This is a genomic window from Pseudosulfitobacter sp. SM2401 (assembly GCF_042932805.1).
GTDB lineage: Bacteria > Pseudomonadota > Alphaproteobacteria > Rhodobacterales > Rhodobacteraceae > Ascidiaceihabitans.
Map to the genome: position 1 here is coordinate 1 of NZ_CP170637.1, position 46,851 is coordinate 46,851.

Sequence of the window (46,851 nt, forward strand, 5' to 3'; positions counted from 1 at the left end):
TAAACAACCGCCTAGCGAAATGATAGTTTTGCAACTTTATTAGCATAACAACAATTATGCGTAGGCTGAAATTATTCGATGAAATGCTGCTCATCCTTGCCAGCTGCCAGTCTTATAGAACCTTGAATATAATTGTCGGCAAAGCCACACCTTCGGTTGCGCCTGACAATTCGATCTTGCCTTCGCCGTTCAAATTAACGGTTTGGCGTCGAATGAAATGGCTGTTGTCCATGCCAAAACTTAGCGAGCATCCGCCGGCGCTGCGATCTGCAAATTCGACCAGCCCGCCCCGCACTGTGACCGTGGCATGAACGCGCGAAATCCACGGTTCTGATAGAACAAGGTCGCACTCTAGTGACCGTCCAATTTTGATCTCGTCCCCTTCGCACAAGCTGTGCGACCATCCCGGAAAATTCAGATATCCCAAGATAGTTTTTTCTGGTTTGGCTGGACCAGAACCGCCACGTCTGGGAGGCACGGAAATGAATGTCATGTCGCCGAAATTCTCAATCATTAGCGACGAAACAAGCGTTGGTTCAACGGTTCCACGCAACGCGATTTCACCCATGTGGCGCAGATCCATTGACTGGACGGGCGACAGGCGATCTGTCAGGTCACTGCTGATCAGCGCCTCGTTCGACTTTGCATGGCTGGAAAGACGTGCGGCAATATTCAGCGCCCCGCCGAACAGTTCCTCGCCCCGCCACAAGACCTGACCCCAGTGGATTCCAGCGTGCACAGACACTGTATCGGCTTCATTCTGGCTGAGAATATCGCGTGCAGTTGCAACCGCGATATCCGGATTAGAAAACAGGCACAGAACGTCATCGCCTTTCGAACGCACAAATTCACCGCCGTTTTCCGTGGCTATCCTTTGCATGCGCTCGACACACTGAAACACCCGTCGGCTTGCTTCTTCATCACCGTGGCGTTCATAAAGCAGGGTGCTGCCGGACACGTCGGCCATGAGGATTGCCCGCTCTACGTTCATCGATAAATCCCTTTTTCAAAAGCACGTTCAGGTCGGCCAGCATTCAGATCAAATTTTTCCAAATACAGTAACGTGTTAACCGTGGTCGCATAATTCTGGATTAACGACACTTTGTAAACGCGCCCTAGCTTTCAAAAGCAAGCCTTGGAGCCTGAGAAACAGTTGCAGGCAGCCCCCCTGACTGTCCAAACACTGCGTCCGTTGATGCATTGGGCGCCAACAAACGAACCATGGATGTTTGATAGTTCCATGCTTGGTGAATGTAGATTTGTCGTGCTGACGTGCCGCCGCTCAGCTTGACCGGCTTAAGCGTTCGGGCATAGCCGTCGGAATTGGCTGGTGCCCCCGGCCCGTAACAGGCCCAAAGCGGTTCTTTCAGACGCACTGCATTTACGTACGACAGTTGGCTTGAACTGCCACCGTACCATTCTTGTAGCAGCGCCAGTGTGCCATGCAGCGCAGATTTCCCCTGTGCCCGACTGGCGACCAAAAGGCTGCCATCAACACCGAAGTGACCGCAAATGCGACGGTATTCATAAGGCGTGAACCACCACGTTCCAAAGTCACCGGGATGATCACCGGCTTTTTCGACGGGCTTATGTAACCTCAGCAAGACTGCATTCATCGGCAGCAATTGAACCTGAAGCCGGTCGATGCCTCCGCCTCTGTGGCCTGATCCGTCAAAACCCATTGCCGCCAATTTGACGTCCTGGTTTGGTTGTCCATTTGGATAGTCCGCATCATTGATCGCCATATCGCACCTATGTGTTGCAGAGTTTCACCCTAGATCATCACCCTCTTTGCCACAAATGCCAAAGGGGGATAGGCGCGCTCACCTCTTGAACTCTAAACTTCGCGATAAACGTGTGCGAGTCCACGAAAAATTCGCTATTACCGATGCAAGCATGCGGATTGCTTGACAAAATATGACCAAAGCATAGTGAAGAAGTATAAGAAAGCTTCATAGTCAAACGGTTCTCAAGCGCGTTCCAGCCTTGTGTTGTAAAAAACTTAGCAAAAACAACAAGAAATTATGCCAAACACACAGTTAATTTAGGAGACTTCAATGCCCTTAAACGAAGAACTAGACTGGGGAAGCGTTGGCGCAATTGTCACCGACAGCGCCTCTGGAACCACGGTTGCAAATGCATTCCAGCTGATGTTTGGCATGCCGTCCAAAGATCTTTTGCCCAAAGGCATGAAAATCTACAAATTCAACAGCTATCCAAGTATCAGCCCAAGTGACCCGCCCCCCGGCGACTTTGTAATGAGCCCATGGTGGACTGCCTCCCTGCCCTACAAACACGACGGCGGTTTGGTCCAAAAACTAAAAATGGCAGAAGCAAATGGTGTTTCAGCGCGCGAATGGGGCCGCCTGACCTCTGCAATCAAAGAAGACTGGAGCACGCTGGCTTATCTTCTTGAAATCGAACTGGCCGAGCCTGTCTATGGATGGTTTGGCGGGTTCAAAGGGATGTCGCGCAAAGGCGGCGGCGCAAGCAAACGGGACGCCGCGGTTGAAGGCTCTGGTAAAACCGGTCTGCCAGGTGGTGGTACGCAGTTTTACATTCCAAACCTGCCCTACAGCGCAATCGCCTCCCATACGATCAAGCCATTATAAGCAAGCGCGCGCGCGCTCGACACTCCGTGTGCGAGCGCGTATTCCGCTAAACTTCTTGACCCAAGCGTTCCATCGCATGCGCCAAAGGCATGGCCACAACACCGCCCTGCCCCGGCACCTCATGCACGCCGGCATTTACCAAAATACGTTCGTGTGCGCCCAACTCTTCGGACGCGATGTGAAAGCCGCGCCCGACTTTCGGGCTTGTCGTGCGCTTAATCTCGATCGCCCAAAGCGTCCCGTTTGGAAGTTTAAGCAGCAGATCAATCTCAGCCCCCGCCGAAGAACGATAAAAACTCGCCTCGGTTCCGCGCGGGGCTGCAGCAATCAGGTTCTCGATACAATAGCCTTCCCAACTGCCACCAATCACCGGATGCCCCAGCAGACTTTCCGTTGTCTCTAGCCCCAAAAGCGCATGAACCAACCCGGAATCGCGAATATAAACCTTTGGCGATTTTACCAATCGCTTGCCCGCATTTACGTGCCAAGGTGGCAAACGCCGCACCAACATCAGATCAACCAAAAGGTCCAGATATCGCCCAACCGTTTGACCTGACACACCGAGGCCCGCGGCCAGTTTGGCAGCATTTAGCAGACCGCCTTGGGTATGGGCCAACATCGTCCAGAACCGCCGGAGGGCTTCGGCCGGAATACGCAGACCAAATGCGGGAATGTCCCGTTCGACATAGGTCCGAATAAAATCTTCACGCCACTGCATGCTGGTGCTGTCATCGCGCGCCAAAAAGCTGTCAGGAAACCCGCCGCGCAACCAAAGCTTGGACATCTCCTCGTGCCCAACTTCGCTTTGCGTAAACGGCGTTAGTTCGTGGTAACTGACACGCCCAGCCAAGGATTCAGCGCTTTGATGTAGCAACGTGTTTGAAGCAGAGCCAAGCAGCAGGAACTGACCTGTCCGGTGCCCGTTGCGACGCCGCCGGTCAATCTGCCCGCGCAACGACCCGAACAAGTCCGGCATCAGCTGAACCTCGTCGATGACAACCAAGCGTCCCATTTGCGCGTCGAGATATAGATCGGGCTCTTCAAGGATCTGTCTGTCAGCGCGCCGTTCCATATCTAAATAGACCGCATCGCGTTGATCAACGATGTCTTGCGCCAGTGTCGTTTTACCAACCTGACGTGGCCCTAACAGAACAACACCCGCTTGATTTTCAAGCGCGGTTTCAATTTTGAGCTGATGTAGACGATGTACCATACCTTGCAAATACACCACCTAATGGAAGATTTACAAGGTTAATTTGAGAATTTAAAACCCCCGAACGCCATGTTCCACACAAACAAGCTGGCGAACCAAAGCTAAAACCGCCTCAGTTACAGGGCTCCGCATTTTTTATAACCCAAAGTCACAGGGCTTAGACATTACCCAAAATCACGAATCAGTTGCGCAGACCGCCATATTTGTTCTAAGAAACGTTATATAAAGCGTAATCGAAAAAAAGCGTTACTAGAAAAGCGGTGAAAAAATGCCATCCGAGCAGGGGCACTTCAATATAAATACCCGTATTCGCGAGAATGCGGAAGACCTAAGTGCGGCTCTCGAAAGCCACATGTTAAAGGTATTCGCCCCCGATGCCCGCAAGGCGCTTCGCACCTTTAGCGCGGGTGAAGCCGCTGAAATACTTGGTATCTCAACAAGCTTCCTGCGCAAAATGCATTTTGACGAAAAGATCCCAGATGTAGAGGCAACATCTGGCGGAAGAAGGCTCTATTCCGCCGAAAACCTCCTAGAAATCCGCAAAATCCTTGAGGTCTCGGCCAAGACCAAAGGCAGTTACATGCGCGGCAGGCGTGAAGGCGACAAAGTGCAGGTGCTGTCGTTCCTGAACTTTAAGGGCGGTTCCGGCAAAACGACCAGTTCCATCCACGCCGCACAGCGCCTCGCCCTACGCGGATATCGCGTGTTAGCGGTGGATATTGACCCACAAGCGTCTCTAACAACGCTGTTTGGGTATCGTCCAGAGATGGATTTCCTCGAATCCGGTACGATTTACGATGCCATTCGATACGATGACCCCCTGCCCTTTTCCCAGATCATCCAAAAGACGTTTTTCACCGGGATAGATTTGGCGCCGGGCGGTTTATTGTTGCAGGAATTCGAGCACGAAACACCTCAGGCGCTACGAAACAACATCCAACCGCCATTTTACGCCCGCATGGCTGCCGCCTTGCAAGAGGTTGAAGACAACTACGACGTCATCATCTTCGATTGCCCGCCGCAGCTTGGGTATTTGACCATGTCAGCGCTGTGCGCGTCGACCGGTGTGTTGATCACAATTGTGCCCAACATGCTGGATGTTGCGTCCATGTCCCAATTCCTACAAATGAGCGCGGATTTGCTGGATGTCGTCTCTAACGCAGGCGCAGACATGCAATTCGACTTCTTGCGGTTCCTGATAAACCGCTATGAACCCAACGACGGGCCACAACAACAAGTGGTCGCGTTCCTGCGCCAATTGTTTAGTGACGAGGTGATGATTGCGCCAATGCTGAAATCGACGGCGATTTCGGATGCAGGTTTGACCCAACAAACCATCTACGAAGTAGAACGGGCGCAATTCCACCGCAACACCTACGACCGGGCGCTTGATTCACTCAATCTGGTCAGCGATGAAATCGAGATGCTCCTTCAAAAAGCATGGGGACGTTAAATGGCACGCAAAGGCATTCTATCCACGGACATATCAAAACCTAACCGCAATCGGACGGCTGACAATCCGGCCCCGACCCCGCCGCGTGGGGCGGTTGGCGCATTGCAATCCTCGCTTTCCAAGCTGCAAGAAAACGCAGTGCAGGATATTGATGCAAAGCTGATTGATGACGCCGGTGTCGAAGACCGCCTAGGCCTTGATTCCCACGCCCAGACCCAACTGCGCGAAAGCCTAAAGACTTACGGCCAACAAGTGCCGGTGCTTTTGCGCCCACATCCCACCCAAACCGGCCGGTACGAGATCGTTTATGGGCGGCGGCGCCTTAAGGCTCTCAAGGACCTTGGGCTACCTGTCAAAGCGATGATCCGTCAGCTGGATGACCACGATCTGATCATGGCACAGGGTCAAGAGAACACCGCGCGCCAGGATCTTAGCTTTATTGAGCGGGCGTCTTTCGCCGCACAGCTGGATCAGATGGACTATGAACGCCAAACCATAGCTGCGGCTTTGTCCGTGGATTTACCCATGGTGTCCCGTCTTCTCAAGGTCGGGGCCGCGTTCCCCCTGCCCTTCTTGCGGGCCATCGGGTCAGCGCCGGGCATTGGCCGGGATCGTTGGATCGCCCTTGCCAAAGCTCTTGAAGTTGACGGCGCGCGTGGTCGCGCCAGTGCATTTATGAACACGCCAAGCTTTACGCCGCTGAATTCGGATGCGCGCTTTGAGGCGGTGTATGATCGGGCCACACAAGCACAGAATGCCAAAAAGAACACGCCGGCCAAAACAAAACCCCGCACCCTGCGCACCGCTGAGGGCAAGGCCCTAGCCGATATCAAGAGCAGCCCACGCGGCGTTACATTGAACATTCCTGCCCGCACAGCGGACGGGTTCGACACATGGATCAACGAAAACGCCGAGGCGTTGTTGGTAGACCTTCACGACCAGTGGAAAAAACGGTCGGAAGACAATTGAGGAAGTAGCAAAAGGAAAGGCACGACACACAGACAAGCATAAAAAAAGCCCCCCAGAATAAATTCCGGAAGGCCATTCTCGATCTTTGCACCTTTGAGATAATCCCCAACCGGTAACACTGTCAACTCTGCACTTCGGCGTGGAGCACGGCTTTTGTTGTCTTTCGTGACATTATTATGAAACATGCGACCCAAGCACAGTTTGGGCGGCCGGTAGCGGCTGTCCTAACCCCAAGCGATCCTGACACCAGTATGATCGACAAATGGGAGGCCCTAAAAACACTGAGTGAGGCGGCTCAGGATTTTGGTGTTACCCATCGCACGCTTTCGGTTCTCAAGGTCTTGATGACCTTCCTACCTGAGCGCTTGATCCGTCCGGAACATCGCAGCGCCATCGTTTTTCCATCAAACAAAACCCTAAGCGAGCGGTTGAACGGCATGCCTGACAGTACATTGCGGCGGCATTTGGCGACGCTGGTGTCTGCCGGAATTGTCAGCCGTCACGACAGCGCCAATCGTAAACGCTTTGCCAGATACAGCGGACATGGGGTGCGTAACGCCTTTGGGTTTGATCTGTCGCCACTGGCACGTCGCTACGACGAAATACGCGCCCGGGCTGATGTCGAAAACCAACGCAGAGAAACATTGCAATCCTTGCGCGCCCAAGTCGCCCAGCTGCGCCAACAACTGCTTTTTGCAATCGGACCTTGTTCGCTCACCGAAGAGGCATTTGCGCTGCTGCGTCGCCAGCCAGTTGCCGCCACATTGAATGACATCATGACGCGTTTGACCGACCGGTTAGAGCAAGAAGAAACCGTGGAAATGAACACCAATGACGTTCAAAATGAGCGGCACATAGAGTATGAAATTATAACTTACTCTGTTTCCAAAACTGTCGATCTCGCTTTGAAAGAGCAAGACGCAAATGAACCAGCCCAACAAACACGCAGTTGCAATACGCTGTCTTTGGAAAAGGCCCTTAGAAGGTTAATGGCTTTCACAGAGTATTTTCCAGAACCGATAAGGCACTGGAATGATCTGATCACAGTTGCTGACAAACTTACCCGGATGATGGGGATCGAAGCATCTGTCTTTAAGGAATCTATTGATGCGATGGGGGCAAAATATGCGGCCATCGCCGTTCTGTCGATTCTGGAACGATTCAACGATATCGAGAACCCTGGCGGATATCTAAGGCGTTTGAACCAATCAGCCAAAGTAGGCCGATTTAACATTCAATCTATGCTGCCTGTTGGGTGAAAGCGTTCAGATTGTCAGCTGACAATCTGAAAAACCGTTTTGTTTCAATACGATGCTGGGTTACAATCCTCGCATTTAGTTGAAAAACCACTCAAAGTGGGCTCTTTACTGGGTTTCGCACGGTTACAGAAATACCACGGACCGTGACAAACCAGATTTCATAGGTGACCCATGACAGCCCTGACTGTAATAATTTTGTGAAAAGCCGTTAAAGTTTACATAACGCCGATAAGCCACCCAATTTCCAAGACCTGTTTTACGCATTTAGGTATGAAAATATGAGACACACACCAACAGCAACCGTGTCACGCAAGCCCCTTGCCGGGATTGCTGCATTTGCCCTAGCCGTCGCTTTGACGGGTACGGCTAACGCGCAATCCACGCAAAAGCATTTGACCCTGACCAGCATTTCATCTGCGACTGTTGCACCGCACGGCATGGGCTTTGTAGGTCTGTCTTACACCACCAATCGGGCCGCCAACGTAACGGACAGCGATGGATCCGCCGTTGTCGGGATCGGGATCGGCAGTGCAGAAGACTCGATCGGGTTGCAGTTCACCGCTAACATCACCTCATTGACAGATGATTTTGCGGACTCTGGTTTCCTGTCGGTAAAAGCATCGAGACAGATAGCCGCTGGTCGCAACCCGACATACGCCAGTCTCGAAATTGGCCAGTTGGCAAATTGGGGCGACGCGGACGGTATTCGGGAAACCGCGACAATCGCAGTGACCCGTTTCAGCCAGTGGAACCTTGGCGCAAGTCAGGAACAGTACCCTGTTATGATGACGATTGGGGCGGGCACAAACCTGCGTAATTCTAATTCGGATCCCGGGGTGTTTGCTGGTATTGGTATTGGCCTGTCAGAATACACTGCGGCCAGCGTTGCATGGGCTGGCGAAAGCGTTTCAATCGGTGGCGGTTTCAAGATCAAGGGCGCGGATAATTTGGTCATAAGCCTATCGCTCGATGATGCCTTTGACCAAGTCGACAGGCAGCGTCTTACTCTGTCCGTCGGATACCGATTTTCAAATCTGTTCGGAGGATAAGTCATATGCAAAAGCTGTATCTTAAACTCGCGGTATCTGCCGTCTGCGCATTTACTATTTCATCTTTTTCGGTGGCTCCTGTTGTGGCGGGCGAAGACGTGGTGATCACGTTCGAACCCGGGTTTATCCCACCCTCTATTGGCGCGTCCAAACCCACCGCGCTGAGCCCCACGGGTGAGGTTATTGAACTCGAAACCGTTTCGAATGACGCGACGAATTTTGTGACCCAAGCGATCGAGGGTATTTACGCCTTTTGTTCCTCTGCCAGTCAGACCGAATATATGGTGGATTGCCTTGGAGCCGGTCTGGCTGATGTGGCTGATCAATTGCCGGACACCGGTGATTACGCCGAGGCACGGGCTATTCTAGAGGATGCCTCGCAAAAGCTGCGCGCGCTGGCCACGGCCAACAAATCCACCACATTGCCCAAAGCACGTCTGAGCGGCACGATCAAAGCCAAGCCAGTGCGCACCAAACGCCTGACGCCGATCAAAACCCCCGCGATCTCAAGCACAGGTGCGCAAGCGGCTGCGATCTTGGAAGAGGCAGAAACACTGTTGCTGCGCTCTGTTGCGAATTCTGACCGCCGCAAGGTCCACTATGCCCAAATGGCTCAAGCCGTCGGGTCCCAAACCATTCTGCTGCGCTCTCTTTAATGTGGTGGGATTTGTACGAACTTGGTTAGGCATACTTTTGAATTAGTTTTCACAGTCGTTCGTGGTACGAAGTTAACAAGGCGAACGGCTTGAAGCGTTAAATTATTAGATTGGTCGCTACTTTTGGCCGACACAAAGGATTTCGGAATGTATTTTGAGCGATTGAAGAAGACAGGCTTGGGTGCGATTTTGATCGCCTGTTTTGCTGTGATTGGGTTGGTAAGCACGGCACAGGCGCAGTCAGATGCCTTTGTAAGCGGCTGGACGCTACAGCCAGAAATGTCAGCCCTGAACTTCCAATCGGTCAAAAAACAAACTGTGGTCGAGACCAGCAGTTTTGCCACGCTCGAAGGTACGATTGACGAAAGCGGTTCAACCCAAGTCAAAGTGTTGCTCGACTCTGTCGACACCAAAGTCGACCTGCGCAACGTGCGGATGCGGTTCCTGTTCTTTGAGACATTCAAATTTCCAGAAGCGGTGATTTCAGTCCAGCTTGATCCCGCAGCTCTGGCCGACCTTCCACAGGTGCGCCGCAAACAAATCCCAGTGCGCTATACGGTTGATTTGCACGGCGTTACCAAGACGTTCGATGCGCAGGTTTCCGTGACACTGCTGGGCAATGATCTTGTGTCGGTTGCCAGTGGAACGCCGATTTCTGTCAGCGTCGCGGATTTCAGTCTGCAAGAAGGTCTAGGCAAACTTCAGGATGCGGCAAACGTCGAAATCCTTCCGTCAGCCACCGTGTCCTTTGACTTTGTGTTTGCCCGCAACGATGCCACTGCACAGCCCGCAGCACCGGATGCCACAAAAGCCGCAGAGCCCGCCAAATCGGTTGCTTTGGAAGCCGAGGGCGATTTTGACCTTGCTGCCTGCAAGGGTCGTTTCGAAATCCTGTCGCGCACCGGCAGTATTTATTTTGCCTCCGGCAGTTCACGTCTCGAGGACAAAAGCGGACCGCTGCTGAACGCATTGTCTGACATCATCGCCCGTTGTCCGGGCCTGGTGATCGAGGTTGGTGGCCACACCGATTCCGTTGGCAGTGACGCGTTGAACTTGCGTCTGTCACGGTCGCGGGCAAAATCCGTCACGGACTATTTGTTGACCAAGGGCCTTAACGCCGACACAATTCTGAGCAAAGGCTACGGAGAGACAACACCCATCGCAACCAACGACACCAAAGAGGGACGTTGGAAAAACCGCCGCATCGGCTTTAAGGTTCTTGATAACTAAATGAGAAATATCATTCGAAAATCGGGACTAAAGGTCACGCAGGTTTTGGCGTGCATCTTGGTGATTGCATTGGGGCAGGGGGCTCAGGCCGAGGAACGCATCGCGTTGATCGTCGGCAACGGGTCTTACGCCTCGGTGTCTGGGTTGGACAATCCGGTGCCTGATGCGGAACTGATGGCGACGTCGCTTGCGGCCAAAGGGTTCAAGGTTACGACATTGACCGACGCGACCCAGGTTGAATTGAACCGTGGTATCGCCCAGTTCGGGCGTGATCTGCGCAATGCCGGTGACGACGCAACTGGCCTGTTTTATTATGCGGGCCACGCGGTGCAATCGTTTGGTTCAAACTATTTACTGCCAGTGGACGCCAGCCTGACAGATGCAGCCGACCTGAGTTTGGTTGCGGTGCAGGCGGACGCCGTTTTGCGGCAAATGTTTTCTGCCAAAAACAAAACCAATATTGTCATTCTGGACGCTTGCCGGAACAACCCCTTTGAGGCAATTCCGGATTTGAACGACAACGGCTTGGCCGAGATGAAAGCCCCAACCGGCACTTTCCTGTCGTATTCCACAGCACCCGGTGCCGTCGCTTTGGATGGTTTGGACGGCAACAGCCCGTTCACCAAATCCCTGGCCCGCGAGGTAAAGGTGCCTGGTGTGCAAATCGAGAACGTCTTCAAAAACGTGCGGGTTGATGTGATCAAACAAACCAATGGGCAACAAACCCCTTGGGATACGTCTTCGTTGACGGGTGATTTTTTCTTTGAGGCCGCAGCCGAGTTGACCCAAGAAGAAGTGGCCGAAAAACAGCTTTGGGATTCTGTTCAGCTTAGCACTGATCCGGTTCCGGTTTTGTTGTTCATTCGCGGCTATCCCAACAGCATCTACATCCCTCAAGCGCGGGCTTTGTTGTCCAAGATCATGTCGGATGAATTGTCGGGCGCGACCATTGCCGCCGCGCCAACGCCTGCACCCGCGCCAGAAATTGTGAAAGAAGCGGTTGTAGCCCCTGAACCTGAAACGCCAGCGAATGATACCGCCACTGAGGAAACCCTGATCGGGGTGGCCCAGAAGTCAGGCAATGCCGAAGATTATCAAGCCTATCTGGATGCGTTCCCAAACGGGATCTATGCCGAATTGGCTGGTTTCGAGTTGGATATTTTGGATCAAAAAGCCCAGCGTGCACAGGCCGAAGCAGTCGCCGCAGCACCGTCTACGCCAGAGGTAAAACCAGCCGCCGAGATAACGTTTACCCTACCGCTGGTCATTGGTATGGATAAATTAGCTGGTAAATCCATTGAAGAACTGATTGGCCTGTCGCCGCTTTTCTCGCCGATTGAGGGACTGCCGGAAGAGATGTGGAAAGAACAGCAATGCTCGGATTGCCATGGCTGGACCAAGGCTACCCTGTGCGATCAAGGCAATACTTATGCCACAGCCAGCAACGAACGTGCGTTGACAAAAACGCATCCCTTCGGTGGTGGCTTTAAACAAAACTTGCGCAGCTGGGCACTGACCGGTTGCAAATAGCCCGCGCTAGTTTTCCTTTGTCGAAATAAAGAAATAGACCCATTCCCCTTTGAAGGTCGGGTCTGTTTCGCGCGCCAGTATGACCCGTTCTTTGAGGAATGCCAGATACGGCTCTGCCGGTTCCTGAAGCGGGCGCAACCCGTCGTAAAGCGGAATTGAAGATGCAAAAGCGGCTGCGATTTCTTGCCCGAAAGGTGGGCTGATCGTGATGTCGAGCGCCGGTTTGTCCCCTCGATCCTTGCCGACGGATAGCGGGGATTTGGCGGCTGCGAATTCAAGCGGTACGATGCTGTTGGGTTGCAGGTGAATGACGTTCCCGTCAGCGGTAAAGTAATCTACATAAACGAAACCGTCGTAATCCGGTGCGACCAGATCCAGCTGCAACCGCTGCCCGTTGAAATAGGTGTAATTCTGGGCGAACCCATCTGCGCCAATCACCCGCGGATTGGTTAGTTGCTCGGTGGATTGAGGTAGCCCGACTTCGGCAATACCCGACAGCGCACCGCATTGCGGACGAGGCAATATCAGCAGCTGATCCGAAACGGGAATGGCATCGCCGACTTGTGCTTTTAGCGCCGCCAAAACCGGCCCGCGCAAGGCGTCTTCGGGCACGTGGCCGCGCAACTCTAGCTGTCCGGTTTCAGGAATAAACGTGGTTTGCAGACGTGCACAAGGGACCGAAGCAAGGATCGCCGAAATCCCGTCTCTGACATCCCCGATGTTGCTGTCCGACAGATCTACATCGCCCGGCTGCATAAACGCTTGAATGGCGGCGAGCGACGTGGATTGAACGGTGTCGTCCTCGCTGCCTGACCACGCAAGCGCGGCTTTTCCGGCAATTTCTGGCAGGGGCAGGGCAGGGGCCCCGTTGGATTGATCCGCAACCACAGATTGTGTGACCGCGGTGGCGGGCAAAGCAATTGACGTGCTGGTTTGGGTTGGTGCTGCAAGTGCTGCGGCGGTCTGAACCGGGGCGGCTAGGGTTGTTACAGTTTTGGCAACGGCAGCAGTGGCGGCGACGCTTTGCGTTTTAACGGGGGCCGCTGTGGCCGATTTTGCAACGGGCTCTGCTGCGCTCACTTGTGTGGGTTCAAGGGCGGCGGCGGCAGTGGTTTCGCTGGTCACGGGTGCTGCTTGCGCCTTGGACTGCGGCACGATCCTTTGCGCGGCGGCGGTGGCTTGTGGATTTGCCTCGTCCAGCTTTTCCGAAGGGGTGGTGTCTTCGCGCGCGGTGACCCGGTCAACATTTTGCGCTTGGATATTGATCTGGGATTGGGGCAGGGGTTGGTTTTCGACCGTTTCGGGTGTCACGATCCATGCAAGCCCGACCAGTGCGCCAACATGCAGGGCGGCTGATCCAAACCCCGCAGCGATCCATATGCCAGTGGTTCTAACTGTCATGGTGCCGCGGGTGTCACGACAAGTACGACATCCATTGCCCCCATCGCTTGGATCTCTGCGACCATGGGTAGGATCGCTTGTAGTTCAGCGGATTTGTGGGCGTTGATGCGGATCAGGGTGCGGGGGTCATTTGCTAGAATGCCCTTGATCCCGTCGAGTGTTCCTGTGCGATCCAGCGCGCCACCGTTCAAGGCCAATGTGCCGTCTGCGGCAACGGATATTGTCGCACCTCCGCCCGGCATGTCTTGGCCCGTGGAGGCGATAGCCGGTGTGACGTCAAAGGGGGCAGTCGCATCCATCCGCCCGATCAACATGAAAAAGATCAATAGGAAAAACACCACATCAATCAGTGGGATTATCGTTTCCGGGCTTTCGCGACGGCGGGTGCGGGACAGCTTCATTGGGACGCCGCCAATTGCAGAATGCGCAGGTTAGTAGCACCCGCGCGGGTAAGCGTGTCCATCAGCGTCACCAACGACTGGGTGTCTGCGCGGGGTGAAGGAAGGATGAGAAACGCGGCGGCGGCATCTTGGGCGAGTTGGGTTTTGACCCGCGCCGACAGAGCTGCGGTTTCGATGATCTGCCCGCGCAGATAGGGCGCGCCGTCCGGCCCCAACCGTATCATCATCGGTGCCCCTGTGGCGGTTTGAGTCGGTGCCGCGTCGACCGTGTCGTCAGTGGATTGCGCCATCGGGATCATATCAAGATTGAGATATGTCGAGGTGACCATAAAAAACACCAGCATGATCAACAGCACGTCGATCATTGAGACCAACGATATCAAACGCTGTGGTGGTTTTGATCTGCTCAGTTGCATGGGGTCCTGACGGGTTCTGGACGATGGTGTCTATTGCCGGGAATCTTCGATTGCGAACAGTTGGCCAACGGCGGCTTCGATGCGCTGTGCGGCGCGTTCCACCCGTTCGCTAAGCAACGTCGCAGCAATGGCAGCCGGAATGGCGACAACCAGACCGGCGGCAGTGGTCAGCAGTGCTTGCCAGATACCGGCGGCCAACAGGGATGCATTTGCTGCCCCCTCGGCCAAAGCCAGTTCCTGGAAGGATTGGATCATGCCCAAAACCGTTCCCAGCAGGCCAAGCAGCGGGCTGATCATCGCGATCAATTCCAACAGGCGAATGTGGCGCTGCATCTGCGAGACTTCGGTATTGCCGCGCCATTCAAGTTCAGCGTTCAGAACGGGGCGGGTACGACCGGCCATCAATCCTTGCATCGCCATGTGCACGATGCGATCTGCTGGCGTCTTGCCATTTTCGAGCGCGTTCAGGGCGGCGGTTTTGTCACCACCTGACCACTTTTCAAAGGCGGCCGCACGGCTAGGGTCGCCCGATAAAACACCGCGCAATTGGATGATTTTGATGGCAATCAACGCCAGCGAGCAGACCGACAGCGCGATAAGCAACCAGACGATGGGCCCGCCGCTTTGCAAGGTTTCAGCTAAATTTCCCATCGATCATTTCACCAGTTGTGCAGGGGTGCGGCTGATCAAATCGAGCAGGGGAAAGCAATCCATTTCATCGGCGTTCTGGGGTTTGCAAGAGGCCAGCTCATGCAGCAGGATTTCGGAAATCTCGCTACACGCAATCTCGGGGATCTCGAACAATTTCAGGGTTGTCCGCGCGGCGGAAATCGGTGCTGCATCAATGCTGAGCAGGCGGTCAATGATGCCCTCGGTGTTGAGGATAGCGAGGGACATTTCGAAGCCCTCGAGGGTCAACTCCGTTTGATTTCTGAACAGAAAAAATGCGCGACAACCAACAGTTTCATTTTCCTCAAATTTGTTCAACTCCACGGTGAGTTTGCCGGATTGGGCGGTTTGAGCGTGTAAATTTGTCACAAAAAGCCCGAGACTTGCAGCCACGTAAATCGCTGCTTTTGCAAAGTTTTTCATTGTAAAATCCTTGGAATATTTGGCCTAACGATGCGTGACGCACGGCTGTAGGGTCAAGCATTCATTCGTGTTCACGATTTTTTGTATCAGGACTGGCTTTGATTTCATATTCTGCTAACCTGCTGACGTTGGGCATACTTTCACCGGGCGTCCGGCAATTTTTTTGATGTATTTGTCTGCTACGTGAATTTATTTTTGGTACCATTTTGGTGTCAGATGTTTGCAAAACCCATGACCACTCTGCGCATGTTTCATGTGCGCTGATGAATAATTATGAGGACTTTTTAGTTTGGATGCATTGCTGATCAGTTTTGGTGAAGAGGCGCCGAGCGGCGAGAACCTCGAATACGAAACGGTTTTTACCGAATTGGAAAGAGCGGCCCAGCCCGGCGAAGAACGCCAGATGGGTGACGAGGTTATTGCCGCCGAAGAACCTAACTATGCAGACATTTCCGAAAAGGCGCTGGCAGTTTTAGAGCAAAGCCATGATTTGCGCGCGGCCGTTTTGATGGCGGATGCTGAACTGCGGATCAACGGGTTTGCCGGCTTGGCCAAGGTCACCACATACATTCGCGGTTGCTTGGAACAATTCTGGGATTCCTGCCATCCACAGCTGGACGAAGAGGACGACAACGATCCGACGATGCGCGTAAATGCGGTTTTGGGTTTGGCCAACGACACGACAATTGTCAGGGGCGTGCGCAATGCGCCTTTGACTCTCAGCAATGCGTTTGGCCGCGTTAGTCTGCGCGACATAGCTGTCGCCGATGGCGAGGTCGCAGCGGCGCCTGATGCGACCAATGTGTTGGATGCTGCCGGTATTTCGGCCGCGTTCCAAGACACCGATGATGATGCACTTGCACAGATTTTAGAAAACGCTTCGGTCGCGCTCGCGAATGTAAAAGCGATTGACGACGTGTTTAACACGCAGACGCCGGGCCAGGGCCCTGACCTGAACCCGCTGATCAAAACGCTGTTTCGCGTGACCAAACGGTTGGGCGAGGAAACAGGCGGTGACGTCGAAGACGCGTCTGAAGCCGAGGGTGGGGAGGTCGCCGCAGAAGGCGGCGCGGCGAAGTCTGCCCCAACGGGTGCCATTTCATCGCCGCGTGATGTGGAAATGGCGATTGACCGGATCCTTGTCTACTACGCGTCCTATGAACCTTCGAGCCCGCTGCCAATCTTGCTGGAACGTGCCAAGCGATTGGTCGGCGCCGACTTTATGACAATTATGAAAGACATAGCACCTAGCGGCGTGGATAACGTGATGCTGGTAGGGGGTATTACCGAAGAATAACGTCCCTTTCGGGGCCTATAAGTGAGTCTGACACCTGCCAAGCGGGTGGGCAAAAGTTAAAACGATAAGGGAGAGATTGATGTCTAGTTCACAGAAATTTATTGCGCGTAACCGCGCGCCGCGTGTGCAGATCGAATATGATGTAGAGCTGTATGGCGCGGAAAAGAAAGTCCAGCTGCCGTTTGTGATGGGCGTTATGTCCGATTTGGCAGGCAAGTCCGAAGTGGCGCAGCCCGGCATTGCCGACCGCAAATTCCTCGAAATCGATGTCGACAATTTTGACAGCCGTATGAAGGCGATGAAACCGCGCGCTGCGTTTTCGGTGCCCAATGCGTTGACTGGCGAAGGCAACATGTCTGTCGACCTGACGTTTGAAAGCATGGACGAATTTTCGCCCGGTGCGATTGCGGCCAAAGTACCGGCGCTGAAAAAGCTGCTGGATGCCCGCAACGAGCTGTCCAATCTGATGACCTACATGGATGGCAAACCCGGCGCGGAAGAACTGATTGCCGATGCGATCAAAAACCCTGAATTGTTGAAATCACTGGCTGCAACACCTGCGGCTGCTGACGACGACGCGGAGGAGTAAGACATGGCTGAAGAAGCAACAGCAGCAGAAGGTGCCGCAGGCGCCGTTGCCGAGGGCGAAGTCGATTTTTCCTCGCTATTGAACAAAGAGTTCAAGCCGCGCACGGACACGGCCAAATCGGCCGTTGAATCTGCGGTCAAGACATTGGCACAGCAAGCGCTGGAAAACACGGCCTTGGTGTCTGACGATGTTCTGCATTCTATCGAAGCGATGGTTGCCGAGATCGACAAGAAATTGTCTGAGCAGGTCAACGCGATCATTCACAATGATGAATACCAGCAACTTGAAAGCGCTTGGCGCGGTCTGCATCACTTGGTCAACAACACCGAGACCGATGAGCAGCTGAAAATTCGGGTGATGAACATCTCGAAAAAGGATTTGGGCAAAACGTTGCGCAAGTTCAAAGGCGCGGCATGGGATCAGTCACCGATCTTTAAGAAACTGTATGAAGAAGAATTTGGTCAGTTTGGCGGCGAACCTTATGGCTGCCTGGTTGGCGACTATCACTTCAACCACTCGGCCCCTGATGTTGAATTGTTGGGTGAGATGGCCAAAGTGGCAGCGGCGGCGCACGCCCCGTTCATCACTGGCGCTGACCCGTCCCTGATGCAGTTCGAAAGCTGGCAGGAATTGGCGAACCCGCGTGATTTGACCAAGATCACCAGCACGCCTGAGTATGCAGCGTGGAACTCGTTGCGTAATTCCGAAGACTCCAAATACCTGGGTCTGACAATGCCGCGCTTTTTGGGCCGTCAGCCGTACGGCGCAAATTCGAACCCTGTCGATGAGTTCGCATTTGAAGAAGACACCGGCAACGCAGAATCCGCAAACTTTGCATGGGTGAATGCGGCTTACGGTATGGCCACGAACATCAACCGGTCGTTCAAAGAATATGGCTGGTGTAGCCGTATCCGTGGTGTTGAATCTGGTGGGACCGTCGACAATCTGCCGACACACACATTCCCGACAGACGATGGCGGCGTGGACATGAAGTGCCCAGTCGAGATTGGCATTTCTGATCGTCGCGAAGCCGAGCTTGCAAAAAGTGGTTTGATGCCGCTGATCCACCGCAAGAACACAGACATGGCGGCCTTTATCGGTGCGCAGTCTTTGCACAATCCAGCAGAATATGACGACCCTGATGCGACAGCCAACGCAAATCTGGCCGCGCGTTTGCCGTATCTGTTCGCCACCTGCCGCTTTGCGCATTACCTCAAATGCATGGTCCGCGACAAAATCGGGTCATTCAAAAGCCGTGATGACATGGAGCGCTGGTTGAACGACTGGATCTTGCAATATGTCGACGGCAGCCCGAATTCGTCCAGCGAACGGACCAAGGCAGAAAAACCACTCGCGGCGGCGACAGTCGAAGTGGCTGAAGTCGAAGGTAACCCTGGTTACTATCAATCGCGCTTTTTCCTTCGGCCGCATTACCAACTTGAGGGGCTGTCTGTCTCCTTGCGTTTGGTATCCAAGCTGCCGTCCGAGAAGGGCTAATTTTACCGCGCGTGATGAACATTGCGCGCGAATTCAACCGAGTTGCGGAAGTGACCGCATTATTTACCAAGGAGAAGAATTATGGCTGTTGATATGTTCCTAAAGATCGAAGGCGAGATCGCCGGGGAATCTCAGGATAAGGACCACAAGAACGATATCGATGTCTTGGCGTGGTCGTGGGGGATGTCCCAGTCGGGGTCGTTCCACGCGGGCGGCGGTGGCGGTGCTGGCAAAGCAAACTTCCAGGACATCAGCATCACCAAATGGATTGACCAATCTTCTGCTGAGCTGATGAAATATTGCGCAAACGGCGACCACTTTCCCAAAGCGGAACTGATCGTGCGCAAAGCGGGTAAAACCCCTTTGGAATATCTTGTCATTGAGATGAAGAAGGTAATGGTTACATCCGTGTCGACGGGTGGTTCTGGTGGCGAAGATCGTCTGACAGAGAACGTCACTCTGAATTTTGCTGAAGTCAAAGTGTCTTACAAGAAACAAAAAGATGACGGTTCTGGTGAAGCAGCGAAAGAGTTCCCATGGAACATCGCTGAAAACTCAGCTCCTTAAATTCGTGATTAGAAATATCGCCGTTGGACGTTGGTCTGGCGGCGGTATTTCCTCTACCTGAAATTCCCAAAGGATCCGCCCGTGAGTATTGACCCAAAAGACGCCCTGAAAACAGGCGATTTATCCGCCGCCCTTTCGGCGCTTCAGGATCAAGTGCGGGCTGATGCATCAGACCCAAAATTGCGGATTTTCCTGTTCCAGCTTTTATGCGTTATGGGGGATTGGAAGCGTGCAATTGCCCAGCTTAAGCTGTGTGCAGAACTGGATGCGCTTGCGATACCAATGGCCCAAACTTATCGCGAAGGCATCATTTGCGAAGTGTTTCGCGAAAAAGTGTTCGCGGGTGAAAAAGACCCTCTGATTTTTGGTGAACCAGTAGAATGGTTGGCGCTGTTGATCGAGGCAAACCGCGCTATGGCCGGCGGAAATACCACCCACGCGGCGGCATTGCGCAGTCAGGCGTTTGACCAAGTGCCGGACTTGGGCGGCGAGATCAACGGCGAGCGATTTGAATGGATTGCCGACGCAGATATGCGGATGGGTCCGGTGTTAGAAATCATCGTCAACGGGCGCTATTTCTGGATGCCGTTTAGCGCAATTCTGACCCTCAAAGTGGACCCGCCCGAAGACTTGCGCGATTCTGTTTGGACCGCTGCAAACGTGACCCTTCAAAATGGCGGCGAATTTGTGGCGTTGATCCCGACCCGCTACGCGGGCACGCCGGCCTCAAAAGATGATGCGGCGATGTTGGCACGCGCCACAATGTGGGCTGATGCTGGCGATGACACCTATGTTGGAACGGGCCAGCGTTTGTTGACGACGGACAAGTCAGACATTGCTTTGATGGATTTACGCACGCTCAGCATGGATCCTGTACCTGCTGCCGAGGGCGAGGTTGATGGCCAATAAAACCATCACGGAACGCCTGCAACCTTCGCTGTTGGACAGGTTGACCGATAATGAACCTGAATCCAAAGTCGAAACCCGTGATGATCGGGTGATTGATCTTCGCCGTTTGCGGGACATCATTCGCAGGGATCTGGCGTGGCTTTTGAACAGCAACAGTCAGGACACTTTGATTGATGCCGAACAGTATCCAAATATCAGCAACTCGGTTCTGAATTTCGGTGTCCGAGAAGTCGCAGGCGATTACTCCACCGAAAAGCGCGCTATAGAAATCCGTAAATCGATTAAGCGGGCGATCATCATGTTTGAACCCCGTATCAAAGAAGGCACCCTCGAGGTTGTCGCACGCAAAGATCAAAAAAGCAGCCTGACGGTTATTGAATTCGACATTCACGCAGACATGTGGGCGCAACCGTTGCCGATGGAATTGTATATGCGGTCGCAGATTGATTTGACCACGGGTCAACTGTCGCTCGAGAGCGTGGGCTAGGGTCAAATGGACACAAGGCTTCTCAAACATTACGAAAGCGAACTGGCCTACATGCGCGAGATGGGCGCAGAGTTTGCTGAATCCTACCCCAAGATTGCGTCGCGTCTGGGCATGGACGGGGTCGAGGTTCTGGACCCTTACGTTGAACGATTGCTGGAAGGCAGTGCATTCCTGTCCGCCCGTGTTCAGCTGGAATTGGAACTGCAATATCCTGCCTTCACCAGCCACTTGCTGGAAATCGTCTACCCCCATTTTCTGGCCCCGATTCCGTCAATGATGGTGGCGCAACTGGTTCCGGATATGGAAAATGGATCTGTCGCAGATGGCTATGTGATGCCGCGCGATACAAAGTTGCGGTCGCGGTTGGCAGAAGGATCGCAGTCGGCTTGCGTTTACCGCACTGCCGCTGATCTGACCCTTTGGCCAATCGAGGTGACCGAGGCGGAATACATCGATGGTCGTGGTGCGTTGGTTGCGGCGGGTGTTTCGCTGGGCAAGGATGCCCGCGCCGCTATCCGGTTGCGCCTAAAGCGTCATGGCGGCGAGCCGATTGGCGAACTTGGTCTTGATAAACTGACGTTGTTTTTGGGCGGGCAGGGTGCGCGCGGTTGGCAGTTGCATCAATTGCTTTGCACGCAGACCACGGGTTTGGTCGCGCGCTCGACCGATCGTCGTGCGGACTGGACGCTCGACCTGAATGGCGGCATCGAGGCCAAGGGGTTTTCCCAGGACGAAGCCCTGTTGCCGACGCCGCGCCAATCCTTTGATGGATACCGGTTGTTACAGGAATATTTTGCAATGCCAGAGAGGTTCCATTTCGTGGAGCTGAATGGTTTGTCGTCTGGGCTGGCCCGCAGTGTCGACAGCGAGTTGGACGTTTATATTTTGCTGCGCGACGGTCTGCCCTCGATTGAGGCGGGGATCACGCCGGATGCGTTTTCGCTGAATTGTGTGCCTGCAATCAATCTGTTTGAGAAACGTTGTGATCGCGTGCAAATCACCACGCAAAATGTTGAACATCATATCGTTGCCGACCGTACCTCTGGTCAGGATTACGAGGTGTATTCGCTGTTGGGGGTAACCGGCATCAGTGCCGAGGGCGAAGACGACATTGACTTCCGTCCGTTCTATTCAGCCGATGATTTTTCCCCTGCTGGTGACGGTCATCTGACCTATTACACCCAGAAACGAAAGATGCGGCAGCGCACCGAAAAGGAACGCCTAAAAGGCGCGCGGACCAGCTATTTGGGGTCCGAAAGCTACCTGGCTTTGGTGGACAGCGAACAAGCGCCCTATGACCCTGAAATGAGCCAATTGGCGGTGCGGGCATTGGTCACGAACCGCGATCTGCCGATGTTACTGCCCACTGGTCAGGACGATTTGTTCCATCTGCCGGACGGCGGACCGGTTGCAAAAGTTCGCACACCTGTGAACCCAACGCGCCCGCGCCCGACCTTGGCCCAAGGCGACGCTGCATGGCGTCTGATCAGTCACCTTAGTTTGAATTATCTGTCGATTGCCGATGCGGATGCAGGCGACGGTGCCGCAGCACTGCGCGAATTGGTTGGCCTGTATGCCCCCAAAGGTGATCGCGCCACAAACATGCAGCTTGAGGGCATCGTGTCTGTGACCAGCCGCCCGATTGTGCGCCGGATCAGCGACGGTGTCTTGTCCACCGCGGTGCGGGGTTTGGAAATCACAATCGAACTGGACGAAAGCTTTTTTGAAGGCACCAGCGTCTACCTGTTGGGCGCGGTGCTGGAACGGTTTTTCCGCAAATACGTGACGATCAACAGCTTTACTGAAACGGTCATGAAAACCCAACAAAATGGAGAAATCGCGCGATGGCGACCGGAGACCGGCCTGGGGCGGATCATCTGACGCACTTCGAGCGTTTGATTGAACACCCCGAAAGCCACCACATCTTTCTGGCCCTGCGCATTCTCGAGGCGCAGTATGCGCAGAACCCGCAAATGGGCCATTCCCGCCGCCCGCGCGAGGATGCAGTGCGCCTAAGCCAAGAGGCGCGCATGGCGTTTCCGCCCAGCACCATTCGCGCTTTCAAAGCTCCTGATGGCAATGGCCCTGGTGAATTGGTCAACCGCTTTTTCGGCTTTTTTGGACCGCACGGCCCTTTGCCCAATCACCTGACAGAATATGCCCGCGAACGTCAGATCAACAATCGCGACCCGTCGTTTGTGGCCTTTGCCAATATGCTGACCCACCGGTTGATGGGGCTGTTGTACCGCGCGTGGGTGACGGGCCAGCCGGCTGTCGATTTGGATCGGGGCGCGGGATCGCAATTCGAAAGCCACGTTGCAGCACTTGCCGGAATGCACGGCGACGGGCTGCGCAATCGTGACGCGATGCCTGACATGGCCAAACGCCATTTCACCGGTCAGTTGGCGTCAGGCCCCAAGAATGCCGAAGGGCTGATCGCCATCTTGTCGGGCTTTTTCCACGCGCCGTTCAAGATGCAGGAATTTGTCGGCTCGTGGCTCGAACTAGAAGACGACGACCAATGGCAGTTGGGTGCGGCCGGGGGATTGGGCCAAACAACCAGCATCGGTTCCAAGGTTTGGTCGCGGGCGGCCAAGTTCCGTCTGATCGTTGGACCGGTGTCGTTGAAAGAATACGAACGCCTGCTGCCGGGCGGTGCATCGATGGATAAAATGGCCTCTGTCGTGCGCAATTATATAGGGGACGCGTTGGATTGGGATGTGAACATCATCTTGAAAGCTGACGAAGTTCCAAGTGCAATTTTGGGCGGTAACACCCGCCTTGGTCAAACCAGTTGGATCGGCGAACGCGCCGGCGACGGGGATGCCGACGAATTATTTCTTGAACCACAAAATCACAGAAGAACAGCAGCCTAGAATAACTAAGGCCGCGTAGGGAGGATATTTTTATGACCGAGATTAGCCGTGTAGCCTTGTTTGGTAAGCTGAATTCGATGGGCTATAAAGCCGTCGAAGGCGCGACAGTGTTTTGCAAAATGCGAGGCAATCCGTATGTCGAGATTGTCCATTGGTTGGCGCAGATCGTGCAACTGCCGGACAGCGATTTTCACAAAATTATTGAGCACTATAAGGTCGATCCGGCCCGTCTGTCTGCGGATATGACCACCGCCTTGGATGCGTTGCCGCGTGGGGCCAGCACGATTTCCGATCTGTCCCAACACCTTGAGGACGCGATGGAACGCGCGTGGGTCTATGGCTCGCTGTTGTATTCTTCATCTCAGGTTCGCACGGGCCACTTGGTTCTGGGCATGATGAAGACAAAACAACTGCGCAATATTTTCTTGGGGATTTCGCGTGAATTCGCGCGGATTTTGCCAGATGATTTGTCTGAAAATTTTGCGGCCATCACCGATGGATCTCCAGAAGAAACGTTGGTTGCTACAGATGGTTCGATGACCGGCGGTGGTGCTGCTCCGGGTGAGGCATCGGGCGCGATGGCCCCGGCGTCGATGGGCAAAGAAGAGGCGTTGCAGCAATATTGCACTGACATGACCCAGCAAGCCAAAGACGGTGAGATCGATCCGATTGTGGGTCGTGATGAGGAAATTCGCCAGATCGTCGACGTGCTAATGCGACGCCGTCAAAACAACCCGATCCTGACAGGTGAAGCTGGTGTTGGTAAAACGGCTGTGGTCGAAGGGTTCGCCCTGCGCATCGCGCGCGGTGATGTCCCACCCGCCTTGCAGGGTGCACGTTTGCTGGCGTTGGATGTTGGTCTGCTGCAGGCTGGTGCGTCGATGAAAGGCGAATTTGAAAACCGCCTAAAGGCTGTGATCGAAGAGGTTCAAGCCTCGACCACGCCGATCGTGATGTTCATCGACGAAACCCACACGCTGGTTGGGGCAGGGGGCGCGGCTGGCACGGGCGATGCGGCGAACCTTTTAAAACCTGCGTTGGCGCGTGGCACTTTGCGCACCATCGGCGCAACCACCTGGGCTGAATACAAAAAGCATATCGAAAAAGACCCGGCGTTGACCCGTCGTTTTCAGGTTGTCGCGGTCGAAGAACCCGCCGTGCCAAAGGCCATCATGATGATGCGCGGCATTGCATCGATGCTGGAAAAACACCACCGTGTTCAGGTCTTGGACGAGGCGATCGAGGCGGCAGTGTCTCTCTCTGCTCGCTACATTCCGGCCCGCCAGTTGCCTGACAAATCGGTCAGCGTTTTGGATACCACCTGCGCCCGTGTCGCCGTAAGCCAACATGCGGTGCCCGCCGAGGTGGACGATTGCCGCAAGCGCATTGACGCGCTGACGACTGAATTGGACATCATCGACCGCGATGAAACTGCGGGCTACGATGTTGATGCTCGCCGCGATGCTGTGTCTGTCGCCAAGGCGGACGCCGAAGGTGAATTGGATGCGCTGAATGTGCGCTGGGATGCAGAAAAAGCGGTTGTCGAATCGATCCTTGATCTGCGGGCCAAGCTGCGCGAAGGCGCGGCTGCTGTGGACACAGCGCAAGATCCGATTGCCGATGCCAACGCCGAAGACGGCGCGGAAACCGCACCCGCCCAAGACGGCATGAGTGCTGAGGAACGTGCGGATTTGATGGGTCAGCTAAAGGCCAAGAATGCAGAGCTTGAAGAGCTGCAAGGCGAGAACGCTTTGATCTTGCCAATTGTGGATGCGCAGGCCGTGGCCAGTGTGATCGGCGATTGGACGGGTATTCCCGTGGGCCGCATGGTCAGTGACGAACTGGAAACAGTTCTGAACCTCGAGGAACATTTGGCCAAGCGCGTCATTGGTCAGGACCACGCGATGAAGATGATCGCCAAACGCATTCAGACCAGCCGCGCAGGTTTGGACAACCCCAACAAACCAATTGGGGTGTTCATGCTGGCCGGTACGTCGGGCGTGGGTAAAACCGAAACGGCGCTGGCCTTGGCCGAAGTGCTGTACGGTGGCGAACAAAACGTCATCACGATCAACATGTCCGAGTATCAAGAGGCGCACACCGTGTCTTCGCTGAAAGGGGCTCCTCCTGGCTACGTGGGCTACGGTGAAGGTGGCGTTCTGACCGAAGCGGTGCGGCGCAAACCCTATTCGGTGGTTCTGTTGGACGAGGTCGAAAAGGCGCACCCGGACGTGCACGAGGTGTTCTTTCAGGTTTTCGATAAAGGCGTCATGGAAGACGGCGAAGGCCGCGTGATTGATTTCAAAAACACGCTGATCTTGCTGACCTCGAATGCGGGTTCCGACCTGATCATGGACATGTGCGCGGACCCGGAATTGATGCCCGAAATCGAAGGCATTACGAAAGCCCTGCGTGATCCGTTGCTGAAAATCTTCCCGGCCGCCTTGCTGGGGCGTTTGGTGACGATCCCGTACTATCCGTTGTCACCAGACATGATTGGCAAGATCACAGCGCTGCAACTGAACCGCATCAAAAAGCGCGTGATGGAAAGCCACAATGTGCCGTTCGAATATTCGGATGCTGTGGTCGAGGAAATCGTGAACCGCTGTCAGGAATTGGAATCTGGCGGGCGTATGATTGATGCGATTGTGACCAACACGATGTTGCCAGACATCTCGGCCGAATTCCTGACCCGTATGATGCAAGGGAAATCCGTTAATAAAGTGGCAATTGATGTGACCGACGCAGAGTTCACCTACAGCTTTGATTGATCAAGCTTAGGCGCGAAAAACGGGTTGGGACACAAATGTTCCAACCCATAAAAAATTAGAAATTCGACGTTGTTTGGTCTAATCTGACAGTGACCAAAGGTGGGAATGGCATGGCACAGGAAAAAACGACTGCCATCGAGATGTATGGCAGCTATAAAACAGAAGAAGTTGTGCTGGTCAGCGGGATCATTGATGGCGGCATAAACGATGTTCCGGTGGCTCAGATCGAATTTGTTTCGCGTGACCGCATGCTGGATCTAAGCGATTTTGTCGGCGGTGATCTTGGGTTTTCCATTGCGGGTGCGGACGCCAAGGAACAGTTGTTTTACGGCACTTGCATTAGCGCTGAGTACAAAGGGTCGCCCACGGGTGATGGTCACTATTTTGCCGAGGTCCGTCCCTGGATTTGGTTCTTAACCAGATCACACAACAACCGTGTGTTTCAAAACATGACGACGACTGCGATCGTTCAGGAAATTTTGGGTGATTACGGGTTCAGCAAAGACCTTGTGACCGATCATTCCAAAGCCGATGCGCGACGGGAATACTGTGTTCAATATCGCGAAACAGACCTTGATTTCATAAAGCGCCTGCTAGAGCAGGATGGCATCTATTTCTATTTTGATTTTGGGAAAGACGCCGCAAAGTTGGTGTTGGCGGATTCTCCGAGCACGCATCCCGCAGTTAAAATTGATGACGAACTGCCATTTCGTGATGACGCCGCCGAGCAACAATTGGACCACATTTACAAATGGACCACGACGGAAAATGTGGTCAGCGGCAAGGTCACTCTGGATGACTATGATTTCACCAAACCCAAAGCAGATCTGACATCGACGTCGATCGTGAAAAGCGGCAAGCACCAACATAATGACTATGAGGTTTACCGCTATCCAGGTGGATACCGTGAAAGCGGAGAAGGCGATCAGTTCGCAAGCTTTCAGATGGAAGCAGCGGCGGCCCAGCATCAGGTCTGGACCGGCGAAGCGAACATTCTGAACCTTTGGGTCGGGTACACCTTTGATTTGATCGACCATCCCCGTCACAAGGCGGCTGACATGAAGTCGTTCATGGTGACCCGCGCAAAACAGTATTTCCGTTTGACGAATGGTGGCGAAGGCAAAACACCGTCGCTGTTGGAAGAAGCCTTTGATTTTGGTCTTTCAACATTTGAACACACACGGATTGTGTTCGATGCAGTCTTGAAATCGAAACCGTTCAGAATGCTGACAACGGCGACAAAACCCACGATTTCCGGCGTCCATACGGCGGTGGTCACAGGGTCTAGTGGCGCAGAAATCGAGACGGATAAATATGGCCGGATCAAGGTGCAGTTCCACTGGGACCGTGCCGGTAAATTCGACGATTCTAGTTCGTGTTGGGTGCGCACGATGATGCCGTGGACTGGCAAAGGGTGGGGCACCACTGCCATTCCACGCGTCGGCCAAGAGGTCGTCATTCAGTTCGAAGAAGGTGATCCGGATCGCCCGCTTTGCGTTGGGATGTTGTATAATGCTGACACGATGCCGCCCTATGAATTGCCTGCTAATGCGACCCGTTCTGGCATCAAAACCAACAGTTCCTCAGGTGGTGGCGGATACAACGAGCTGATGTTCGAGGACAAAAAGGGCGACGAGCTCGTCCGCTTTGAAGCGGAAAAAGATTACGTTCAGACCGTTCAGAACAGCGCCCATATTAAGGTCGGTTATGAACACGGGGATGATGTCAAAAAAGCCGACGCCCAGGACGACAAAAGCCTGAAGATCGAGATCGAAAACCATCTGGATGAAATTATCGAAAAGGGGGACCACTCCTTTGAGGTAACGGCGGGCAAACAGACCCTAAAGGTCAAGAAAGACAAAGACGAAACGATCGAAGGAAAATCGACCCAAACGATCACGGACGACGTGAGCCAAGTCATCAAGGACGGCAATGTCAGCCGCGAAGTGAAATCAGGCAATGACTCGACCAAAGTCTCGAAGGGGAATTATTCTGTCGATACGGACCTTGGCAAAATCAATCTGACGGCCAAGCAATCCATCACCTTAAAGGTCGGCGGTTCGTCTATTGTTGTGGACACCAAAGGCGTTACAATCAAAGGCCCGATGATCAAAGTCGAAGGAACGGCTATGGTTGATGTCAAAGGTAAACTGACGACCGTTAAGGCGGATGCGATACTGACCCTCAAGGGCAGCATGACAAAGATTAACTAGGAGGGATTGATGATGAACACTCGATTTGCTGATCTCACAAAGGTTCCAAACCAACCAGCGATGCGCCTGTTGGCGATGGCCAATGCCAAGTTGGATACAAAGCTGACGTCGCCGGCCAATGCCACTGTCGAGGTGGTGCTGGCAGAGTTGGAGCAGGCCGACGCGCCAATGGATATGCTGCGTTTGATGTCTGTTGCCTTGCCCGCGCGGGAACGCGTTTGGTGGGCATGTTTGGCCGCGCGGGATGTGACAGGCCCTGATCCAGAGGTGGTGCCACCCCCGTTGGCCGCCTCCGAGGCTTGGGTGCGTAAACCGTCAGATGCGACCCGCGATACTGCGCGTTTGGCAGTCGAGGTCGCGGACATTGATGACGACACGGTCTTGTGTGCCTCGGCAGTGGTCTATTGCGACGAAACATTGGGGACCGGCGAATTGGCGCAATATCCTGCCCCTCCCGGTGCCTCGCAAACGTCGGCGTTTGGAATGAACATTGTGGCGATGGGAACAGGCAGCGATGTAATGGAAATGGCCCATCATTTGGTGGACCGTGCCGTTGACATTGCCCGTGGTGGAAATGGTCAGATTCCGTTACTCCAAAACGATCAAGCCGCAATCGAGGGGACAGCGCCGTGATGCCTTGTGCTCTTGTGGGCGATTTTCATATGTGCCCGATGGTGACTCCTGGAATCCCGCCAATTCCGCATGTCGGTGGGCCAGTCGTACCGCCTGGCGTGCCAACGATTTTGGTCATGGGCAAACCACCGGCACCGATGGGCAACATGGCAACATGTGTCGGCCCGCCGGATTCCCTGGTCAAGGGATCAGGAACCGTTTTGATCGGTGGCCGTCCATGTGTGCGCATCCTAATGGATTCATCTGCCCATGGTGGCATGGTCGTTGGACCGGGTGCATTAACCGTAATAGTGGGTGGATGAAGTACCGATGACTGTCACACTACACTTTCAATCGACCGGAATGGTGCCCAGTAACGGGCAACCATTTTCAATGCGTGGCACCTCTTTGACTGTGGGGCGTTCTGACCAGAACGATATCGTTTTGCCCGATCCGGACAAGATTATTTCCGGTCGCCACTGCGCAATTGAGGATCAGGGTGGCAACGTTGTCGTCATCGATTTTTCGACCAACGGCACGTTTTTGAACTATGGTAAAATGGCATTGGGCGCGACGCCGACACCTATCAATGACGGCGATATTCTGTCCATTGGCGGCTATGAATTGATGGTCCAAATGACCTCAGCCCAGGCCCAAGATCCGTTGCAAAGCATTGCGCCACCGTTGGACAATGATGATTTCGCTGTCGGATCGGCAAGTGCGCCTGGTGCCTTGATGGATGTCTTGGATGACCGCGACGATTTTCTGGATGATTTGCTGGGTGGGCCCACATCTGGCCCGTCTGGCGTCGTACGCGACAAACTAGGGGACGATGGGTTGATGCCTCCGATGGAGGACGATTTTGCCCCGATTATTCCGGATGAAGACCCGATTGAAGAATTCAGTTCGAGCCAAGTGGCGCATTCATCGCCGATGTCCGATTTCATGCCAACACCGGCGCCAGCCACCAGTGCGATCCCCGACGATTGGGATTTGGATGCGCCTGACGTGCCTGTGTCTCCGATTGCGCCAGTGCCAGCGCCCAGCATTGACCCGTTCCTAGAAGCCGGCGACGTGGACATCCCGGACTTTGGCCCCGATGACCTGCCCGAGATTGACCCGGTCGAGACGCCTGTCGTTGTGGATGCGCCGGTTGTGCAGACACCTATTGTTGACAGGCCAGCAGAACCAGAAATTGTGCCTGAACCCAAACCCGCCCCTGTCGTGATGTCTGCAGGCGGGCCCGATCACGCAGCGCGCGCCTTTTTGGCAGCCCTTGGGGCCGATGGTCTCAATATTCCTGATCAGGAACTTGAACCGACATTAACCCGCCTTGGCAATGTGATGCGTATGATGATCCACGGGGTGCGCGAAATTTTGATGACACGGACCTCGATCAAATCCGAGTTCCGAATTCATCAAACGGTCATTTCGGCGGGTAAAAACAACCCGCTCAAATTCTCGGTCAGCGCCGAGCAGGCCGTCGAAAGCATGGTGAAGCCCACGACCAAGGGCTATCTTGATGCCCACGCTGCCGCCGAAGAAGCGCTGCAAGATATCAAAGCCCACGAGGTTGCGATGATGACAGGGATGGAAGCGGCCTTGAAAGGCGTTTTGGTCAAACTAGAACCTAAAGCACTGGCAAAAACGATTGAGGCTGACAGCAGCTTTCGCACTGTGTTGACCAACAAAAAGGCCCGGTATTGGGACACTTTTGAAAAGAAATACGAAGAAATCGCAGATCAGGCGGAAAATGATTTTCATGATTTGTTTAGCAAAGAATTTGCACGCGCCTATCAAGAACAACTTGAGAAGCTAAAGTAATGTGCACACTAGAATTGAGGCCCGTTGATGTCGTGGGACAGTAAAGTACTTTGGACGGAGGGGTTGTTCTTGCAGCCCCACCATTTCCAGCAAGCAGACCGTTACACCGAAAATTTGGTCGGTGGTTTGGCCCGTCGCATTGCGCCTTATGCATGGGGGGTTTCCGAGTTGGAAATCGACTATGAGGTGCTTAAGGTTGGTCAATTCGCGTTGAAATCTTGCGCAGGTTTAACCCAGGATGGCACCGTTTTTCGGGTTCCGAGTGCAGAGGATCATCCGCCTGCTTTGGACATACCGTCCAACATCAAAGATTGCGTTGTCTATTTGTCGGTGCCCCAACGCCGCCAAGGTGCGGCCGAGGCTGACATGACGGGGGCTGAATTGTCAGCGACCCGTTTTCGCCCTGCCGAGTTGGAAGTGACGGACACTGCCGGTTCTGGCAAAAAATCGGCGATGTTGACTGTGGGCAAGTTGCGTTTGCAATTTGCATTGGGTGTAGATGATTTGGCGGACCGCCTGACGATCCCGATTGCGCGGATAATCGAGGTGCGCCCTGATCAAGAAGTCATTCTGGACAGCTCTTTTGTGCCGTCGTGCATGGATGTGCGCGCCGCCGCCCCGCTAGAAGGTTTCCTGAAAGAGTTAGAGGGTTTGCTGGGGCACCGTATGACGGCCCTTTCGGGGCGCATGGCCCAAAGTGGAACAGCCAAGGGTGCCGCTGAAATTCAGGACTTTTTGTTGTTGATGGCGATCAACCGCACCTTACCGGTGATCCGTCACATGATGAGCATCGAAAATCTGCACCCCGCACATCTGTACAGCCAATGCGTGTCTTTGGCGGGTGAATTATCGACCTTTATGGCGGCAGAAAAACACCCTCCGCAATTTCCTGCTTATCAGCACCACGATCTGACAGAGACGTTCTCTGGCGTTGTCCGTTTGTTGCGCCAATACCTGTCCGCAGTTCTGGAACAAACGGCTGTGTCTATCCCACTTGATCCGCGTAAATACGGTATCTCGGTGGGTGTGATCTCGGATCGTAAATTGATCAATACAGCCGGATTTATCTTGGCTGTGAGCGCCGATATTCCAGTAGAAAACCTGCGCCGCCATTTCTCGGGGCAGGCCAAGTTGGGGCCGGTTGAAGAAATCCGCCAATTGGTGAATTCGGCATTGCCAGGCATTCCCATGCGCGCGCTACCGGTCGCACCGCGTCAAATCCCATACAGTGCAAATGTCGTTTATTTCGAACTCGATGGCGACAATGCCTATTGGGGCAAGATGACAACATCCGGAGGGATCGCGGTGCATGTCTCTGGTGAATACCCCGGGCTTAAGATGGAACTTTGGGCCATCCGGCAGGGCTAATGCAGAAGGTTGATTACGATGTCTGATGACGATCCATTTGCAGAACCTGATGATACAGAACGCACGGTTATCCGGCCCAATCCGGGTGGACGTCGCCCACCGTCAACGCCACCCGTCGCACCGGTGGTGCCGCAACCTGTGGCCAGCAGTTACGATGATCCTGCGGGATTTGGTCAGCAACCTGCGGCACCCGCAGCCGCGCCTGCGCCGATCCCACAACCTGCCGCTGCGGACAAATCGGTCACTGCCAGCCTGACGGGGATGAACCCGTTGAACGGCGCGGCGACAACCCTGTTTTCGCTGGTCAGCCGTATTCGCAATCGTGCCCAACATCCTGATCCCGAAGCGATGCGTCGTTCTGTTGTTGCCGAAGTGCGGGCCTTTGAAAGTCGCGCCTTGCAAGCCAAGGTCGATGCCCAAGCGGTCAAAGTTGCACGCTACGCGATCTGTGCGACAATGGATGATGTCGTTTTGAACACGCCTTGGGGCGGGGCGTCACAATGGGCGCAGCAATCTATGGTGGGCACGTTCCACCGCGAAACAGTGGGCGGCGATCGGTTCTATGATCTGCTTGCACGCCTTGAACAGGACCCCTCGCAAAACATCGATGTGCTTGAGTTTTTGTACATGTGTCTGTCGCTCGGTTTTGAAGGTCGCCTGCGGGTTGAGCAGGGCGGCGCGGATAAACACTTGAACATTCGGATGGGTTTGGCGCGGATTATTCGCACGCAACGCGGTGAAATCGAACGTGAATTGTCCCCCCACTGGATTGGGTTGGATGTGCCGCACCGTATTTTGTCGGCATGGAAGCCGTTTTGGATTTCCGTTGGCGCGGTTGCGGGCATGCTGACTGTCGGATTTGTCGGGCTGTCGTATGCCCTGACTTCCCAGACGCAGAACGTGATCGGGCAGTTGTCAGCCTTGGATCCTGGCGGGATCGCAACGCTAGAGCGGCGCGCGCCACCTGTGGTCGTCAAGCCGGTGCTTCGCCAATCGACTCAACCTGAATTGGTTGCGGGATTTTTAAAAAATGAAATCCAGGAAGGGCTTGTCGAGATTTTCCAGGACACGAACACAATTACCGTGCGCATCGCTGGCAATGGAATGTTCGGATCGGCGTCTGATGCGCTAAAGCCCGACTTCAAAACGCCTTTGTCGCGCGTCGCCAAAGCGCTGAACGCAACCAAAGGACCTGTGATCATTGCCGGTCACTCTGACAGTTCGCCCATCAACTCAGCCCGCTTTAAAAGCAACCAGGCATTGTCCTTGGCGCGCGCCGAAAGTGTGTTGAAATCGGTCGCATCCAACATGGATGATCCGTCCCGATTGCAGGCCGAAGGACGTTCAGACAAAGAGCCGATTGCCAGCAACAAGACCAGAGCCGGTCGCGCAACAAACAGACGCATTGAAATTGTTCTTATGCGTGAGGACTTAAATTAATGACGAAATTCTTTCGAGCTTTGGGATCAGGGATCGGCATTACGATCATTGTTTCGCTCATTCTTTCCCTGACCTTGTGGTTTGTTGGTGGCTTTCTGGGCTTCGGGGACGCGCGCCCATTCGACAGTGTCTTGGGTCGTCTTGTCGGGCTGGCTGTGCTGTGGATCTTGGCGCTGTTTGTCATTCTGATCATTCTGTTGACGAGCAAAAGGAAAGACGAAAGCCTTGTCGAAGACATGGCTACGATGGCCGAAGACACCGGCCTTGAGGAGGATGAAGTCGTCACCGCCGAACTGGGTGAGATGCGCGACAAGCTGAAGGATGCGATGACCAAGCTGCGCAAGTCCAAATTCGGGCGCCAGCATCTTTATCAGCTGCCTTGGTACGTTATGATCGGCCCACCGGGTGCCGGCAAAACCACCGCGATTGTAAATTCGGGTCTGCAGTTTCCGTTGGCAGACGACTCTGGTGCGGCGGCCATTGGCGGTGTCGGCGGGACCCGCAATTGCGACTGGTGGTTCACCGATCAGGCGGTTTTGGTCGATACAGCCGGTCGTTACACCACGCAGGAAAGTGACGCAGAGGCAGACAACGCAGCCTGGCTTGGGTTCCTGAAGTTGTTGAAAAAGCACCGCAAACGGCAGCCGATCAACGGCGCGATTGTTGCGATCAGCCTGTCAGATTTGTCGATGCAAGACGAACTGACCCAAAAAGGTCATGCCGCTGCGATCCGTCGTCGTCTGCACGAATTGCGTGAAAAACTGGGCGTGCATTTCCCTGTCTATATTCTGTTCACCAAAGCGGATTTGATTGCCGGTTTTAGTGAATTTTTTGAACCTTTGGGCAAAGAGGAACGTGATCAGGTCTGGGGCTTTACCCTGCCGATGGTCAAACGGAAAACCAAAGTTTCCCCGATTGTGAAATTCGACGAAGAGTTTTCACTGCTGTTGGACCAGTTGAATGGCCAATCGCTTGAACGGATGCAGAACGAATCCGATCCGCAACGTCGCAGCTTGATCGCCAGCTTTCCGTCGCAAGTCGCCTCGGTGCGCGGTGTTGCCCATGATTTCTTGCAAGAGCTGTTCCTTGAGAACAAATTCGAACATCGCCAAATGCTGCGGGGGGTTTATTTCACGTCCGGCACCCAAGAAGGCACACCGATTGACCGCTTGATGATGGGCATGGCGCGCACCTTCGGGATTGGCCGTCAGGCGATCGGGGCGGGTAAAGGCACGGGCCGGTCCTATTTCCTGACCCAACTTTTCGGCCAAGTGATGTTCCGCGAGGCGGGCCTTGTGTCGGCCGACGACAAAGTAGAACGGCGCTATCGTTGGACCAAGCGTGCGGCGTTTGTCAGCGTGTTTCTAGCGGCCATCGGAATGGGCGGTCTGTGGGCGCGCAGTTACACAGGCAACATTGATCTGCTGACAGAAACCCAACAAGGCATCGAGGGATATCGCACCGCAGCCGCTGCCATTCAGCCCAGCCCGATTGGCGACACTGATCTGCAAAACTTGGTGCCTGCGCTGAATATCCTGCGCGATTTGCCGAACAACTCAACGCTTGTGGACAAACCCAGAGGCGATGGTTTGGGCTGGGGCTTGTATCAGGGCAAGGTGTTGGGCAACGAAGAACGCCTTACTTATCGCGCTGCTTTGAACCAGAATTTTCTGCCCCGGCTGTTGTTGCGTTTGGAAAACCAGATGCAAGCGAACATTAACGACGCTGATCTTTTGTACGAGGCGCTGCGCGTCTATCTGACGCTTGGTCAGGTCGGCCCGATGAACCGTGATTTGATCGGGTCGTGGCTGAAAACCGATTGGGAATTTGCGTTCCCTGACACCAGCCGCGAACCTTTGCGCGCGGATCTAAAGGACCACCTGGATGCATTGCTGGCAGCCCCTTTGCACCCGATTGCGTTGAACAACGATCTGGTCGCAGCGGTGCAACGCGTGCTTACGCAACTGCCGCAATCCCAGCGCGTTTATACTGGCATCATCAATTCCCCTGAGGCAACAGCACTTCCTGAGTGGCGTTTGACGGACGTTGGCGGACCTGCGCTGGCACGTGGGTTAAGCCGGTCATCTGGCAAGCAATTGAATGACGGGATCAAAGGAATTTACACCTATCAGGGCTTTAACGAGGTGTTTCTAGAACAAGCCCTTGGCATGGCGACTCGCATCCAACGCGAAAGCTGGGTCTTGGGGGCGGATGCACAACAAGTCCAAAGTGAAACGGTTTTGCTCGCCATGAGCCGCGACGTCCTTGATCTGTATTACAGTGATTTCGTGCTTCAATACGACAAGTTGATGGGCGAGCTGGACATCATCCCGATGGGCGATTTGGCCAACGCTGTCGAGGTTACCAATGTGCTGTCAGGGGCCACGTCCCCAATCACAAATGTGCTTGAGGCGATCGCCCAGGAAACCAAGCTGACCGAGGATCGCTCTGGCGGCGGCGAAGGTGCTGCGGCTGCCACTGCTGGTGCGGGAACCGTTGGCAAACTTGTGGCACGGCGCAAACTGTCGACCCAAAGCCGTCTGTTTTTGGATGCCTTGATGAAGACGCAGCAGGCCGAGACTGGAAAGAAACCCAAGCTTCCGGGCCAGTTTGTGGAGGACCATTTCGCGTGGCTGCATCAGTTGACCGCACAGGTTGACGGGCAACCGTCACAGGTGGACGAGCTGATCGGCATTCTAAAAGATGTGTACCAAGACCTGAGCAACCTGAACTTTGCAGGTGGGGTCGGAAACCCGCAAGACTCAAGCACGGCATTGCCACGTTTCCAAGCCGCAGCAGGCCGGATCACGGATGGGCCAATCAAACGCTGGGGCTCTCAGATTACGGTTGGATCTTCGGGGATCACGACGCAAAGCAATCGGGCAGGGATCAACGCGCGCTGGCAAGACGCCGTGTTGCCGATGTGCGAACGTGTGACAACCAACACCTATCCTTTCGAACGCCGTTCAAAAACCGATGCGGGCCTCGTTGAATTTTCAGCGTTGTTCCGTCCGGGCGGCGAGATCGACAAGTTTTTCCAGGAGAACCTTTCAAAGCTGGTTGATACCCGCAAAAGTCCGTGGACGTTTAAGGCGGGGGCCGGCAAGGAATTGGGCATTTCGCAAGCCGTCCTGACCCAATTGGAACGCGCGGCGCAAATCCGCGATGCCTTCTTTGCGGGTGCTGCATCGCCAAATGTCGGGTTCCAAATGCTGCCCGAAGCGCTTGATCCCAAAGCCCGCGGCATCTTGCTAGAGATCGATGGCCAAGCCGTCACATTCCGTCACCGCGATAAAACCCCGCGGCCTTTTGCCATCCGTTGGCCGGGGCCTGTGGGTGCTGCGCGGGTCACATTCACCCCTGAAAAACGCAACTCTGAAAGCGCGATTTTGCAAAACGGCACGTGGGCGTGGTTCCGAATGCTGGAGTCTGCCGAAGTGCGTAACACCAACGCACCCGATCGCAAACGTGTTATCTTTAACATCGGCGGGCGGATCGCAATTTTCCAAATGCAATCCAGTTCAGCCCTAAATCCGTTTTCATTGCCAGCGCTGTCCAAATTTAGCTGTCCGAAGTCGTTCTGATAGTGACTGGTTTTGGAGCCTTTGGAAAAATGCCCAGCTTGGGAGATTTCTTTCGGATCAATGCCCCGCAGGCATTTGTCGAGCCGTGGGACATTTGGTTGCAAACGGGCATGCAAGAAGTGCGTCGTCTGCTTGGACCTGATTGGCAAGCGTGCTTTATGTCCGCCCCTGTCTGGCGTTTTACGCTTGGTGCCGGGTTGGCTGGACCGGACGCAATGTTAGGTGTGTTGATGCCATCGGTGGATCGGGTGGGCCGTGAATTTCCACTGACCTTAATGGCGACGGTGTCTGATCCAGCGTCACCTACAGAGGTGCATGCGGGTGCGGGCGATGTGTTTCGCAGCTTAGAGGATGTCGCCTTGGACGCGCTAGACGACGACATGACACGCGACACGCTGGCGCAATCGCTGTCACGGCTGTCTGTGCCACAATTTAAAACGACGACAACCGGCAGATCGCTGTCCAGTGTCTGGACTGCCATCCTAGATGACGACCCTAAAACCATGACCTGTGATGGGTTGCCAAACACGGCGCAAATGCAAGGGCTGTTTGATCTTGCAGCCCCTGTTTGGCAAGCTGATCCAAATGTAACGGAGGTCAGCGTATGACCATCATACGGCATAGCGCAGTGACCCACGTTGGCAAAGTTCGCAAAGTGAACGAGGACAGTATTCTCGCGCTACCGGATCAAAAAATCTGGGTGGTTGCGGACGGTATGGGCGGCTACGAGGGCGGTGATTTTGCTTCGCAAACTGTCGTGGATGCTGTTGCGATGATCCCGCTAAATCTGGAACCCGCCGAGCAGATGCAAGCATTGCGTCGCGCCATTATGGGGGCGCACACGACAATCCTTGCGGAAATCGAAAGGCGGGGCGGTGGCACGATAGGTGCGGCCGTGGTCACGATGATGGTGTCGGGTGAACACTTTGTTTGTTTCTGGGCTGGCGATTGCAGACTGTATCGTCTGCGCGGCGGTCAAATCGATATGCTAACCTCTGATCATTCCCTTGTTGCCGAGCTGGTTCATGCCGGACAAATGACGTGGGACGAGGCGGAAAAACACCCGCAGTCAAACGCGATCACTCGCGCCGTCGGGGTCGGGGATGAACTGGAATTGGACAAGATCAGGGGCTCTATTGAACCCGGTGACAGGTATCTTTTATGTTCAGACGGGTTGAACAAATACGCAGGCTTTGAGCTGTTGGAAAACACGCTGAGTGGCAGCCCGATCGAGACGATAAGTGACACGCTTTTGAACATTGCACTAGATGGCGGCGGCGCCGACAATATCTCGGTCATAGTGGTAGACGTATTTTAACGTCGCTCACTAAATTGGTGACTATGGCCACAACTTTGGCTATAGTTTTTGATAACAAGAAGTTGCATCAGGTTCATTTTGATCGCCTGGTATTTTGGTAAGCGCTTGTTGTTTATAATTAATATGTGTTCGTCAGGCTGTTTATATTTCAAAGCCTGACGTTGATTTTTTTAGCGGAGTGTAAACGAGACATGCCGACCAATACATTATCTACGATCACCCAAAAATGGAAAACGCTCAATCTGGGGGGCTTCGCCGTAACGACAATACGGCAGGCCGAGGGCCAGACCCTGGATGTTTTCACTTCTAGATCTGGGGGCGGGATGCTGGGTCTTACTGGCATCGAGGTCTTTACAGGTGGGAAGTGGTGGGATGCCCATTTGTCTTTTCCGCCGGACAGCAGCGGCCTAGGGGAAGTTTCAGAAGGGCATCTCAAAATCGAAGGCGGACCGTTGCTTAATCAGTACTTTTTTGAAGTGACTGACGCTGATGCGTGGGAGCTTGAAAAAATGTCAAACTCAAACGCGGTGAAAACCAAAAACCCCGGGAAATGGGATTCACTTAGCAGTGATCTTTGGAAGGATATCGAAAAGCTTTCGATCCTGATCCTGTTTCCTTGATCTGCGATCAACATCGGATCGAAAAACACTAAAGTCAGATTTAGCGATACAGTGGCGACTTGACCGCCAATCGTCTGGGTAACACGCGGTCCTAAAACTGTATCGGTTCTGGCGGGGTCACATTATTTTTGTGCCGTCGTCAAAATCCGGCTATCCAACGATTTAATGATCCCAACGCGTTCACCCAGCGCGTTGGCATATCCACCTGCGGATTCCGTCGTGGGGCGCAGCCCGTCAAAGATTTGCTCGCCCGAATGCAACACGATGATCTTGGTTTTCCCAAGCGCGCTGTCATCCACAACAAAAGCCAGTTTTGTACCGTCCGCGGCATCTGCCAAACTGTGGGCAACACGAATGCTAACTGGGCCGTCGCTGCCACCACGCAGCGTCGTGACGCTGTTGTCCTTGAGCAGCAGATTGGGCAGCAAGTGGAACACATTTCCAGACACATCCAAGGCCGACACGAACAAATATCCGTCGGTGATTTCCGAAGGAATGACCACGTCAATCACAGGATTTTCCCCAACGAAAAAGTGGCCTGAGCTGTTGACGGTGTTGTCAGGGCCAACCCTGAATTCCACATCAACGGCAGCTTGTGGCGCATTGGGCAAAACACTGTCGACCAAGCAAAGCGTTGGGTTTAGCACATCAACTTCGAGCACCAGATCGCGGTCCCCGATGGACTCCGTCAATTCGTCAGACAAGGCAACACGGGTTGCTATGTCTGCGACGCGCCCTGCAACGATCACTTGGCTTGCGTTTGGATAGCCAGCCAATGGCGCGTCAACAACGTCCAGTTCACCGCAGTTTTGGTGGCCTGCCAAAATCTGGTTCACAGCGCCGGCACTTAGAATGCGGGGTCCTAGATCAATCTGAATGACGGCTTCAAATGCGCCAATCATGTCCACTTGTTTCAGCGCAGTGGTCAGGTTACGTTGTTCGGCTTTGTCGTAGGTAAGGCCGGTGATCCGAACACGGTCGCCATCTGCCAAAACCCGCCATTCAGGCAAGTGATCGACAGTGTCGACGAGACGCAAAACATCTGCTTCCCATGTTGGGGTGATGTCACCACTAGCGAGGGTCAATTCGGTTGTACCGCCCTCTTGCGCGATCAAAGTGGCCAAGGTGTTTTGGGCATTCTGGGACGGCACGAATCCGACGGCTTGTGCCAAACCGCTTTCAGAACGCGAGGCCACCAACGTGTAGGATTCCTCGAACGGGTACTTGGGGCCAAGCAGCCCGTCCAATGCACCGGACACATATGCGCCGCCACCCAAAGCGGCGATCGCAAGCACACCAAGAACGGGGATCACAGCGCCACGCGATTTTTTCGGTTCCGTCTTTTGAACTTGCGGGGCAGGGGATTTGGCCACGACTTTGACAGGCTCGACGACTGGTTGTTTCGTCACAGACTTAGGCGCGATAATCGTGCGGTCCATGTCTTCAAGGTCGGGTTCAATCGCGGCTGAAACCATCGGCTGCGGCGCTATGATTTCCTCAAGCACTGCTTGCGCTGTTTGCAACCGGTGTTCGCGATCAGGCTGGGTCATGCGATCAACAAGTGACTTCAGCGGCTCAGGAACGCCGGTGGTGTCCAGCGGTTCACTTTTCTTTTGGACGACCTCCATCGGGTTGTTGCCGATGTTTGGTGCTTTGCCCCTAAAGGTGGACAACAACATCGCCCCCAAGGCATAAATGTCAGCCCGCGCGTCCGTTTGCCCACTAAGCTGCTCTGGCGCGGCGTAGGCGTATTTGCCGGCAAATTCGTTACCGACGATGGTCTCTGCACCCGGATTAGTGTCTTTTGCGATCCCGAAATCAATAATGACGGCGTCGGCAGGATCACCATTGCGCAGAATAATATTGTCGGGGGATAGATCGCGGTGGACAATGTTTTTCGCGTGGGCCGCGACCAGCCCTTCGGCAACCCGTTTGCCAATGATCATCAAATCATCAGCGGACATTCCACCGTCTTTAAGCTTGCGATCCAGACCCGGACCGTCGACATAATCCATCACCAGATAGACGTGCCCGTCGTCGGTACGCTGATTGTCATAATACCGCACAATCGCGTCGTGACGGATTTCGCGCATGTCTTCTTCGCGCGTCATCAAGGCCAGAAAATCTTCGTTGCGGGAAAATTCTGTGCGCAAAGCCTTTAGGGCAACAACCCTGCCGGAAATCTCGCTTTTGGCGCGGTAGACTTCGGACGTGCCGCCGCGTCCCAAAACCTTGTCGATCTTGTACGTGTTGTTTAGAACATCCCCAATTTGAAAGATGCCACGGGTGCTGTCAGAACTCACAGTCCATCCTCGCTTGGGTTAAGAAATGTCACGTCGCCAAGCCGAAGACCTGCTTAACCAAGCGCCTGAAATTCAACCCGACGGTTCACATCGCCACGTGGATCGCTTGGATCAAACGGGAACCGCTCACCCACACCAAGTGCTTCCATCCGGTCCGCTGGATAGCCACAATCGGACGTCAGGAACCGTTTCACTTCTTCGGCACGCAATTTTGACAGACGTTCGTTATAGCTGGCAGACCCCGACGCATCGGTGTGGCCCAAGATCCGGATTTTTTGAACATCCGCGGCCTTTAAGGCATTGCAAAGCTGGATCAATTTCGGTTTCTCATCTGCGCGCAGAGCGGCAGAATCAAAATCAAAAGACACGTTTACGTTCACCTGTTCGTCTTTGGGAATGATGGTGGCCACTTCTTCGGGGGCCGCCACAACCGCAGCTGCGGAATTGGCCGTCGTCGTTTCAGGCTTTGCGGCCTGAGGCGTCGCAATCGTCAACCCGCGGGTTTTTTGCTTTTTGAACCGCTCGGCCATGTCTTGGACTGCTGTGGTCGGCGTTTCTTGGGAGATCGCAGGAGCGCCAAAAGCGATCGTTGCGACCAAGGCTGTAGCCATCATTGTTTTTAGACGCATCATCTTTGCAAAGCTCTCATAAAATAGGTGTGTTTTATACGCAAACAGTATAGCAACAGTGAGGCGATGCCAAATCTTTTCGCCGATTTCAAAGTGATAAGGTCCAATTGCAGGTCCCTGTCCGGCGAAGACCAAATTTCAGTCGCACCAAAGAAGTTGTCAAAAGATTGATCTCAAAATGCGTATTGTTCCATTCATCATTTTAGCCATAATTTTACTGTCTGTGCCGCTGGTTTGGCTGGGTCTGCAAAGCATGGTTGACGATGACGAATTCACCACAGAAACCGGATCAGGCATCGACAGTGGCGCGCGGATCGAAATCGAACGCCTGCGCCAACAGGTTGAAGCATTGCAGGGCAAGATTGAAAGCATCGACAAGAAAGTCACTGAAATTGCGGCCAGACCGGTCGCATCCCAAGCGCAAACACAAGCCACCGGGGGGCTGTCAGACGAGCCTTTGACCAAAGAAGGTCCAAACGCAATTCTGGATGCCTATGCCCAAGTGGTTCTGATCGCCAATCGCCGCAACGTGAACCCGGGGATCTCTGTTGGTGGCTCGCGATGGTTAGAAGGGTTCTTGGGTCGTCCCCGTCAAAATCTAAGTAACGATTGCGAAGCGATGACGAACCCGAAACTAAAAAGTATGTTGGTTTTGGCGGATGTTGGCCCCATTCGTGTTCGCATGTTGCAACCCGCCGTAGACAGTTTGACGCGGGTTTTTGAAAAAGTGCGTGCGACTGATCCCGATCTTTACGCGCGGATTGCGTCTTCGGGATCGCTCTGTGTGCGCCAAATTCGCGGCACCCAAGGGCGCACCTCGACCCACTCTTTCGGGTTGGCTGTTGACCTGAACATCGATGGTCGCTTGGACACTTTGGGCGATGGAAAGACCCAATTGGGCCTGACAATTCTGGCTGATTTCTTCCGCGAAGAAGGCTGGGTTTGGGGGGCCGGTTTCACTCGCGAGGATTCAATGCATTTCGAAGTCAGCAGACAGATGTTGGAGCAATGGCGTAAAGACGGTATAATATAGCGCGGTATCGTGATTGGATTGCTAAGGCGATCCGCGCCAAACTATTGATGATTTTATCAAATTTTTGAGGATGTTCGGCTATGCGTTTCATTATTGCTTTTGCCTTGTTTTTGTTGCCTGTCACCGTTTTCGCAAACGAGCGGGTCGCGCTGGTTATCGGAATGAGCGACTACAAAAGCGTGGTCAAACTGGACAACACATTGAACGATGCCCGCGACATTGCGGAAACCCTCGAGAACATTGGGTTTAGGGTCACAACTGCCTTGGAAACCAGCGCCGCGGACCTGCGCACGATTGTGGATGAATTCGCGTTTCGCTCTGAAACCGCTGATCTTGCGTTGATCTATTACGCTGGTCACGGTGTCGAAGTGCAGGGCGAGAATTTTATCATTCCAGTCGATGCTGATGTGCAATCCAATCAAGACATCCAGCGGCAGGGCGTGTCGCTAAAACAGCTGTTGGCATCGGTGGAAAATGCCCGACAAATGCGGATCGTCATTTTGGATTCTTGCCGCGATAATCCGTTCGGTGACGCGTTGGATATTGCGGCACTTGAAGAAACTGCCATCATCGCCGAACAAACCCGCAGCGTCGGGTCCGCAGGATTGGCCGAACCTTCGCCTGATCGCGGAACAATGGTTGCTTTTGCTGCAAAAGATGGCGAACGCGCCCTTGATGGCACTGGCGAAAACAGCCCCTTTGCATTGGCCTTGATGGAAAACTTGGTCAAGCCGGACTTGGAAATCAGCCTGATGTTTCGCCAAGTCCGCGATCAGGTTCTAGAGGTCACTCAAAACCAGCAAGAACCGCACACCTACGGATCGCTGTCTGGCACTCCGTTTTATGTTGCGGGTTCAGGATCAGACGCGGCCGTGATCACGCACGAAAACCCGCGCGTCGCTTGGGCCGAACTAGAGTCCGATCAAGAGGTGCAATTGGCCTCGCTTGCCAGTCAGGGCGACACCCGCTCGATGCTGGGGCTGGCGTATATGCGCCTGAATTCGGTCGACACACGCTACGCTCCGAATGAGGCCGCAGAGTTTCTCGAACGTGCAGCCGAAGCCGGTTCTGCCGAAGCCCAATTCGAACTAGCGCAACTCTATGAAAAAGGACTGGGCGTCACCCAGGATTTTGATCGTGCTTTCGATCTTTATGACCAATCCGCGAAGCAGGGGTTTGCCGACGCTTTGAACGACCTTGGTTTTATTTATTATCAAGGCGGATTGAACGTCACACGTGATCCGAAACTGGGTTTGGAGTATTTTCAAAAGGCCGCGGACGAACGTCACCCGCAAGCGATGTTCAACGTGGCAGCTCTGATCGACGATGGCGTCATTACCGACAAAGGGATCGATGACGCAGCTGAATATCTGTATCGCTCGCTGCGCACCGGCAGCGAAGATGTTTATAACTTGCTGCGCGACCGCCCCACAATGTTCAAGCCAGAGACGCGCAAAGCTTTGCAGCGCATCCTGTCGCAATATGCATTTTACAGCGGCACGATTGATGGTGATTTCGGACCTGGCACGCAGCGCAGTATCCGCGCGGCGTATGGGCTGACCGAATAAGGTTCAACTTTATAAGGTTCAACTTTGGCGCCCCCTTTTCAGGAGTTGCACATTTTGCACGAAATCATCGAAGTCACCCAGCTTAAGAAAGAGCTGGATCAGATCCTGTTAGACTTGGAAGACCATATAAAAACCATTGGGTCTGAACTGACAAAACCGGTCAATGTGGATTCCAGCCTGATCACCCGCACCTTGCCCGAAATCACAAGATTATCGCATAAATTCAGGCAGTTCATGCCCAAAGCGGCATCAGCGCGGGATCTCTTTGTCCAAAGAAATGGGCCGCTGACGCCCGAGCAATCAAATGTTTGGTCACAATTTAACACCAGCCTATCCCGATACAGCACCTGGATCACCAGCGCGCCCAGAATTGAACGACTGGTCCGCCAACAAATTCCCGTTGAGCGCAATACGCTTTATCGCAACCCATCCAATGTCCTGAACGCCACCGTCAGCCAACTGTCTGTAAGTGATCAGATATTCGAAAACTTACATGATATTCTGAACCAAAATTCACAAAATGACGATGCGCGGGATCACGGGTGTTTTGCGGACATTGCATTGCCTCAAAGTGTTTTCATCGAACACGTTCATGCTGCCCACCGCGTTTTGCTGGCCAAAAGATTACGTCACCCGTCGCGTTTTCTGGATGTCGGATGCGGGGGCGGGCTCAAGGTGTTGAGCGCGGCGAATTTCTTTGAAAGGGCCGATGGGCTTGAATTTGACCCGGGGTATGTTGCGACAGCGCAGCAGCTATTTAAGGCCAGCGAAACCGGCAGGTGTCACGTGATCGACGCCGATGGGCTGACATTTGAAAACTATGGCGATTATGACGTCATCTATTTCTACCGTCCGATGCGTGATCCGGCACTTTTGCGGCAGTTGGAAGAACAGATTATTCAAACAGCACAACCAGGAACGTTGATCATCGCGCCTTATACGATGTTTGATTATCGCTACGCGGAACTGGGCTGCGGCCGTATCGACGGTCGGTTGTACATAACCCAGACGTCGCAATCGGATGCTGACGCGCTGCGGCGGATCGCTGAGTTAACCGGTGTCGCAGTGACCCGAAAAGTCCAGGACGCCGTCAGCATTTGGACCCCAATCGTCGAGGCGTCTAGGGCAAAAGGGTTTACCTTTGAAAACGACGCCGAGGGCTACAGCACCTTGTACTAATTGGTCTCGATTTCCACCAGGCCTGTGCGGTCTGAAAACACCATGACCTTTTCCGGTTCGGAATCGTTGATCCCGACAATCGCCAATGCGACATTGGTTTGCTCGTCCGTCAAAGCCTCCATCGCGTTCAGATCATAACATTGGAACGTGTTGCACACAGGCCCACGCCAGCGACGTTCCAGCGTACATCCCTGATGCCCCTGATACACGCACGCGTCTTTGACGGACGTTTCGGGCAATGCATCCAGGTAGTGGCCGATGACATCTTGGGGGTCTAATTCAGGGTTATTTTGGCGCACATAATACACACTTTTGCGGGTCAGAAACGCGTTGTTCTTCCGGCCAAGCTTGCAACAATGCCCTTGGCATGCCGCACATCCTGCTGCCAAAACCGGGGACTGAGTTGCAGTTCCAGGGACATAATCCGACAGGTCGATTGCACCCGGTTCAACGGCAAAAGCTTGCTCTACGATATGCTCCAAATGGGTTTGAAACCGTTCACGTTCTTCCTCTGACAAAAGCTCCAAAGGCTCGTTTTGGAATGGAACGACGGCGATCGACACATCCTCAGGACTAGAGGCAAGCGCATCAGCTGCTTGCACTAATTTTCCGCGCGCTTTGCTTCGGGCGTCAGCCTGACGTTCCCGGTAGTCGCTGTCACGTTGATCCTCGCGTGCCCGTTCCCCTTTGACAATATGGGTCGTAAAACAGTCCGGGGCACCGCAGTGCCCGGGTCGTATGATTTGTTGTGCAGAGATGACCGATCCGCAATACGGACATGAAATTTTGGCCGCCGCACGTTGCGCCATTTGTCGGTCTTCATCACTGACCATATTGATCCCTTTTCAGTCAAATGCTTGCGGTGCAGTTGCTTTGTTTCAAACAG

The 46,851-nt window shown here is 54.0% G+C and carries 41 protein-coding genes; 30 read left to right on the forward strand and 11 right to left on the reverse strand.

Going from position 1 to position 46,851, the window contains the following annotated elements; genetic code table 11:
* Positions 1 to 112 precede the first annotated feature (112 nt).
* Together ACFIO0_RS21735 and ACFIO0_RS21740 are read right to left on the reverse strand one after the other, a co-directional pair.
* On the reverse strand, positions 113 to 991 hold the full coding sequence (locus tag ACFIO0_RS21735) for an FHA domain-containing protein (protein WP_390915585.1): 879 nt from the start codon (positions 989 to 991) through the stop codon (positions 113 to 115).
* Positions 992 to 1,115: 124 nt separating this feature from the next.
* Positions 1,116 to 1,745, reverse strand: a complete 630-nt coding sequence (locus ACFIO0_RS21740; RefSeq protein WP_390915586.1) for a hypothetical protein — start codon at positions 1,743 to 1,745, stop codon at positions 1,116 to 1,118.
* Between the two features lie 312 nt (positions 1,746 to 2,057).
* Here ACFIO0_RS21740 and ACFIO0_RS21745 point away from each other — a divergent pair, with 312 nt between their 5' ends.
* Complete coding sequence (locus ACFIO0_RS21745; RefSeq protein WP_390915587.1) at positions 2,058 to 2,612, forward strand: hypothetical protein; 555 nt, start codon at positions 2,058 to 2,060, stop codon at positions 2,610 to 2,612.
* 46 nt (positions 2,613 to 2,658) lie between these two features.
* On the opposite strand, the gene ACFIO0_RS21750 is transcribed toward ACFIO0_RS21745, so the two are convergent.
* Entirely contained in the window at positions 2,659 to 3,825 is a 1,167-nt protein-coding gene (locus ACFIO0_RS21750; protein ID WP_390915588.1) for a DUF4143 domain-containing protein, read from the reverse strand.
* A 268-nt stretch (positions 3,826 to 4,093) separates the two neighbouring features.
* Here ACFIO0_RS21750 and repA point away from each other — a divergent pair, with 268 nt between their 5' ends.
* From repA to ACFIO0_RS21785, 7 genes are all read left to right on the forward strand, one after another.
* A complete protein-coding gene (repA, locus tag ACFIO0_RS21755) occupies positions 4,094 to 5,278 on the forward strand; it encodes a plasmid partitioning protein RepA (protein ID WP_390915589.1) in 1,185 nt (394 codons plus the stop codon).
* Complete coding sequence (gene repB / locus ACFIO0_RS21760; protein WP_390915590.1) at positions 5,279 to 6,247, forward strand: plasmid partitioning protein RepB; 969 nt, start codon at positions 5,279 to 5,281, stop codon at positions 6,245 to 6,247.
* Positions 6,248 to 6,423: 176 nt separating this feature from the next.
* The gene (gene repC, locus ACFIO0_RS21765; protein ID WP_390915591.1) at positions 6,424 to 7,506 is read left to right on the forward strand and encodes a plasmid replication protein RepC; all 1,083 of its coding nucleotides are present in this window, start codon (positions 6,424 to 6,426) and stop codon (positions 7,504 to 7,506) included.
* A 278-nt stretch (positions 7,507 to 7,784) separates the two neighbouring features.
* Entirely contained in the window at positions 7,785 to 8,555 is a 771-nt protein-coding gene (locus tag ACFIO0_RS21770) for a hypothetical protein (protein WP_390915592.1), read from the forward strand.
* 5 nt (positions 8,556 to 8,560) lie between these two features.
* Positions 8,561 to 9,211 (forward strand): hypothetical protein, encoded by a 651-nt coding sequence (locus ACFIO0_RS21775; protein WP_390915593.1) that lies wholly within the window; start codon positions 8,561 to 8,563, stop codon positions 9,209 to 9,211.
* A gap of 147 nt (positions 9,212 to 9,358) precedes the next feature.
* Complete coding sequence (locus ACFIO0_RS21780; RefSeq protein WP_390915594.1) at positions 9,359 to 10,441, forward strand: OmpA family protein; 1,083 nt, start codon at positions 9,359 to 9,361, stop codon at positions 10,439 to 10,441.
* Positions 10,442 to 11,971: a caspase family protein gene (locus ACFIO0_RS21785; RefSeq protein WP_390915595.1), complete on the forward strand. Its 1,530-nt coding sequence runs from the start codon at positions 10,442 to 10,444 to the stop codon at positions 11,969 to 11,971.
* A gap of 6 nt (positions 11,972 to 11,977) precedes the next feature.
* Here the strand turns inward: ACFIO0_RS21785 and ACFIO0_RS21790 are convergent, their stop codons facing one another.
* From ACFIO0_RS21790 to ACFIO0_RS21810, 5 genes are read right to left on the reverse strand one after another with little or no spacing between them, the layout of a single operon-like run.
* Positions 11,978 to 13,372, reverse strand: a complete 1,395-nt coding sequence (locus tag ACFIO0_RS21790; protein WP_390915596.1) for a DUF4384 domain-containing protein — start codon at positions 13,370 to 13,372, stop codon at positions 11,978 to 11,980.
* Positions 13,369 to 13,773 carry a biopolymer transporter ExbD gene (locus tag ACFIO0_RS21795; RefSeq protein ID WP_390915597.1) on the reverse strand — a complete coding sequence of 135 codons (405 nt, stop codon included), beginning with the start codon at positions 13,771 to 13,773 and terminating at the stop codon, positions 13,369 to 13,371. The genes ACFIO0_RS21790 and ACFIO0_RS21795 overlap by 4 nt, the downstream gene beginning before the upstream one ends.
* Positions 13,770 to 14,189 (reverse strand): biopolymer transporter ExbD, encoded by a 420-nt coding sequence (locus ACFIO0_RS21800; RefSeq protein WP_390915598.1) that lies wholly within the window; start codon positions 14,187 to 14,189, stop codon positions 13,770 to 13,772. Before ACFIO0_RS21800 ends, ACFIO0_RS21795 begins: the two co-directional genes overlap by 4 nt.
* A 30-nt stretch (positions 14,190 to 14,219) precedes the next feature.
* Positions 14,220 to 14,840 carry a MotA/TolQ/ExbB proton channel family protein gene (locus ACFIO0_RS21805; protein WP_390915599.1) on the reverse strand — a complete coding sequence of 207 codons (621 nt, stop codon included), beginning with the start codon at positions 14,838 to 14,840 and terminating at the stop codon, positions 14,220 to 14,222.
* A 3-nt stretch (positions 14,841 to 14,843) separates the two neighbouring features.
* Positions 14,844 to 15,281, reverse strand: coding sequence for a hypothetical protein (locus ACFIO0_RS21810; RefSeq protein ID WP_390915600.1), 438 nt, complete (start codon positions 15,279 to 15,281; stop codon positions 14,844 to 14,846).
* 289 nt (positions 15,282 to 15,570) lie between these two features.
* Here ACFIO0_RS21810 and tssA point away from each other — a divergent pair, with 289 nt between their 5' ends.
* The 19 genes from tssA to ACFIO0_RS21905 all read left to right on the forward strand — a co-directional run bounded on the left by tssA (position 15,571) and on the right by ACFIO0_RS21905 (position 39,253).
* The gene (tssA, locus tag ACFIO0_RS21815) at positions 15,571 to 16,578 is read left to right on the forward strand and encodes a type VI secretion system protein TssA (RefSeq protein ID WP_390915601.1); all 1,008 of its coding nucleotides are present in this window, start codon (positions 15,571 to 15,573) and stop codon (positions 16,576 to 16,578) included.
* A gap of 76 nt (positions 16,579 to 16,654) precedes the next feature.
* Entirely contained in the window at positions 16,655 to 17,167 is a 513-nt protein-coding gene (tssB, locus tag ACFIO0_RS21820; RefSeq protein ID WP_390915602.1) for a type VI secretion system contractile sheath small subunit, read from the forward strand.
* Positions 17,168 to 17,170: 3 nt separating this feature from the next.
* A complete protein-coding gene (tssC, locus tag ACFIO0_RS21825; protein ID WP_390915603.1) occupies positions 17,171 to 18,664 on the forward strand; it encodes a type VI secretion system contractile sheath large subunit in 1,494 nt (497 codons plus the stop codon).
* A gap of 81 nt (positions 18,665 to 18,745) precedes the next feature.
* Positions 18,746 to 19,231 (forward strand): type VI secretion system tube protein Hcp, encoded by a 486-nt coding sequence (locus ACFIO0_RS21830; protein WP_390915604.1) that lies wholly within the window; start codon positions 18,746 to 18,748, stop codon positions 19,229 to 19,231.
* Positions 19,232 to 19,318: 87 nt separating this feature from the next.
* A complete protein-coding gene (locus tag ACFIO0_RS21835; RefSeq protein ID WP_390915608.1) occupies positions 19,319 to 20,140 on the forward strand; it encodes a type VI secretion system accessory protein TagJ in 822 nt (273 codons plus the stop codon).
* The gene (gene tssE, locus ACFIO0_RS21840) at positions 20,130 to 20,627 is read left to right on the forward strand and encodes a type VI secretion system baseplate subunit TssE (RefSeq protein WP_390915605.1); all 498 of its coding nucleotides are present in this window, start codon (positions 20,130 to 20,132) and stop codon (positions 20,625 to 20,627) included. The genes ACFIO0_RS21835 and tssE overlap by 11 nt, the downstream gene beginning before the upstream one ends.
* A 6-nt stretch (positions 20,628 to 20,633) precedes the next feature.
* Complete coding sequence (gene tssF, locus ACFIO0_RS21845) at positions 20,634 to 22,508, forward strand: type VI secretion system baseplate subunit TssF (RefSeq protein ID WP_390915606.1); 1,875 nt, start codon at positions 20,634 to 20,636, stop codon at positions 22,506 to 22,508.
* Positions 22,472 to 23,503 (forward strand): type VI secretion system baseplate subunit TssG, encoded by a 1,032-nt coding sequence (gene tssG, locus ACFIO0_RS21850; RefSeq protein WP_390915607.1) that lies wholly within the window; start codon positions 22,472 to 22,474, stop codon positions 23,501 to 23,503. Before tssF ends, tssG begins: the two co-directional genes overlap by 37 nt.
* 32 nt (positions 23,504 to 23,535) lie before the next feature.
* Complete coding sequence (gene tssH, locus ACFIO0_RS21855; RefSeq protein ID WP_390915568.1) at positions 23,536 to 26,274, forward strand: type VI secretion system ATPase TssH; 2,739 nt, start codon at positions 23,536 to 23,538, stop codon at positions 26,272 to 26,274.
* Between the two features lie 110 nt (positions 26,275 to 26,384).
* Entirely contained in the window at positions 26,385 to 28,487 is a 2,103-nt protein-coding gene (locus ACFIO0_RS21860; RefSeq protein WP_390915569.1) for a type VI secretion system tip protein TssI/VgrG, read from the forward strand.
* A 9-nt stretch (positions 28,488 to 28,496) separates the two neighbouring features.
* Positions 28,497 to 29,120, forward strand: coding sequence for a DUF6931 family protein (locus tag ACFIO0_RS21865; protein ID WP_390915570.1), 624 nt, complete (start codon positions 28,497 to 28,499; stop codon positions 29,118 to 29,120).
* Positions 29,121 to 29,158: 38 nt separating this feature from the next.
* Positions 29,159 to 29,422, forward strand: coding sequence for a PAAR domain-containing protein (locus ACFIO0_RS21870; protein WP_390915571.1), 264 nt, complete (start codon positions 29,159 to 29,161; stop codon positions 29,420 to 29,422).
* A gap of 7 nt (positions 29,423 to 29,429) precedes the next feature.
* The gene (tagH, locus tag ACFIO0_RS21875) at positions 29,430 to 30,923 is read left to right on the forward strand and encodes a type VI secretion system-associated FHA domain protein TagH (protein ID WP_390915572.1); all 1,494 of its coding nucleotides are present in this window, start codon (positions 29,430 to 29,432) and stop codon (positions 30,921 to 30,923) included.
* Positions 30,924 to 30,950: 27 nt separating this feature from the next.
* Positions 30,951 to 32,291: a type VI secretion system baseplate subunit TssK gene (gene tssK, locus ACFIO0_RS21880; RefSeq protein WP_390915573.1), complete on the forward strand. Its 1,341-nt coding sequence runs from the start codon at positions 30,951 to 30,953 to the stop codon at positions 32,289 to 32,291.
* Positions 32,292 to 32,309: 18 nt separating this feature from the next.
* Positions 32,310 to 33,731, forward strand: coding sequence for a type IVB secretion system protein IcmH/DotU (gene icmH, locus ACFIO0_RS21885; protein WP_390915574.1), 1,422 nt, complete (start codon positions 32,310 to 32,312; stop codon positions 33,729 to 33,731).
* Entirely contained in the window at positions 33,731 to 37,315 is a 3,585-nt protein-coding gene (gene tssM / locus ACFIO0_RS21890; protein ID WP_390915575.1) for a type VI secretion system membrane subunit TssM, read from the forward strand. Before icmH ends, tssM begins: the two co-directional genes overlap by 1 nt.
* A 2-nt stretch (positions 37,316 to 37,317) precedes the next feature.
* Positions 37,318 to 37,923 carry a type VI secretion system-associated protein TagF gene (gene tagF, locus ACFIO0_RS21895; protein WP_390915576.1) on the forward strand — a complete coding sequence of 202 codons (606 nt, stop codon included), beginning with the start codon at positions 37,318 to 37,320 and terminating at the stop codon, positions 37,921 to 37,923.
* Positions 37,920 to 38,633: a protein phosphatase 2C domain-containing protein gene (locus ACFIO0_RS21900; protein WP_390915577.1), complete on the forward strand. Its 714-nt coding sequence runs from the start codon at positions 37,920 to 37,922 to the stop codon at positions 38,631 to 38,633. The genes tagF and ACFIO0_RS21900 overlap by 4 nt, the downstream gene beginning before the upstream one ends.
* Positions 38,634 to 38,824: 191 nt before the next feature.
* Positions 38,825 to 39,253, forward strand: a complete 429-nt coding sequence (locus ACFIO0_RS21905; protein ID WP_390915578.1) for a hypothetical protein — start codon at positions 38,825 to 38,827, stop codon at positions 39,251 to 39,253.
* A 122-nt stretch (positions 39,254 to 39,375) separates the two neighbouring features.
* On the opposite strand, the gene ACFIO0_RS21910 is transcribed toward ACFIO0_RS21905, so the two are convergent.
* On the reverse strand, positions 39,376 to 41,556 hold the full coding sequence (locus ACFIO0_RS21910; protein ID WP_390915579.1) for a protein kinase: 2,181 nt from the start codon (positions 41,554 to 41,556) through the stop codon (positions 39,376 to 39,378).
* A 53-nt stretch (positions 41,557 to 41,609) separates the two neighbouring features.
* Entirely contained in the window at positions 41,610 to 42,170 is a 561-nt protein-coding gene (locus ACFIO0_RS21915) for an OmpA family protein (RefSeq protein ID WP_390915580.1), read from the reverse strand.
* Positions 42,171 to 42,363: 193 nt separating this feature from the next.
* Between ACFIO0_RS21915 and ACFIO0_RS21920 the strand changes: the two genes are divergently transcribed.
* The 3 genes from ACFIO0_RS21920 to ACFIO0_RS21930 all read left to right on the forward strand — a co-directional run bounded on the left by ACFIO0_RS21920 (position 42,364) and on the right by ACFIO0_RS21930 (position 45,965).
* Positions 42,364 to 43,218 carry a M15 family metallopeptidase gene (locus tag ACFIO0_RS21920; RefSeq protein ID WP_390915581.1) on the forward strand — a complete coding sequence of 285 codons (855 nt, stop codon included), beginning with the start codon at positions 42,364 to 42,366 and terminating at the stop codon, positions 43,216 to 43,218.
* An 80-nt stretch (positions 43,219 to 43,298) separates the two neighbouring features.
* Positions 43,299 to 44,786 carry a caspase family protein gene (locus tag ACFIO0_RS21925; protein ID WP_390915582.1) on the forward strand — a complete coding sequence of 496 codons (1,488 nt, stop codon included), beginning with the start codon at positions 43,299 to 43,301 and terminating at the stop codon, positions 44,784 to 44,786.
* A gap of 54 nt (positions 44,787 to 44,840) precedes the next feature.
* On the forward strand, positions 44,841 to 45,965 hold the full coding sequence (locus ACFIO0_RS21930; protein WP_390915583.1) for a methyltransferase domain-containing protein: 1,125 nt from the start codon (positions 44,841 to 44,843) through the stop codon (positions 45,963 to 45,965).
* On the opposite strand, the gene ACFIO0_RS21935 is transcribed toward ACFIO0_RS21930, so the two are convergent.
* Positions 45,962 to 46,798: a hypothetical protein gene (locus ACFIO0_RS21935; protein ID WP_390915584.1), complete on the reverse strand. Its 837-nt coding sequence runs from the start codon at positions 46,796 to 46,798 to the stop codon at positions 45,962 to 45,964. The two genes, ACFIO0_RS21930 and ACFIO0_RS21935, sit on opposite strands and share 4 nt — an antisense overlap.
* Positions 46,799 to 46,851 lie beyond the last annotated feature (53 nt).

What these genes read in the sequence shown, in the direction of transcription:
- ACFIO0_RS21860 (WP_390915569.1), top strand. Translation starts at nt 26,385, where the DNA reads ATGGCACAGGAAAAAACGACTGCCATCGAGATGTATGGCAGCTATAAA.
- ACFIO0_RS21795 (WP_390915597.1), bottom strand. Translation starts at nt 13,773, where the DNA reads ATGAAGCTGTCCCGCACCCGCCGTCGCGAAAGCCCGGAAACGATAATC.
- ACFIO0_RS21745 (WP_390915587.1), top strand. Translation starts at nt 2,058, where the DNA reads ATGCCCTTAAACGAAGAACTAGACTGGGGAAGCGTTGGCGCAATTGTC.
- tssK (WP_390915573.1), top strand. Translation starts at nt 30,951, where the DNA reads ATGTCGTGGGACAGTAAAGTACTTTGGACGGAGGGGTTGTTCTTGCAG.
- ACFIO0_RS21785 (WP_390915595.1), top strand. Translation starts at nt 10,442, where the DNA reads ATGAGAAATATCATTCGAAAATCGGGACTAAAGGTCACGCAGGTTTTG.
- ACFIO0_RS21935 (WP_390915584.1), bottom strand. Translation starts at nt 46,798, where the DNA reads ATGGTCAGTGATGAAGACCGACAAATGGCGCAACGTGCGGCGGCCAAA.
- ACFIO0_RS21830 (WP_390915604.1), top strand. Translation starts at nt 18,746, where the DNA reads ATGGCTGTTGATATGTTCCTAAAGATCGAAGGCGAGATCGCCGGGGAA.
- ACFIO0_RS21870 (WP_390915571.1), top strand. Translation starts at nt 29,159, where the DNA reads ATGGTGACTCCTGGAATCCCGCCAATTCCGCATGTCGGTGGGCCAGTC.
- icmH (WP_390915574.1), top strand. Translation starts at nt 32,310, where the DNA reads ATGTCTGATGACGATCCATTTGCAGAACCTGATGATACAGAACGCACG.
- ACFIO0_RS21915 (WP_390915580.1), bottom strand. Translation starts at nt 42,170, where the DNA reads ATGATGGCTACAGCCTTGGTCGCAACGATCGCTTTTGGCGCTCCTGCG.
- ACFIO0_RS21865 (WP_390915570.1), top strand. Translation starts at nt 28,497, where the DNA reads ATGATGAACACTCGATTTGCTGATCTCACAAAGGTTCCAAACCAACCA.
- tagH (WP_390915572.1), top strand. Translation starts at nt 29,430, where the DNA reads ATGACTGTCACACTACACTTTCAATCGACCGGAATGGTGCCCAGTAAC.
- repA (WP_390915589.1), top strand. Translation starts at nt 4,094, where the DNA reads ATGCCATCCGAGCAGGGGCACTTCAATATAAATACCCGTATTCGCGAG.
- tssC (WP_390915603.1), top strand. Translation starts at nt 17,171, where the DNA reads ATGGCTGAAGAAGCAACAGCAGCAGAAGGTGCCGCAGGCGCCGTTGCC.
- ACFIO0_RS21925 (WP_390915582.1), top strand. Translation starts at nt 43,299, where the DNA reads ATGCGTTTCATTATTGCTTTTGCCTTGTTTTTGTTGCCTGTCACCGTT.
- ACFIO0_RS21900 (WP_390915577.1), top strand. Translation starts at nt 37,920, where the DNA reads ATGACCATCATACGGCATAGCGCAGTGACCCACGTTGGCAAAGTTCGC.
- ACFIO0_RS21905 (WP_390915578.1), top strand. Translation starts at nt 38,825, where the DNA reads ATGCCGACCAATACATTATCTACGATCACCCAAAAATGGAAAACGCTC.
- ACFIO0_RS21735 (WP_390915585.1), bottom strand. Translation starts at nt 991, where the DNA reads ATGAACGTAGAGCGGGCAATCCTCATGGCCGACGTGTCCGGCAGCACC.
- tssG (WP_390915607.1), top strand. Translation starts at nt 22,472, where the DNA reads ATGGCGACCGGAGACCGGCCTGGGGCGGATCATCTGACGCACTTCGAG.
- ACFIO0_RS21750 (WP_390915588.1), bottom strand. Translation starts at nt 3,825, where the DNA reads ATGGTACATCGTCTACATCAGCTCAAAATTGAAACCGCGCTTGAAAAT.
- ACFIO0_RS21805 (WP_390915599.1), bottom strand. Translation starts at nt 14,840, where the DNA reads ATGGGAAATTTAGCTGAAACCTTGCAAAGCGGCGGGCCCATCGTCTGG.
- ACFIO0_RS21810 (WP_390915600.1), bottom strand. Translation starts at nt 15,281, where the DNA reads ATGAAAAACTTTGCAAAAGCAGCGATTTACGTGGCTGCAAGTCTCGGG.
- ACFIO0_RS21800 (WP_390915598.1), bottom strand. Translation starts at nt 14,189, where the DNA reads ATGCAACTGAGCAGATCAAAACCACCACAGCGTTTGATATCGTTGGTC.
- ACFIO0_RS21770 (WP_390915592.1), top strand. Translation starts at nt 7,785, where the DNA reads ATGAGACACACACCAACAGCAACCGTGTCACGCAAGCCCCTTGCCGGG.
- ACFIO0_RS21775 (WP_390915593.1), top strand. Translation starts at nt 8,561, where the DNA reads ATGCAAAAGCTGTATCTTAAACTCGCGGTATCTGCCGTCTGCGCATTT.
- tssH (WP_390915568.1), top strand. Translation starts at nt 23,536, where the DNA reads ATGACCGAGATTAGCCGTGTAGCCTTGTTTGGTAAGCTGAATTCGATG.
- tssF (WP_390915606.1), top strand. Translation starts at nt 20,634, where the DNA reads ATGGACACAAGGCTTCTCAAACATTACGAAAGCGAACTGGCCTACATG.
- tssM (WP_390915575.1), top strand. Translation starts at nt 33,731, where the DNA reads ATGACGAAATTCTTTCGAGCTTTGGGATCAGGGATCGGCATTACGATC.
- ACFIO0_RS21790 (WP_390915596.1), bottom strand. Translation starts at nt 13,372, where the DNA reads ATGACAGTTAGAACCACTGGCATATGGATCGCTGCGGGGTTTGGATCA.
- tssE (WP_390915605.1), top strand. Translation starts at nt 20,130, where the DNA reads ATGGCCAATAAAACCATCACGGAACGCCTGCAACCTTCGCTGTTGGAC.
- ACFIO0_RS21920 (WP_390915581.1), top strand. Translation starts at nt 42,364, where the DNA reads ATGCGTATTGTTCCATTCATCATTTTAGCCATAATTTTACTGTCTGTG.
- ACFIO0_RS21780 (WP_390915594.1), top strand. Translation starts at nt 9,359, where the DNA reads ATGTATTTTGAGCGATTGAAGAAGACAGGCTTGGGTGCGATTTTGATC.
- ACFIO0_RS21740 (WP_390915586.1), bottom strand. Translation starts at nt 1,745, where the DNA reads ATGGCGATCAATGATGCGGACTATCCAAATGGACAACCAAACCAGGAC.
- repB (WP_390915590.1), top strand. Translation starts at nt 5,279, where the DNA reads ATGGCACGCAAAGGCATTCTATCCACGGACATATCAAAACCTAACCGC.
- repC (WP_390915591.1), top strand. Translation starts at nt 6,424, where the DNA reads ATGAAACATGCGACCCAAGCACAGTTTGGGCGGCCGGTAGCGGCTGTC.